Origin of the sequence: Ectothiorhodospira marina (assembly GCF_900109495.1) — a bacterium.
In the GTDB taxonomy this organism is placed as follows: domain Bacteria; phylum Pseudomonadota; class Gammaproteobacteria; order Ectothiorhodospirales; family Ectothiorhodospiraceae; genus Ectothiorhodospira; species Ectothiorhodospira marina.
In genome coordinates this window covers 1-57,671 of sequence record NZ_FOAA01000005.1, presented here as the reverse complement: position 1 = coordinate 57,671, position 57,671 = coordinate 1, and the positions used below count along the sequence as shown (strand labels likewise).

Here is a 57,671-nt window from a genome sequence, read left to right as displayed (position 1 = left end):
GAACAACGAGGTCAGCGACTGGGACATAACGTCTGGGATCTGGTCCATGAACACACAAACCCACGCCCATAACCGTGCGAATTCGGCCAGCCTGGGGTCCGGCGGTCGACCTCTGCCTACCTGACGACCAGCACCGGACAGGGCGCGTTGCCCACCACGCGCCTGGAGACGCTGCCCATGAACAGGCGTTTCAGGGCGGTGTAGCCGTGGCTGCCCACCACTACAAGGTCAGCACCCCGGCTGCGGGCCACGTCCACGATCACTGCTTCCGGGCGCCCCTGCTCCACCATGCCGTCCAGTTCGATCCCCGCCGGCGTCAGCGCCGGCTTGAGCTTGTACAGCACCCGCTGCACCGCTTCGTTGGCCCGGGCACGTTGCTCGTCACTCCGCTCACCCAGGGTCGCGGAGAGCACCGTCAGGGGTAACCCGGTGGACAATGCCAGGCGCGCGGCGGTGGCGCAGGCTGCATCCGCATGGGCGGAGCCATCGGTGGCCACCAGGATGCGCCGTCGCATGGGCGCCGACCCCTGTGGCGCCACCAGAACACTGCACGGGGCGTGACCGATGATTCGGGCGGTGGAATCCCCGATCACCAGCCGTGCCAGATCGCTGCGATGGCGGCGTCCCACCACCACGCAGTCCACATCCTCCTGCTCAGCCTGCTGCACCACAAGGGTGCTTGCGTCCACACCGTGACGCGACATCACCCGGCAATCGACCCCCTGTTTTCGGGCCTGATCCGCGACTTGCTCAAGGAATTGCTCCACCTCCCTGGTTTCGGTCTCCATGCGCTGCGGGACCATGGATTCGTACTCGGGATTGGTGAGCACAACACGCAGCACCAGGAGTTCAGCACCGCACTGCCTGGCGAGGCATACAGCCTGGGCCTGGGCTCCCCGGCCTGCGTCCGAGCCGTCGGTCGCCAGCATGATTCGCTTGAACCCCCCGCTCAGCGAAAGATCGGTGTCCATGAGACGCACTCCACCCGTGGGTACGATTCGAGCATAGCCGAGGCAAGCCCCGTTCACATCCCCTTGCAGCTCGAGTCTTTCATTCTCGAGCAAAGATCTCTACACTTATATGCATTTGTAATATAGACATATAACCGTAACTCGGTCGAGCCCTCACTCAGGGCCTGCGGGGTTCAGTCATTTTGGGGCCATCACGGATCAATCGATGAATTATTGGCTGTATCGCCTGTTGCCTTTCCTGAACTGGTTCCCCATTTCCGGCAAGCAGTTGCGTGCGGACGTCGTGGCCGGAATCAGCGTCACCATGATCCTGGTGCCCCAGGGCATGGCTTACGCCACGCTGGCGGGTCTGCCCGTCATCTACGGCCTGTATGCCTCCGCGATCCCCGCCATCATCGGCTCGCTCTGGGGATCGTCGCGCTTTCTGCATACCGGCCCCGTCGCCATGATCTCACTGCTGTCGGCCGCCTCATTGGCGCCCTTCGCGGCCGCCGGCACTCAATATTTCATCGAACTGTCCATTCTGCTGGCACTGATGGTCGGCGTCATGCGGCTTTTGCTGGGAATCTTCCGGCTGGGCATCCTGATGAACTTCGTTTCCCAACCGGTCATCATCGGGTTCACCAACGCTGCCGCCCTGATCATCGGGCTCTCCCTGTTGAACACCTTCCTGTCGGTTCCCAAACCGGACAGCGGCACGTTTCTGGAGGATTTTTTCGGCGTGGTGGCACAGATTCCCCATGCCCACTGGCCCACCGTGGCCTTCGGCGTGGGAACGCTGGTGGCCCTGGTGGGCTTGCGGTACCTCATGCCACGGCTGCCGGGTGTGTTGGTGGTGGTGATCCTGGGCACACTGATCAGCGCCCTCATCGGCTTCGAGCGTAACGAAACGGTGGATATCGAACAGGTCCAGGGGGATCCCGTTGAGGGTATCTACCATGGACTCCTGGCGGCACGACAGGACCTCGACCGCGTGATTCAGACCCTGAACGAGGCCTCCGAGGCGCTGCAGTCCTCCGAAGACGCGGGAGTCCACCCACCGGAGCTGGCGGTGCGCGTGGCCACCCTGGAATCGGAAAAGAAGCGCTTGAGCAAGGCACGCAATGCGTTGCGACTGGAGGCCCATCGGCAGCAGCTCACACGCCGTGACCACCCCACACTGGGATCGGTGTTCCAGCCCAGGGAGGCGGGCGATGCGGGGCCCGTGTGGCGGTTATCCGGCTTCGAAGGGAATCGCCTGATCATGGCTTCCGGGGGGCAAGTGGTGGGCACCATACCCCAGGGCCTGCCCAGCATACAGGCCCCCGTATTGCACTGGGATGTCATGCCCGCACTCCTGCCCGCGGCCTTTGTCATGGCCCTGATCGGCTTCATGGAGGCCACGGCCATCTCACGGGCCCTGGCGGCTCGACGCCGTGAAAAGCTTAATCCCAATCAAGAATTGATCGGCCAGGGGCTGGCCAACATCGTGGGCAGCTTCTTCCAGTCTTTCTCGGTGAGCGGGTCATTTTCCCGCTCAGCCGTGGCTGCACGCTCCGGAGCCCAGACGGGGATGTTCGCGATCATCAGCGCCATCGGCGTGCTCATCACCATGCTCTACCTCACCCCATGGCTTTATCACCTTCCCCAGGCAGTTCTGGCGGCCATCGTCATGTCCGCCGTATTCGGCCTCGTGGATTTCCGAACGATGGCTCAGTACTGGAGCATCCGGCGTGCGGACGGTCTGGCCGGCTTCATCACCTTTGGGGTCACGCTGCTCATGGCACCGAATCTGGCCAATGGCGTGATCGTCGGGGCACTCATGGCCAATCTTGTATTCCTGGCGGGAACCGTTCGGCCTCGCTACGAAATACAGAGCTTGCGCTCGGATGGGACGCGCCCAGGGTCCATTCGTGATGATGCCGAAGGAGAGGATGAAGAGCCGGCTGCCGAGGACTTTGCAATATTGCGGTTTGATGCCTCGCTGGTCTTCATGAACACCGCGCATTTCGAGGATGCGGTGATGGATGCCCTCGCCCGCAACCCGAATGCACGCGCCCTGCTGGTTGTCGGCAACAGCCTGAACCGCATTGATGCCTCGGGCATCGACAAGATCCGTTCCCTGATCACTGATCTTCAGGCGGCCGACTGCACCCTCATGTTCAGCGGCCTCAAGCCGGGTGTTCTCAAGTACATGAAACGGGCCGGCCTGCTGGATGAGATCGGCGAGAAAAACATCTTTGGCTCCTACAGGGAAGCCCTGGAAACCCTGCAGCCCCATCGGAAACGCACCCCGTAAGCAGACGCCCGATGGTTGCCATGGTGTCGGCTCATGGTGTAGGTATAGGCGCCATCGCAGACAGTTCCAAGGATGGAATCCTAAAGAATACCCCATATGGTTCCTCGGCCCAGATGCGGGGGAGCCCATTATAAGTGCGCTAAAAAAACAGCCATCAAACCCAAAGAGGAGTCGAACCCATGTCCAGAAAACACCCGATTGTGGCCGTCACCGGTTCATCCGGCGCCGGAACCTCCACGGTCAAGAACGCCTTTGAGCATATCTTCCGCCGTGAACATATCAATCCGGTGATCATCGAGGGTGACAGCTTCCACCGCTACAACCGGGTGGAGATGAAGCAGGCCATGAAGGAGGCCGCCGCCCATGGCAACAATCACTTCAGTCACTTTGGCCCCGAGGCCAATCTGTTCGACAAACTCGAAGAGATGTTCAAGACCTACGGTGAGACCGGCGGTGGCAAGAAGCGCTACTACATCCACAACGAAGAAGAAGCGGACAACCACAATGGTCGGCTCGGCACCAGCCTCAAGGCCGGTGAATTCACGCCCTGGGAAGACATCCCCGACGGCACCGATCTCATGTTCTACGAGGGCTTGCACGGCCTGGTGACTGACGGCGATGTGAATGCCGCTCAGCATGTGGACCTGGGCATCGGCGTGGTCCCCATCGTCAACCTGGAATGGATCCAGAAAATCTTCCGCGACAATGCCGAGCGCGGCTACACGGCTGAGGCCATCGTCGACACCATGCTGCGCCGCATGCCCGACTACGTCCACTACATCACGCCGCAGTTCTCCAAGACGGACATCAACTTCCAGCGGGTCCCCACCGTGGATACCTCCAACCCCTTCATCGCCCGCGATATCCCCACGCCGGATGAGAGCCTGGTGGTGATCCGCTTCCGCGACCCCAAGAAATTCGGTGTGGATTTTCCCTACCTGCTGAACATGCTGCATGACTCCTTCATGTCGCGCCGCAACACCATCGTGGTGCCCGGTGGCAAGATGGGGCTGGCCATGGAGGTGATCCTGGCCCCCATCATCGCCAACATGCTGGAAAAGCGGCGCTGAGGTTTTGGGGGAGGGCCGCCCTGGCCAACTCCCCCTGTCCCATGGGAGACCACCTTCCCTGAGGGGACCTGTGGGAGTGGGCCTGCCCGCGAATGGGTCTGGCAGGGAGGTTGATCTTGGTGCTCTCCGCCTTTCGCGGCCGAGGGCCGCTCCCACGGGGGCTCCTGCGGGGGTTGTCTGGAGGGCTGGATTTATCCGGATGGGGGCTGGGTTGTATCCTGGCAGATTCAAGCATTGCGGGAGAACATCATGCAGACCAAGCCATTGGGACGTTCCGGCATCCAGGTGAGTACCCTGTGCCTGGGCACCATGACCTGGGGCGAACAGAACACCGAGGCCGAGGCCCACAGTCAGCTGGACATGGCGATGGAGAGGGGCATCAACTTCATCGACACGGCCGAGATGTACCCGGTCCCCCCCAAGGCCGAGACCCAGGGGCGCACAGAACGCTATCTGGGCACCTGGCTGGCCCGTCGCGGCCGGCGCGACGACCTGGTGATCGCCTCCAAGGCATCAGGCCCCAGCGAGAACTTCGGCCACATCCGTGGCGGCCCGCAACTGGACCGGCCCCACCTGGAACAGGCCCTGCACGACAGCCTGGAACGACTGCAGACGGACTACCTGGACCTGTACCAGATCCACTGGCCATCGCGCCCCACCAACTACTTCGGCCAGTTGGGCTATCGGCACCAGGACGACATCGGCGCCACACCCATTGCCGAAACCCTGGAGGTGCTGGCCGATTTCGTGCGTGCCGGCAAGGTGCGCAGCATCGGCATCTCCAACGAGACCCCCTGGGGGCTCATGGAGTACCTGCGCCTGGCGGAACAGGCCGACCTGCCCCGTATTGCCTCCATTCAGAACCCCTACAACCTGCTCAACCGCAGTTTCGAGGTGGGCCTGGCCGAGATGGCCATCCGCGAGGACGTGGGCCTGCTCGCCTATTCACCCATGGCCTTCGGTGCCTTGAGCGGCAAATACCTGGAAAACGCCCCGCCCGATGGGCGCATCACCCTGTACTCTCGTTTTGTGCGCTACTCCGGCGAAACCGGCGTGGCCGCCACCCGCGAATACGCGGACATCGCCCGGCGCCACGACCTGAGCCCGGCACAGATGTCCCTGGCCTTCGTGAACGCCCAGCCCTTTGTCACCAGCAACATCATTGGTGCCACCAAGCTATCCCAGCTGGAGGAGAATCTCGATAGTCTGGAGGTCACATTGAGTGAGGCGGTGCTGGAGGAGATCGAAGCCGTACACGAGAGATATCCCGTTCCGTGCCCCTGATTGAGCACGCCCACCCTCACCCCCTCTCCCGCCAGCCGGAGAGGGCAAGGAGAATCCCATGGCCAGAACCGAATCCCGAATGATCGACCTGGGCACTCGCGCCCCCGACTTCAACCTGCCCGACCCATCCACCGGCAAGACCGTTTCCCTGGATGACTTTCCCCAGGCCAAGGGCTATGTGATCGCCTTCATCTGCAACCACTGCCCCTTCGTACAACTCATCCGCCACGAATTCGCCCGTTTCGGTCGTGAATACACCGACAAGGGCCTGGCCGTGATCGCCATCAACGCCAACGACGCGGACAACTTCCCGGAAGACAGCCCTGAAAAGATGCAGGACGACGCCCGCCGCTTCGGCTACACCTTCCCCTACCTGTTCGACGAGACTCAGGAAGTGGCCAAGGCCTACGACGCCGCCTGCACCCCGGACTTCTACCTCTTCGATGCCGACCGCAAGCTGGTCTACCGCGGCCAGTTCGACGACTGCCGCCCCGGCAGCGACGTCGCCGTCACCGGCAAGGACCTGCGCGCCGCCGCCGACGCCCTTCTCCAGGGCAACCCCATCCCCCAGGACCAGAAACCCAGCCTGGGCTGCAACATCAAGTGGAAGGGGTAAGGGCGACACTCCCCCCACCCTCACCCCAACCCCTCTCCCGCCAGCGGGAGAGGGGCTTTGACCGCAGCCGCTGGGGCCCCGATAGTCAAACTTGCAAGCGAGCCCCCACGGCGCCCCTCCAACCGGAAGCCCCTCAGCGTCCCGATGTCCTCGGGGGCGGGTGCCCGGGAGCGGGTGTTCGCCGCAGGGATGCGGCGGTCAAGCCTACAAGGAGGAGTATTCACGGCGTCCCTCACACCGGAAGCCACCTCAGCGTCCCGATGCCAAACCCAGGCACCACAAAACCCAACTCAGTGCCCGATCAACGCATCCAGATGCACACACGCCGACCGCCCCAGGGCGGACAGGGCATACCCCCCCTCCAGGCAGGACACCAACCGCCCCTCCCCGTGACGCTTGGCCACCTCCTTCAACTCCCGTGTCACCCAGGCATAGTCATCCTCCACCAGGCGGAAATCCGCCATATCCTCCTCACGATGGCCGTCAAAGCCCGCCGAAATCATGATCAACTGCGGTTTGAAGGCCTCCAGCGCCGGCAACCAGTGACCCTTGACCGCATCCCGAAACTCCCTGCCCGTGACCCCCCGCGTCAACGGCACATTCACCAGATGCGGGGAATCCACCGCCTCGCCGGTATGCGGATAAAACGGATGCTGGAAGGTCGAGCAGAACAACACCCGCGGCTCGTCACGGAAAATATCCTCCGTACCGTTGCCATGATGGACATCGAAATCCACCACCGCCACACGCTCCAGACCATGCTGAGCCAGGGCATGGGCCGCCCCCACCGCGACATTATTGAAGATGCAGAACCCCATGGCCCGCGCCCGCTCCGCATGATGCCCCGGCGGGCGCACGCTGCAAAAGGCACTGCTGGCCTCTCCCGACATCACCAGATCCACCCCCAGGACCGCCGCACCCGCCGCCCGTCGGGCCGCCTGCAGGGTATGCTCCGTCATCACCGTATCCCCCTCGTCCAGACACACCATGTCGTCCGGGCCCGGCGAAGAGGACTCCACGTAATCCACGTAATCCGCGGTGTGTACCCGCAGCAACTGCTCACGGGTGACCAGCGGTGCGTCATAATGGCTCAAGAGAATACTGATCCCCGACGCCAGCATCCGATCGTCAATGGCGGACAGGCGTTCGGGCACCTCTGGATGGTGAACGGCCACCCGGTGCAAACTGCATTCATGATGCGTGATGAAGGCGATGGTCATGGGCACGACTCCTTGGGCTTTTTCCCATGGTAACGCGAAGCGCGAAAAGACGAGATAGGCTGAGACAATTTCGTCTGCTTGTGCCATTCGTCCCCAGGCGGTTTCGCCGCACCGCAGCATCACCCATACTATACTCAGAGAGAATCTCTACAGGGGCGATCAGCAGCACAACCATGGGACCACACTTCCTCAACCGAATTTTCGCGCCGCGCAGCATTGCCGTGATCGGCGCCACCGAACGGGACAACGCCTTGGGTAACCTGGTGTTCGCCAATTTGGTGGACGCCGGCTTCAAGGGTGAGCTGTACCCGGTGAACCCCAAGCACGAAAGCGTGCACGGACGCCGCTGCTATCCCGACGTGGAGGCCATTGGCCGGCCCGTGGAGATGGTCGTGGTGGCCACCCCCGCACGCACCGTGCCCAATGTCCTGCGCCACTGCGGCGAACACGGCGTACACGGGGCCGTGGTGCTCTCCGCCGGATTCAGTGAGTCCGGGCGGGCCGGTAAACGCCTAGAGGAGGAGATCATCGAGATCTCCCGGGAATATGACCTGCGCCTGATCGGACCCAACTGTCTCGGCGTGATGCGACCGGGGCGCGGCCTCAATGCCACCTTCAGCAAGAACAAGGCCCTGCCGGGGAATCTGGCCCTGGTATCCCAATCCGGCGCCATCTGCACCGCCATCCTGGATTGGGCCGAGAGCCAGGAGATCGGTTTTTCCGCCGTGGCCTCCATGGGCGACGCCTCCGATGTGGATTTTGGCGATGTGCTGGATTATCTGGCCCTGGATCGGGAGACCCGCAGCATCCTCCTCTACGTGGAGGGCATTCACAACGCCAGGCGCTTCATGAGTGGCCTGCGTGCTGCCGCGCGCATGAAGCCGGTCATCGTCATCAAGTCCGGTCGCCATGCGGAGGGCTCGCGGGCGGCCATGTCCCATACCGGCTCCCTGGTGGGCGCTGACGATGTCTTCGACGCCGCTTTGGAACGGGCCGGCGCCGTGCGTGCCATGACCATCCAGCAACTCTTCTCCGCGGCCCGCATCCTCTCCAGTGGCTATCGGGTGGAAGGCAACCGCCTGGCCATCATCACCAATGCCGGGGGGCCCGGCGTCATGGCCACTGACCGGGCGGTGGAACTGGATGTGAGCATGGCTCAGTTCAGTACCCAAACCATGGACAAGCTCAACAAGGCCCTGCCGGAGCAATGGTCTCACGGTAATCCCGTGGACATCCTGGGGGATGCGGATGCAGAGCGCTTCGAAAGTGCCATGACCGCATGTCTTGAGGACAGCGGCGTGGATGCCTCCATCATCATGCTGACACCTCAGGCCATGACCGATCCCCTGAGCGTGGCCGAAGTGACCACCCGAGTCGCCAAGAAGGTGAAAAAACCCGTGCTCGGATGCTGGATGGGTGATATCCAGGTGCGTGAAGGCCGTGACCATCTCACGCACGAGCGCCTGCCTCATTTCACCACCCCCGAGGCCTCGGTGGAGGGCTTTGCCTACCTGGCCTCCCACAAACGCAATCAACGCCTGCTGTTGCAGGTGCCCAGCCCCCTCACCGACCGCGGTCGCACCGACGTGCACGGCGCCCGACTGATCATCGAGGGGGCCCTCTCCGAGGGCCGCAAGCTGCTCAGCACCCTGGAATCCAAGGCGGTGCTGTCCGCGTTTCGCATTCCGGTCACCCAGACCATGCGGGCCAACACGGCGGGCGAGGCCCTGGTGGCCGCGGGCACCGTGGGCTATCCGGTGGCCATGAAGATCGACTCCCCCGACATCACCCACAAGTCCGACGTGCAGGGTGTGCGCCTGAACATCGCCAGCGCCGAATCCGTGCGCAACGCCTTCCAGACCATGGTGGACGACGCTCGACGGCTCAAGCCCGAGGCCCGTATCAATGGCGTGACCCTGGAGCGCATGCATCAGAGCACCTACGGCCGGGAACTCATGGTGGGCGTGCTCCGGGATCCGGTCTTCGGACCGGTCATCAGCTTCGGATCCGGCGGCACCTCGGTGGAGGTGATCAAGGACCGGGCCGTGGCCCTGCCGCCCCTCAACGAGGTGATCATCGAAGGCATGATCGCGCGGACCAAGGTGGCCAAGCTCCTCAAGGAATTCCGCAACATGCCCGCGGTGGATGCCCAGGCCCTGGAACAGGTACTGCTGCGGGTGTCTGAGATGGTCTGCGAGCTTCCGGAGATCCAGGAAATGGACATCAACCCCCTGATCGCCGATGAACGCGGCCTGGCGGCGGTGGATGCCCGCATCACCGTGAACTTCCCGCCGGTGATGCCGGATCGCTATGCCCACATGGCCATCCATCCCTACCCTGCCCACCTGGTCAATCAATGGCAGTTGCCCGATGGCACCAACCTGACCATCCGGCCAATCCGGCCCGAGGATGCCAAGATCGAACAGGACTTCGTGCGCACCCTCTCGGCGGAATCCCGGTATTACCGCTTCATGCAGGCAGTGCATGAGCTCACCCCGCAAATGCTGGTGCGGTTCACCCAGATCGATTACGACCGGGAAATGGCCCTGGTCGCCGTTCAGGAGCGCCCGGATGGCTCCGAGCTGCAGGTGGCGGTGGCCCGTTACACCGCCAACCCGGACCAGCAGAGTTGTGAGTTCGCACTGGCAGTGGCCGACGAGTGGCAGGGCCGGGGCGTGGGTTCACACCTGATGAACGAGCTCATGGATGTGGCCCGCACCCGCGGCCTGCGTACCATGGAGGGGGACGTGCTTGCCCAGAACACCAACATGATGGCCCTGATGCATCGCCTCGGCTTCAGCTCCCGCAACAGTCGGGAGGACGAGGGCATCAAGCTGGTGAGCAAGCGATTGTAGGGGGCGGTGCCCGCCGGCTCCCCTCATCCCCGACCCTTCTCCCCCGAGGGGAGAAGGGAGAGCCACCCCTCTGGGGGGAGGAAGTCATTGCCCCTCTCCCCCCCGGGGAGAGGGGAGATCCACCCCTCTGGGGGAGGAAGTTATTGCCCCTCTCCCCCCCGGGGAGAGGGGAGATCCACCCCTCTGGGGGGAGGAAGTTATTGCCCCTCTCCCCCCCGGGGAGAGGGGTTGGGGTGAGGGTGGAGGACCCCGAACAGCACCGCATAAAACAGCGGCACCGCCAACAACGTCAGCAACGATGCCAGCGCCAACCCGAACATGATGGCAATGGCCATGGGCGCCCAGAAGGGCCCGGACAAGGCCAATGGCAACATCCCCAGCACCGTGGTGGCAGCCGCCAGCATCACCGGCCGCACGCGACTCACCGCCGCCTCCAGCAGGGCCTCGTGGGCCTCTTCGCCGCGCTCCATTTCCAGATCCACCTGCTCCACCATGACAATGGCGTTCTTGATGATCATGCCGGACAGACTCATCACCCCCAGCAGCGCCATGAAGCCGAAGGGCTGCTTGAACAGCAACAACCCCGCGCTCACCCCGACCACCCCCAGGGGCACCGTGAGCAGAATGATCAGTGAGCGGCGGTAACTATTGAACTGCGCCATCAACACCAGGGCCATCAGGCCCAATACCACCGGCACGGGTTGCAGCACGCCCCGCTGGGCTTCCTGGGATTTCACCGGCTCACCGTCCCAGTCGAGCCGGTAGCCGGGCGGCAGATCCAGGTCCTGAACCCGCTGCTGAAGATCACGGAGCACCTCATGGGCAATGAAGCCAGGCATGAGATCCATCTGCAGGGTCACGCTGCGTTCTCGGTCCATACGCCAGATGGAGGCGTCCTCCCACACCACTGACACCTCGGCCACCTGCAACAGCGGTACCGGACGATGGCCTTGCTCAGGCCAGATCACCATGGTCTCCACCTGCGTGGGATCCGTACGATCTTCCAGGGGGAAGCGCCACTTGATGGGGATGCGTTTATCGTCTTCGAGGTAAACACCAATGGGCTGACCAGCGAAGGCAGTGGCCAGTGCCTCGGCGATGGCGGCACTGGACACATTGGCCCGGCGTGCCCGCTCCTGATCCACATCCACCTGGATCTGCGGCGTCTTGTTGCGCCAGTCCAGGCGCACATGATCCAGACGGGGATCCCCTGCCAGCATGTCCCGCCCCTGCTCGGCCAAGGCCCGCAAGGTGTCACGTTCCGGCCCAATGATGCGCATCTCGATGGGATATCGCACCGGATCCCCCAACTGCATGGGCCGCACTCGAGGCTCGGCATCCGGGAAACGCTGATCCATGAACCCCCGAGTGGCTGCCATCATGCCATCCAGGTCATCCACGGCCTTCAGATTCACCAGGATCTGCCCGAAGGACGCATTGGGATGTTCGGGCAGCATGGGCAGATAGAAGCGCGGTGCTCCCTCGCCAATGAAGGCGGTGGCGGACTCCACCTCGTCCTGCCCCTGCAGCCAGTCCTCGATCACGGCCATGTCCTCGGCCGTCTGACGGATACGGCTGCCCTCCGGCAGCCAGTAATCCACCATGAACTGGGCCCGCTGCGCGGGAGGGAAGAAGATCTGCGGCACCAGCATGAAGCCGATCAGGGAGAGCACCAGCAGCCCGGCAATCCCCCCCAGACTGGCACGGCGCCAGTGGAGCACCCCCCCCAGCAGGCGGCGGAAACCACGGTACAGGCGTCCCCCGTAGGGATCACTGCCTGCGCTGCCCTCGGCCGGGGCCTTGAGCCAGCGATGACACATCACCGGCGTGACGGTGATGGCCAGTACCCAGCTGAGCAACAGGGAAAAACCCACCACCCAGAACAGAGAGCGGGTGAACTCCCCGGTTGCCGTGTCGGTGAGGGCGATGGGCGAAAAGGCCAGCACGGCGATCAGGGTGGCCGACAGCAAAGGCCAGGCGGTTTCACCCACCGCCTCCCGGGCTGCGCGTGCGCGGTCCAGCCCCCGCTGCATCTTCACGACGGTAAGCTCAGCCACCACGATGGCATTATCCACCATCATGCCCAGCACGATCACCAGGGCCCCCAGAGAGACCCGATGCAGGTCAATCCCCGTGACCCACATGGCGATGAAGGTGGCCAGAATGGTAAAGGGCACCCCAGACCCCACGATCAGGCCCGTGCGCAGACCCAGGGCAATGAGCAGCACCGCGATGACGATGACCACCGCCGTGACCAGGTTGATCATGAACTCGCTCACTGCCGCCTGCACCTCGCGAGGCTGGTTGGCAATGATGCCGAAGGACATCCCCACGGGCAGGGTGGGTTCGATCCGTGACAGCTGCTTGTTGATCCGATCCCCCAACTCCACCACGTTCACTCCCTGGGAGGGGACGATGCCAATGGCCAGGGCGTCCTGCCCCCCATGGCGAAGCAGCGCCTGGGGTGGATCCGCAAACCCCCGGCGCACCTCGGCAAAATCACGCAGATACACCAGGTTGCCGGTCACCGGGCTGCGGATGGAGAGGCTGCGAATTTCCTCCAGGGACTCGAACACGCCACTGGCAAAGATGCGCACCTGCCGGGGCCCCATCTCCACAAAACCCGCTGGCTCCACCACATTCTGACGGTTCAGGGCCTGGACCACCTGGTGCGGGGTGAGGCCCATCTCGGCCACCTTCTCCCGGGAGGTCTCGACGAACACCCGCTCCCCCTGCTGCCCGAAGAGTTCCACCTTGGCCACGCCGGGTACCCGCAGCAATTCGCGGCGCACGTTATCCGTCACCCGATCCAGCACATCATAGCCATAGCCCTCGCCGGTAAGGGCAATCAACAGGGCGTACACATCACCATAGTCGTCGTCCACAATGGGCCCGCGCACCCCATCGGGGAGCTCGCGGGCGGCTTCGTTCACCTTGTGGCGCAGTTCATCCCAGATCTGTCGCAACTTCTCCGGATCATGATGCTCCTGGATGTCCACAAAGATCACTGACACCCCATCCCGACTGTGGGACTGCACCTGGTCCAGCTCGCCCAGTTGCTGAATCTTGAGCTCGATGTGCTCCGTCACCTCCTGCTCCACGCGCACGGCCCGGGCGCCCGGGTATTCCGTGTAAACCACCGCTGTGCGCACAGTGAATTCCGGGTCCTCAAGCTGACCCAGCTGGGTGTAGGCGAAGCCCCCCACGAATACGATCAGGGCCACCAGAAAGCCCATCATACGGCCCCGCTGGATGGCCCAGACAGCGGCGTTCATCGGCGTGCACCTCGCATCTCGTCCTCGGTGAGCACGCGTACCTTCTGACCCTCGCGCAGGTGCTGCACACCCGCGGTCACCACCTGCTGACCCGCATGCAGGTCACCCTGGACGCGCGCGCCATCCCGCTCCAGCGGCCCCAGGCTCACCGGGCGGCGCGTCGCCGTTTCGCCGGCCTCGTCCAGCACCCAGACATGGGGCTGGCCATCGTGGTCGAATATCGCCGTCATGGGCACCCGGAAATAACCCTGCTCGCCCGCCGCATCCAGGTCGGCCCGGAAATCCAGGCGGGCGGTCATTCCGGGCAAGATGCGTTGGTCCGGGTTGTCCACCACGATACGCACCGGATAGGTCTGGGTATCTTCGTCCACGTCCACACCCACGGCCTGCACCCGGCCCGGATACTGGCGGCCCAGTGCAGCGAAATGCACCTTCACGCCGGTGAGTTGATCGCGGTGCACCACCAGGGTCTCGGGCATCCCGACCCGCAGTTCGATCTCGTCCAGGCGGTCCAGGACAAAGACCACGCGCTCCGGGCTGACCTGTTCGTGGGGTTCGATGTTGCGGCGGGCCACATGGGCGTCGAAGGGGGCCCGCAGCACCGTGTCGTCCAGCGCGGCACGGGCAGTGGCCAAACCCTCGCGGGTGGCATCCCGTTGCCCCTGGGCCTGGCGGAAGGCCGATCGCAAACTATCGAAATCGGCGCGGCTGATGGTGCCGTCCTGCACCAGCGTCTGCCCGCGTCGGTAATTCACCTCAGCTTCTTGCAGCTGCCCTTCGGCGGCCTCCAGTTGGCCCTCCAGTTCGCGCACCTTGAGACGGTAGTCCCGGTCATCCATCCGCGCCAGCACGTCGCCCTCGATCACCCGGTCCCCCAGGTCCGCCTGCACCGATGCCACCTGCCCGGACACACGAAAGGCCAGAGCCGTATGTTCAGCGGCCTCGGCCCGAGCGCTGAAGGTACGGGAGGCCATATCCTCGGAAGATTGCAGGGTGAGGGTCAGCACCGGGCGCTCGGGCGCTGCCTCTTGCATCTCGGGAGGTTGCTCGCAGGCGCCAAGCACCAGGGAGGCGGTCAGCAGCAGGGCCGGGAGTCGTCGGGCATTCCTGGGACGCATGGTACGTTTTGGCATAAGTCGTATCCTTTCTTGCTGCGTCACAGTGTAACCAGGCATCGTGACACAACACCATCCATGTGGCTGCATGATCTTCGCGGTCGGCGCCCCTCACGGGATCTTATGGTGATCGATCCAGTGAGGGATAACATTTTATGGGTTCATATGATAATTCTCACTGACGGATTCATCAGAAAGCGCTAATGTAGGAGCCATGAAAATGAATCGCTCCATGATGACACTCTGGCTGATCCCACTGCTCCTGACGGTGGGCCTGACAGGCTCCGGTTGCCGCCACGACCAGGGAGCCTCACTGCCTGACCGCACCCTGATCGTTCATGTCCAGAACCGCACTTCGGAGACCATTCCCAAGGTGGAAATCGGTTATGCCAACGTGGACACCCAGCAGACCACCACGATCCTCCAACTGGCGCCGGACAAGACCCGCACCATCACCCTGAACCATGAACCCGGCCTGGGCTACAGCGTGGAGGCCCATCTGGCGGATGGCAATGTTCTGGAAATCTGCGGCGGACGGCACCCGGAGAGTCGGGTGATGCGCGAGGTCATCACTCAGGAATCCATCCTGTCGGGGATCGGCAAGCCTTGAGCACCCGGCCGGCACAGCGGATAGCACGTCACCAGCCCGACAATTCATCAACCTCGGACAGGCTGGCGGGCCGTTCGCGAACGGCCCCTACCCATATCTTTCGCATATTCCACTGAAGCAGTCATGGAGAAAGAACTCAAGCCCTTGTAGGGGCGCTTCGGGAAGCGCCCGGCCGGCGCCCCCAATACCCCCGCAACACCCCGACAGGCCATCGAACATAGACGGGCTTGCGGGAGAGGGCTAGGGGGTGAGGGTGATCCTTGAATACCAGGGACTACCGCTGAAGATCCACCAGGATCCGCCCGTACACATCTCCCGCCAGCATCCGCTTGCTGGCTGACTCCAGCTCCCCCAGCCCGATCTCCTCGGTGGCGATGTCATCCAGGTGGGGAATGGACCAGTCGGTGGCCAGACGGGTCCAGATGGCGGCGCGGCGTTCCGTGGGATAGTTGCTGGAACTCACCCCCAGAAGGGAGACCCCCCGCAGGATGAAGGGCATCACCGTGGTGCGTAGTTCCGCGCCACCCGCCAGCCCGATGGTGACGATATTGCCCCACTCGTCCACCGTGCGGGTGAGCCAGCACAGGATCTCACCACCAACAGTGTCCACCGCGCCCGCCCAGCGGGCCGTCTCCAACGGGCGCCAGCCCTGGGAGAGACCGCGACGATCCATGACCTTGACGGCGCCCAGGGACTTGAGCCACTCCTGCTGGCGGGTCTTGCCGGACAGGGCCACCACTTCGTAGCCCTGGGACGCCAGCAGACTCACGGTAAGGGAGCCCACGCCGCCGCTGGCCCCCGTGACCAGGATCGGACCCATGCCCGGGTCCTGATCGTTGGCTTGCAGGCGCTGCAAGGCCAGGGCCGCGGTGAACCCGGCGGTGCCCAGGATCATGGATTGCCTGAGGTCCAGCCCCTTGGGCACGGGCACCACCCAGTCGGCGGGCACGCGGATGCGCCCGGCAAAGCCGCCATGGTGGATCTCGCCCAGCCCGCAACCGGTGACCAGCACGGGATCTCCGGCCTTGAAGCCGCTGTCCTCGGCTGCGCAGACCACCTCGCCCGCGGCGTCGATGCCCCCGACGATGGGTGAGCGCCGCAGCACCCGCCCACTGCCGGTGATGCCCAGGGCGTCCTTGTAGTTGAGCGAGGAATAACGAACCGCCACCTCCACGGCCCCATCCATCAGTTCCGAGGGCTCCATCTCCGCGAGACTGACACGACGGGAGCCAAGCACCTCGTCACGAATCAAAAGGGCTGGAAAGGTGGAGGTCATAGGCCCTAGAACCGGTAGCGCACGGCGGCGGCGAGGATGTGGACGTCGCCTTGGGTGGTGCCGGTGAGGTCGACAGTAGAATCAATAGGCAAATCACCCTGAGGGCTTGGAACCCTGACGCCCTCGAAAAAGCCCCTGCTCAAATTCAGCGATTCTTTGGAGATATCGATGTAGGTATAGGCCACGTCAAAGCCCCAGTTCGGCCCCTGCTCATAACTCGCCCCAATGGAGTACCACGTACGATCACCATCCGGTGTGCGGGTGGTACGGTAACCGTCCTGCGTGGGCGTGCGGTCATACTGTACGCAGTGTCCAGCGATCATCCAGTTGGTACTCGGTACCCACGGCCAGCGCCCAGCTGTCCTTGTAGTTCTGCTCGGTCGGGCTATCAGGATCACCATTATCGAAGCGGACCCGGATTTCGTCAAAGTTGGACCATTGGAACCACTTGTACTGGGCCATCAGTGTCCAGCGATCATTCATTTCCTGTCGCAAGCCCAGGGCCACCATATCCGGCAAATGCAGATCAGCACGACCATCCAGCTGGGTCTCGGCACCCCCTAAGCCCGCAGGCGCGATCCCACCGGCCTTGCCGTCCAAAGTATGCTTGATACCCTGCCGGTAATGGAGCCCCAGGCGGGTTGTGTCGCTCGCCTGCCACATAAGGCCCAGATTGAACCCATAGTCCCAGCTATCGGCATCCAGCACCTGTTCACCATCGGTTGCGACCGTTGGGCCACCCGGCACCGTGGGATCCGGGATCGCATTCTTCAGGGTCGCATCCGCATACTGGATATCGATCCCCCCTCCCAGGGCCAGGCGGTCCGTGAGCCGGTAGGCCACGCTTGGCTGCAGATTGATCACTGCCAACTCGGTCTCGGTGGAGTCGTAGCGGGCGAAGAAGTCGTCGTCGTAGTGATTGGCCAGGCCAAACGGAGCAGTCAGGCCAAACCCGAACCAGGTACGGTCGTCATGCTGATGGGAGATGAAGAGGTTGGGTACCGGGGTCGGATCGTAAGGATTGCCACCAGAACCCCCGAGCCCGGAAACCGGATTTCCCAACGTACCTGGCGTTGTGACTGTTGACCCTCCATCACTCACATCCGCCTTCGGCATCAGCAAATGCACCGCTGCCTGTACCTCGGTGCCGGGCAGGAACACCATCCCCGCCGGATTGAAGAAGATGGTGCTGGCATCCTGGGCCACCGCCGCCTCGCCGGCGAAGGCGCGGCCCAGGCCGCTGACGCTCTGTTCCTGAATATAGAAGCCGGCCGCCTTCACCGGTGACTGCCACAGGGTGGCCCCGGACAGGGCGACAGCGCCGGCCACGGCGCAGGACAGGGCGTTGCGGGACTGGATGAATAGCATGTTTCCCCCTTGGGTGATTTCTTTTGGTTTTATCCGTTCGCAAGCTTTTCAGCGCTTGCTGTGGGCCTCGTACATGGCCTCGATCTGCTTGCTGTAGCGCTCCAGGATCAACGCACGCTTGAGTTTCATGGTGGGCGTGAGCAGCCCGTTGTCCACATCCCAGGGCTCCAGGGTGGGCGTGAGACGACGCACCTGGGCGTATCCGTGGAACTCGGTCAGTTGCTTGCCGGCACGCTCCAGCAGGGCCTTTTCCACCTTGCGGCTGAACAGATCCTCGTTGCTGCCTGGATCCACTTCCAGTTCCTCGGCCAGCTTTTTCCACTCCTCGGCATTGAGCACCACCAGGGCGGTGAGATAGGGCTTGCCCTCCCCCACGACCATGGCCTGTTCAAAGATGGGATCCAGGGTCACGGCCATTTCCATATCCGCCGGTGGCACCTTCTCGCCATTGCCCAGCACCAGGATCTCCTTGATGCGACCGATGATGAAGATATGCCCCTGCTCGTCGATGCGGGCCTTGTCGCCACTGTGCAGCCAGCCATCCTTGTCGATGGTGTCGGCGGTGGCTTCCTCATTATTCCAATAGCCCTGCATCACCGAAGGACCGCGCACCAGCAATTCCTGATCTTTCCCGATGCTCACCTCAACACCTGGCAACGCACACCCCACGCTGGCGGGGACGTTGTCGTCAGGCCGGTTGACGGCCACCACCGGACTGGCCTCGGTCATGCCAAAACCGTGGAACACGGGCAACCCCAGGCCAATGAAAAAGCGCGCGATGGGCGGTGGCAACGGCGCACCACCGCAGACAGCCAGACGCAACCGCCCGCCCAGGCGCTCGGTCACCTTGCTGGCGATGATCCGTTTCAGCAACGGCCACAGCAGCAGGCTGGGATGCCAGCCACCGCGCCCCTGCTCGTGCTCGAAGCGGCGCCATCCCACGGACACCGTGGTGTTGAACAGAAAACGGGCAAAACCGGACTTCGCCTCCAGCCCCGAGGTGATGCGACCATAGATACGTTCGTAGATCCGTGGCACCGAGATGAGCACGGTGGGGCGCAGGTTCATGAGGTCCTCCGCCAGGCCCTGTACCGAACGGGCAAACGCCACCTGGGCGCCCACCATCATGGGCATGTAGCAGCCACCGGTGCGCTCCAGGGTGTGGGACAGCGGCAGAAAGGAAAGAAACAGATCCTCGCCCCCCATGGGGGCACACTGCTGGGCGGCATAGGCGTTCTGGAGGATGTTCTGGTGGGTCAGCATCACGCCCTTGGAACGACCCGTGGTACCCGAGGTGTACACCACGGTGGCCAGGGCGTCGGGGTCGACCTCGCGGGTCACCAGCTCATGGTCACCCTCGGGAGCCCATTCGTCCAGGCACCTGAGGCGCTTGTCCTCGGGAAATTCTGCCGGGTCCACCGGCTGGAGGGTGATGATGCGATTGACCGTATCCAGCCGCTCGCGAACCTCCTGAAGACGTTTCCATTGCTGACGCCCCCCCAGGAGCAGCAGCTTCGCCCCGGCATCCTTGAGGATGTAGGCGATGTTGTCCGGTCGGTCGTCGGTGTACAGCGGCACGGTGATCAGGCCAAGGCCCAGGCAGGCCTGATCAAAGATCACCCATTCCTGGCAGTTACGCAGCATGACCGCGACGCGGTCCCCCGGTGAAAGCGCTTCCTTTTGCAGTGCCGACTGCCAGCGGGCCACCTGCGCCCCCACCTGCTGCCAGTTGCGTGACACCCATGCGGAAGCCGACGGATCATACTGTTTGTAAGCCACCATCCCCGGGCTTCGCTTGACTCGCTCCCTGAACAGTCCAGCCAGGGTTCCCGCTTCCCCCGGCGTGATGACGTGATTGGGCTCGCCCATGTTGACTCCTCTGCTGTCGGGGTACTTGGCCCCGGGTTCTTGCCCGTGAGGGAATCTCGTCCTGCAGCGCATCATGGCCGGGTGAGCACGGTATCCCCAAGTTTTGCCTGAATATATCGCGATTGCCCAGTATAATCACCGGGATGGTCGGTTTTGGTGTGCTGTGTCAGTTCAATGTCGTGGCAGCCCACAGGCGGGCTCGCAAACCCCAGCCGGTGGCAAAGCCACGCTGGCGGAAGCGCACCTGGCCATCGGCGTCCACCACGAAAGTGGCCGGTACCGCGCCCACGCCGAAGCGGGCTGACAGGGCACCGGTTTCGTCCACCAGCACCGGATGGGTGTAGTCATGCTCGTGCATGTAGGCCCGCAGCTCCAGGGCACCGCCGGACTGCATGGCCACAGTGAGCACCGGCCAGTCCTGACTGATGGACTCGATGGCTGGCTGTTCAACGCGGCAGATACCACACCAGGTGGCCCAGAAGTGCACCAGCACCGGCTGTCCACGATAGTCCGACAGGCTCACCGGTGAGCCGTCCAGCAGTGCGCCCTGAAGCGGCGGTGCCTCGCCGGAGATCATGTCCCGCTGTAACCAGGCCTTGATGGCCAGGAACACCAGCAGGATGATGATCCATTCCAGGGCACGGCGCAGCCAGCGCCGCCGTCCGGTATGCTTGGAGGTGTCACTCATGGCTGGGGGATGATCGCCTGCTGTAGAGAGAGAGCGTTCGTCGAACGCCATGGGGAGAACGTGACGGTTTGATACCGGTCCAAACCATTATCAACAGGCCCACGGCCTGCCCGCAAGCCAACGGGGACTCAAGATTCATGACCACATCCACCGTACAACCGCTGCGCCACTTCAAGGTTCCGGAAACCGCCTGGGTGGAAAGGCAGATGCCGCACTACACGGGAGCCGAGCGTGACCGGGTGATCGAGCGCATCAAGACTTTGCTCAAGGAACAGGATGCCACCCTCGTGGCCCACTACTATGTGCACGAGGACCTGCAGATGCTCGCCGAACAGACCGGCGGCTGCGTCTCCGACTCCCTGGATATGGCTCGTTTCGGCAAGGAGCACCCCGCCTCCACCCTGGTGGTGGCGGGCGTCCGCTTCATGGGAGAGACGGCCAAGATCCTGAGTCCGGAAAAAAGGGTCATCATGCCGACCCTGGAGGCGGAATGCTCCCTGGACCTGGGCTGCCCGGCAGATGAATTCATCACCTTCTGTGATCAGCATCCGGACCGCACGGTGGTGGTGTACGCCAACACCTCGGCCGAGGTGAAGGCGCGCGCCGACTACGTGGCCACCTCCAGCATCGCCGTGAAGCTGGTGGAACACCTGAAGGACGAGGGCAGAAAGATTCTCTGGGCGCCCGACCGGCACCTGGGTGCCTACATCCAGAAGACCACCGGCGCCGACATGGTGCTGTGGCATACCGCCTGCGTGGTGCATGATGAATTCCGTACCCGGGCGCTGAAGGATCTGCAACAGGCACACCCGGATGCCGCGGTGCTGGTGCACCCGGAGTCCCCTGCGGGCGTCATTGAACTGGCCGATGCGGTAGGCTCCACCTCACAACTCATCCAGGCGGCCCGTGAACTGCCCCACGAGACCCTGATCGTGGCCACCGACAGCGGCATCTTCTACAAGATGCGTCAGGCGGCCCCCCACAAGACCTTTCTGGAAGCCCCCACCGGCGGTCACAGCGCCACCTGCCGCAGTTGTGCCCATTGCCCCTGGATGGCCATGAACGGCCTGGGCAATCTGCTGGAAGTGCTGGAAAAGGGGGGTAACGAGATCCATGTGGAGGAAACCGTACGCCAGGGGGCGCTGCGCTCCACCCAGCGCATGCTGGATTTCGCCAGCGGTCGGCACACACCAGTGCTGGGGCGTGGGGACGCCTGATCCCATGGCGCCGCCGGACCGACTCTGGACCCCGTGCCCGTGAGCGACGAGGCGGCGCCCCAGCCCGTCATTCCCATGGCGGTGTTCCGCAAGATGGTGGCGCAGCTGCCGGCGGAGCAACTGTCCCGCCTGCCGCCGGAAAAACTGCCGGAAAACATCCCGCTGGACCTGGTGGACGAGGCCCCCTACTACTCCCGTCGCGCGGTGGAGAGCCTGATCCTCTCGGCCAACGCCTATCATCTGGAACGCAGGCTGCACATACAGGAGCAGTATGGCCCGGAGGTGATGAGCGCTCTGGACAAGTCGCAGGTGGTTGGCAATACCGCCAACGTCAAGATCTTCTGGCAGAAACTGGAAGGCCTGGGGCAGCTTTACGAGCAGTGGCACAGGGAACACACCCCCCAGAACCTGGACCGTCTCGGCAACCAGATCCGTACCCTCAATGCCCTGTTGCTGGATATCAGGGCCGAAAACGCAGACACCACCCGCTCGGCCCAGTTGTTACGGGATCAGGTCTACGCGCCAGACCATGCGCCGGTGTTTCAGCAGGCCATCGAGCGGTTGCATGAACACAGCGAGCGCATCGAGAACCTGCTGGCCCAGTATTTCCGTATCCGCATCACGGTTGCCCAGCACGAGATGCAGGTGCGCCTCAAGCAGATCAACACCCTGGACCAGCAGGCGGAAACCCTGCGCGAGCAGATCGAGGATCTGCGCACACAGCTTGAGGACTCCCAGACCCTATGGCGTCGAGCGGTCAAGCGCCTCCACGCCGATCAGCAGGCGGAGCACCTGCAATCGCGCATCATGGCCCTGGCAGCGGAACTGCGCTCTCGGGAAGTGAGCATCTCGGAAACCCAACTGACCCAGTGGCTGGATGCCCTGGTGGACGCGGCCCTGCATCCTCTGACCCGGGCATCCGTTTCCCGTCACATGGGCGACGGGCGCATGGCCTTGTACAGCCTGCTCAGCCGCTACTGTCAGCAGCAGGAGAACTCGGCCCGCCAAATCGCCCGCAATCCCTTCCTGCAGGTGGATCCGGCCCAGGCCATCCGCTTCGTCCTGCTTTCCGAGCAGTTCATCCTGGACTACTTTCGCAAGAAGCGGAACGAGACAACAGCCTGGATCAGCGACGTGGCCCAGGTGAAGAGCGAGGACCTGGATGGGCTGGAGCGGGAGATACTCAGCGAGTTGAAACGCTCGAGTCGATTCAAGCGCAAGTCCAGCGATTGAGGGGCCTGGAGGGCTGGTGCCTGCCGACAGCCTCAATACACCTTGGGCGCCCCCTGCGGACGGGTCTTGAAGAACCGCAGTGTCCAGAGATACTGAGCTGGATCGCGGCGGATCAGGGCCTCCAGGGCAGCGTTCATGAGGGCTGCGTCCTGCACGTCGTCCCCGGTGGGGAAATCAGCGAGGGGCTCGGCCATGACCAGTTCATAACGATCCTCATCGACCCGGTAGAAACCCATGCTGGGTACCACCGGAGCACCGGTGAGGCGCACCAGGCGACCCAGGGCAGGGATGGTCGCCTTGGGCACCCCGAAGAAGGGGGCAAACACCGTGTGGGCGGGGCCCAGATCCTCATCCGCCAGATAATAGAACACCTTGCCCTGCCGGGTGTGGCGGATGGCCGGGCGCAGCCCCTGATCCCGGGCAAACATGGCGGCGCCATACTGGGAACGACTGCGGGTGTTGATCCACTCGATGATGGGGTTCTTCATGGGCTTGGCAAAAGACACCCCGCCGCACTCCAGGCTCAACCTCAAGCCACCAAAATCCAGGGCCGGGGCATGGGCGGCACAGATGATGGCCGGCTGGCCCTGGCGCTGCATCTCCAGCACACCCGCTTCATCCACCAGATGCAAACGCGCCCGATGGCGCCGGAGGCTGCCAAACCAGAGCACGGGGTAATCCACAAAACATTGCCCGACGATACGAAAATGCTCACGCAACACACGCTCGCGCTCTGCTTCCGTCCACTCGGGAAAGCACAGCCGCAGGTTCACGCGGCCAATCTGTCGACGACGCCCGCCGGTCACCCAGGCCAGCCAGCCCACCATCCGCCCCAGCCCCCGAGCCACGGGCCGGGGTAACCACATGGCCACCCACAGCAGGCCGATACCCAGCCAGGTCCCCCAGTATCGCGGATGCAGCATGGCCCGCTCGAAGTGGGTGCGGTAGCCCTCCGGGGCCTGGCCCCCCGCGTCAGTCATGGCGCCCCTCTTCCACCGCGATCCGCTTTTCCAGCCGCTTGCGGAAGATGCGCATCTCCTTGGCTGCCTGGATATCCCCGCGGGACTCGGCCACCGTGATGCCCTCGTTATAGGCATCCAGGGCCTCGAACAGCGCCCCGCTCTCGTCCAGGGCCCGCCCCAGCAACTTCCAGGCGGCAGAATAGGCCGGATCATGGCCCACGGCGGCCCGCAAATGGATGGACGCCTCACCGGGGCGACCGTCGGCCAGATAGGCATTGCCCAGGGAGAATCGCAGCAATTGATTATCCTGACCGTCGGCCAGCATGGCCTCGAAGCGTTCGATATTGGTCATGTTCGGCCCGTTCGTTTTACAAAAATGAGCAACCAGTATAACGTCAACCCAAGCAGGCAAAACCCGGACGGGCCTACAGGAATGTCACGCTGACCTGGAACAGGCGTTCCACCTCGTTGACGCGTTTCTTGTCCGTGAGGAACAGGATCACGTGGTCCTCCGACTGCACCACGGTGTCGCGGTGGGCAATGATCACCTCGTCGCCGCGCACCAGGGCACCGATGGTGCAGCCCTTGGGCAGCTTGATCTCCTCCACCCGGCGACCCACCACCTTGGAGGTCTTGCGATCACCATGGGCCACCGCCTCGATGGCCTCGGCGGCGCCACGACGCAGGCTGTGCACGGCCACCACATCGCCGCGGCGCACATGGGTGAGCAGGGCGCCGATGGTCACCTGCTGCGGTGAGATGGCGATATCGATCACCCCGCTCTGCACCAGCTCCACGTAACTGGGACGGTTGATCAGCGACATCACCGTGCGGGCGCCCAGGCGCTTGGCCAGCATGGCGGAAAGGATGTTGGCCTCATCATCGTCGGTGACTGCCACATAGACGTCCGTGCCCTCGATGTTCTCTTCGATGAGCAGTTCCTTATCCGCCGCATCGCCCATCAGCACCACCACATGATCCAGGGTCTCGGCCAGCTCCTTGGCCCGGGCCGGGTTGCGCTCGATGAGCTTGACGGAGAAATGCGGACCCAGGTTCTGGGCCAGGCGCTTGCCGATGTTGCCGCCCCCGGCGATCATCAGGCGCCGATAGGGCTTGTCCAGGCGCCGCAACTCACTGGTCACGGCGCGGATATTGCGTCGCGCGGCAATGAAGAAGACCTCGTCATCCACCTCGACGACCGTGTGGCCCTCGGGGAAGATGGGCTTCTCGCGCCGGAAGATGGCCGCTACCCGGGTCTGCACACCGGGCATGTGGGTGGCCAGGTGCTTGAGCTCCTTGCCCACCAATGGCCCCCCATGATAGGCGCGCACCGCCACCAGGGAGACCCGGCCATCGGCGAAGTCCAGCACCTGCAGGGCCCCCGGATGCTCGATGAGGCGCTGGATGTAATTGGTGACCACCTCCTCGGGACTGATGAGCACATCGATGGGCAACGATTCCGGGGTGAACAGGGCTCGGTATTCCAGATACTCGATACCCCGTACCCGGGCGATCTTGGTGGGGGTATGGAACAGGGTATACGCCACCTGACAGGCGATCATGTTGGTCTCATCGGAATTGGTGACCGCAATGATCATGTCCGCATCCCGCGCACCGGCGCTGATGAGCACGTCCGGATGGGAGGCGAAGCCGACGATGGTGCGCAGGTCCAGGCGGTCCTGAAGGGCCCGCAGGATGTCCGGGCGGGTGTCCACGACAGTGATATCGTTGGCCTCGTTGGCCAGATTATGGGCCACCGTGCTACCCACCTGGCCCGCGCCCAGTATCAGTATTTTCATGGTTCAGTCCCGGGACTTCTTCGGCTCGATGCCAAGGGCGCGCAGTTTACGATACAAATGCGTGCGTTCAAGCCCCACCCTTTCCGCCAGGCGGGTCATATGGCCATCCACCTGCTCCAGCTGACGCAGCAGATAATCCCGTTCGAACTGTTCGCGGGCCTCGCGCAGCGGCAGTTGTGTATTGATCTCCAGGCCCTCCCGGGATCCCACGGGCTGGGGGGCAATCCCGGCCAGCGCGGCCTCCACCTCGGCTGCGTCCACTTCATCGGCGTTCCCCAGAATCAGCAGGCGCTGTACCAGGTTGCGCAGTTCGCGGATATTGCCCGGCCAGGGGTGACGGGCCAGGCGGGCCCGGGCACCCCCGCTGAAATGGCGCTGGGGCAGGCCCTCCTCCTGATGAAAGGCGTGAACATAGTGCTCCAGCAGTTCCGGGATGTCGTCCACATGCTCGCGCAGCGGCGGGATGTGCAGGGGCACCACGCTAAGGCGATAGTAGAGATCCTCGCGGAACTGCCCGGCGGTCACCCGGGCCCGCAAATCCTCCTGGGTGGCAGCCACCACCCGCACATTGACAGCGATGGGATCGCTACCGCCCACCCGGGTCATGCGCTGGCCCTCCAGGGCGGTGAGCAACCGGCCCTGGGTGTGCGGATCCATCTGCGCCACCTCGTCCAGGAACAGTGTGCCGCCGCTGGCCTGCTCCAGCAGCCCGTAGCGGATGCGGTGGCCCTGTTCCTGACCGAAGATCTCCACCACCGCCTCATCGGCACTCATGGCCCCCACCGGCACCTCCACGAAGGGTCGGCCGGCCCGGGCACTGCAGACATGCAGATACCGGGCAAACATTTGCTTGCCCACCCCGGCCTCACCGGTGATCAGCACCCAGGTATCGTGCTGGGCAATGCGGTTCACCTGATCACGCAGGGCCTGCATGGCCGTGCTGGAACCTTCCGGCTCGACGGTGTTGTGGGAACGCCGACGCAGGCCGATGTTTTCCCGGGTGAGCCGGTCGGCCTCCAGGGCCCGTTCCACGGTGAGGGTGAGCTTGGCCAGTGAGAGCGGTTTTTCCAGGAAATCATAGGCCCCCAGACGGGTGGCCTCCACGGCACTCTCCACCGTGCCATGGCCGGACATCATGATCACCGGGCTGGGCTGCCCCCCCGCCTCGATCCATTCCTTGAGCAGGGAAATGCCATCGCCATCGGGCATCCAGATATCCAGCAGGATGAGGTCGAAGCGGCGCTTGCGACGCTGCTCCCGAGCCTCTTCCACCGTGCCCGCCACGGCCACACCGTAGCCCTCGTCTTCCAGGATCTCCTGTACCAGACCACGAATATCCGGTTCGTCATCCACTACCAGGATATAGGATTCGCTCACACCACCTCCCGAGACTCATGGGTATCGACAGGGCTGTCTTCGGAAAGTGGCAAATGGATGCTGACCACCACCCCACCCTCCGGGCGGTTGGCCGCCCGCACCATGCCGTTATGCTCTTCGACCAGTTTCCTGACAATGGCCAGGCCAAGCCCCGTCCCTTTGGGCTTGCTGGTCACATAGGGTTCGAACAACCGCGCCATCATGTCTTCCGACAGGCCGCGGCCATTATCCAGCACGAGAATTTCCACCATGCTGCGGTGACCGTCCACCTCCTGACGGGTCTGGAGGCTCAGGCAACCGTCGCCCATGCCTTCCAGGGCCTCCAGACCATTCTTGATGAGATTATGCAGCACCTGGCGCAAGCGGCCCGCATCCGCCCGCAGCGGCGGCAGACGCTCATCCAGGCTCAGCTCCAGGCGCACGCCGATATCCCCGTGACGATACAATTCCGCTACCTCACGCACCAGTTGATTCAGGTCCAGAAGCTTGATGGCCAGGGCCGGAGGCCGAGCATAATCGCTGAAGGCGTTGACCATGGCCTTCATGGCCTCCACCTGGTTGATGATGGTCTGCGTGGAGCGCTGCAGCATCTGGGCCTCGGCCTCCTTGAGGTGCGGCTGCAATTTGCGCTCCAGGCGCTCTGCGGAGAGCTGGATGGGGGTGAGTGGGTTCTTGATCTCATGGGCCAGGCGCCGGGCCACCTCCGCCCAGGCGGCATCCCGCTGGGCCTGAATCAGGGTGGTGATGTCATCGAACACCACCACCGGACCACCCCGCAGGCCGCTCCCATGGGACAACCAGACACCCCGGCACATGAGTACCTTGCGACCGCCGGCACCAAAAGCGGTGAGTTGCTCGCTCCATTCCGGTCGACGTTCGGAGAAGAACGGGCCCAGTTCTTCCTGAAACCGCTCCACCACGCCGGAGTGACGGGCGATTTCGTCCAGATCGTGTCCCAGATGACGTTCCAGATCCACCTCCAGGATCTGCGAGGCAGCGGCATTGGCCGTGCGCAGGGTGAGGCGGCGATCCAGGGTAATGACGCCGGAAGAGAGGTTCTGCAGCACCGCTTCCAGGTACATGCGCTGACTCTCCGCCAGCCTGCGGCTGCGCTCCACCTCGTCGCGGGTGGTGGCCAGGGTGGCGGTCATGGCATTGAACGAGCGCACCAGAAAACCCAGTTCATCGTTCTGGGTGACAGGGAGCTTCTTGTGATACTCACCGGCAGCCACGGCGCGAGTGCCCTCGGCCAGTTCCTGGATGGGTGCCACCAGGCGTCCGGCAGAGTACAGGGCCCCCCAGACAGCGGCCATCACTGATACCAGCAGGGCCAGGGACAGGGTGATGGTGAAGCTTTGCTTGATCGGGCCCCGCAGATAGGCAAATTCCTTGTACTCGGAGAAGGCATCCTGGACGCTGTCGGCCAGGGCCCCCATGCGTGGCGCCACCGGATACACCGCCTGCAGGATGCGGCCATCTCCAGAGGGGCTACGGCTGGGCACCGGCGTGACCACGCGGATATGCAGTCCTTCGTCATACACGGGCTCCAGGGCCGAGTATGTACGCCCCTGGGACAGGAGCATCAGTACCTCCCCGGTAGGCAGGGTGGGCAGGCGCTGCAGGGTGGCACCACTGGTGTAGGCGATGATGCGGTTGTCGGCCCCGAACAGGGCCAGTTCCATGGCCCGGCTGTCGTCGCGCATGTCTCCCAGACGCAACGCCGCCAGGGCCTGGGAGACATCCACCAGATCCCGGGCCAAGGACTCGGTCTCCTGGGTGTGCTGGCGCACACGCAGATCCAGGGACGAACGGGACAGTTCCAGGGCATCCTCCAGGGCCTTTTCCACGCGCACATCGAACCAGCTGTCGATGCCCTGATCCAGAAAGGTGATGGAGAAGTAATACACCACCATGACCGGCACCAGGGCCAGGCCCACGAAAAGGGTCACCAGTTTGAGGGTCAGCCGCGATCCGGGTTCATTGCGCAGTACCCGGCGGGTCACGAGAAACAGCTTGGTACCGATCAAGGCCGCCATGAAGACCAGGGCCAGCGAGTTGAACAACAGCAGCCAGATGTAAAGGCGCTCGAAGCGCTCGGAGTTCTGGGCCGCATCACTCATCACCAGCAGCGACAGCAGCAGCACCACAAAGATGATGCCCATGGGCAGCAGGCCCAGCGAGAGTCGTCTCAACGCAATGACCATGTATACCAGTCGCTCGCTGGGCTCCACTCACTCATCACATACCCCCGCACCCGCAGCGGCAGCGGCAGGGCATCCACCCGCAGCCGGGTGCGCAAACGGATTCGGTAGTCCTGTCCATCCTGAAGCAGGGAGGCATCCAGCAATGGCAGTTCATCCAACGCTCCCAGGGTGAACAAGGCCGACTGCAGACGATAGAAGGTGCGCTTCACCCCCGTGTTCAGATGGGTGATCACGTACAGTCGGCTCAGGGCATGGTATTCCAGACGATAACGCTGGGAGAGTTCGGCCACGGTGGCATCCCAGATCCAGTCACGACCGCGACTGACCTCTACCTGCACCTCGAAGGTGAGCTTCACACCATTGTGAAGCGCCTCATCCAGATTGGGGGTGAGGTGGTAATCGATGGTGGCGTTGAGCAGATACAGACCGTTGGCCAGTTCGGTATGGGCGGACCGAACCTTCAGGGGGGCATCACCGGACAGGGCATTGACCGGCAGGGCCACCAGCAGGGAGAGCAGGCACGACAACAGCAGCGCCCGCAAACCGTACATCCGGGTTTGTGACGCCGCGCAGGTCAACGCTTGATCAGCCGAGCATAATAGAAACCGTCCATTTCCTGGTCACCGGTGAGGATCTGGCGACCCACCGTTCGGGCGCGGCCCCAGGAAGCCTGCAGAGGGGATTCGCTGGCCGAGGGTTCATCGTGAAGGAATTGAGCCACGGTCAAGTCGTTTTCATCCGGCAACAGGGAACAGGTGACATACAGAAGCATACCCCCGGGCGCCAGCAGCGGCCAGAGCGCCCGCAGCAGTCGGGCCTGCTCGGTGGCCAGGGCGGGGATGTCCGCATCCCGGCGCAGCAACTTGATGTCCGGATGCCGACGGATCACGCCGGTGGCGGAACAGGGTACATCCAGCAGGATGCGGTCATAGACCGCGCCCTGATGCCAGTCTTCAGGCCTGGCCCCGTCACCGGCCACCAGGCGGGCCTGATACCGGCCACGGTCCAGGTTCTCCCTCACCCGATCCAGGCGCCCGGCCTGGCTATCCAGGGCGGTGATGTCCAGATCGCCACCGGCCTGTTCCAGGAGATGCAGGGTCTTGCCCCCGGGGGCTGCGCAGGCATCCAGCACTCGCTGTCCCGGGTGGCAGTCCAGCAAAGGGGCCGCCAGTTGTGCCGCGGCGTCCTGAACCGAGACCTCGCCGGCCTGAAAACCGGGCAGGGTCTCCACCGCCACCGGTTCGGACAGGATGAGGGCCGAGGGCACCTGTTCGAGGGGATGGGCCTGAAGGCCTGCCGCCGCCAGCCGGGCCTGATAATCCGCCCGCGAGCCCCGGTGCAGGTTCACCCGCAGGGTCATGGGGGGATGGGCGTTCATGGCCTGGCAGAGGGTGTCGACATCCGCCCCATAGGCCTGCTGCAAACACCCGAAGAGCCAGTCCGGCAGGGCATGACGCAGGGCCGGCGACTGATCCACCTGCTGCCCCCGAGCCTCACCCTCGCGCTGGGCCCGGCGCAGCACGCCATTGATCAGACCCACGGCCCAGCGCTTGCGCAGGCTGCGCCCCAGATCGGCGGTCTGCTGGATGACGGCATAGTCGGGGGTGTTCATGGACTGCATCTCGAACAGCCCCATCAGCAGGGCACAGGCCACGTCCTGATCCCTGCCCCGCAGGGGTTTGTCCATCCAGCCATCGAGCATGGCCTGGAGACGGCGGTGCCAGCGCAAGGTGCCGTAGCACAGGGCCTGGGTCAGGCCGCGGTCGCGGGGGGGCACCTGCTGCAGTTGATGCGGCAGGGCATCGGAAAGAGAGGCACCGTCCTTGAGGACACGCAACAGGACCTTGAGAGCGGCTTCACGAGGTGACATGAGTTTTCCTACTGTCCCAGCACGCGGCCCAGCAGGGAGCGTCCGTTCAGAAATTCCCGCGCTGACAGCGGCTTGCCACCTGGAAGTTGCAGGCGGGTGATGCGCAGCAGACCCTCGCCAGTGGCCACATCGATGCCTTCAGGGCCCTCCGCCAACACGGTGCCGGGCGCCGCCGAGGCCTGCCCTGCGGGCAACGCCGACATCCACAGGCGCAAGGGCTGCCCCTGGTAGAGGGTCTGGGCCACCGGCCAGGGATTGAAGGCACGCACGCGACGATCCAGGCAGACGGCTCGCCGGGTCCAGTCCAGCGGAGCCTCGGCCTTGCTGAGCTTCTCGGCATACGTGACCCGGGCCTCGTCCTGGGGCTTTCCCTGCAGCGAGCCTGCCTCCAGGGCCGTCAGTCCCTGGAGCAGGAGATCCGCACCCTGGTCCGCCAGGGTGTCGTGCAGGGTGGCAGCGGTGTCGTGGGCGGTGATGGGGCAAAGGGATTTGAGCAGCATGTCGCCGGTATCCAGCCCGGCAGCCATCTGCATCAGGGTGATGCCGGTCTCTTCGTCCCCGGCCAACAGGGCACGCTGGATGGGCGCGGCGCCACGCCAGCGGGGCAGCAGCGAGGCATGCAGATTCACGCAGCCCAGGCGGGGGATGTCCAGCACGGCCTGGGGCAGGATCAAGCCATAGGCCGCCACCACCATCAGGTCCGGATCGTGGGCCTGCAGCATCTGCTGAGTGGCCTCGTCGCGCAGGCGTTCGGGCTGCTCCACGGGAATCCCGTGAGCCTGAGCCAGTTGCTTGACGGGGCTGGGCTTGAGTTTTCGCCCCCGCCCGGCGGGGCGGTCCGGCTGGGTGTAGACGGCCACCACCGTATGGGGGGAATCAATCAGGGCCTTGAGGGCGGGTACGGCGAACTCCGGCGTGCCGGCATAGACAATCCGCATCAAACTGCCTCGCGCTGCCGCGGGGCGCGACTGGGCGTGCCGTGACGGCTGGATTTTTCGAGCTTCTTGCGAATGCGATCGCGCTTGAGCTTGGAGAGGTGGTCCACGAACAGCCTGCCGTCCAGATGATCGATCTCATGCTGGATGCACACCCCCAGCAGTCCGCCCGCCTCCATCTCAAAAGGCTTGCCCTGACGGTCCAGGGCCCTCACCCGGATCCGCTCGGCCCGGGTCACCGGTTCGTAATACCCCGGCACGGACAGACAGCCCTCCTCGCACTCTGCCTCGCCCCAGCGATCGGTGATCTCCGGGTTGATGAAGCACAAGGGACGCAGCCCCTGGCCGGAGCGCTCTTCGGAGCCCTCATCGGCCACATCCATCACGATCACACGGCGCAGCACATTCACCTGCACTGCGGCCAGGCCAATGCCTTCAGACGCATACATGGTCTCGAACATGTCGTCCACGAGCTTGCGGATCTCACCATCCACAACCTTGACGGGTTCGGCCTGACGACGCAGCCGGGGATCGGGAAAACGCAATATTTCTAGTAGTGCCATGACCGCCTATCCGCTCAATGGGTGTATTTGTGCAGCGTCAAAAACATTTCTGCTAAAGTTGTGATTCCATCAGGATCATGCCGTCCGGGCTCGCGCACGGGGAAGCCGAGACGGCCGGGACCCGCCGGGGATCGGCGGGCAAACCGCATCCGGGCCACAGGCGCCCTGGCGACGAGGGGGAACGATGTCCGCTCCATATCCGCTGCGTGTCGGACACGCGATGTCCGTCGTGACGCTTATTCTAGCGTTCCTGGCCTCGGGTTGCGCCACCGCGCCCGAGCCATCACCTGAACCGATACCTGAGCCACCCCGGGCGGAGGTGCCGCCGGAGCCCGAGGCAGAACCCGAGATCCGCATCCAGCCCACGGCCCCCGAGCGCTACGTGGTACAGCCGGGCGACACCCTCTGGGATATTTCCAACCATTTCCTGCGCGACCCCTGGTACTGGCCGGAATTGTGGGTGGCCAACCCACAGATCCCCAACCCGCACCTGATCTACCCCGGCGACATCATCACACTGTACTACGTGGATGGACGCCCGCGTCTGACGGTGGATGGCGGCCCCCGCGTGCGCCCGACCGTGAGACTCTCGCCCCGGGTACGCGCCGAACCGCTTCCACCCAGCCTTGATGTACCCATCCAGGCCCTGCAACAGTTTCTCGTGCGTCCTCGTATTGTGACAGAGGAGCAGATGGAAGATTCCGCCTACTTGCTGGCCTCACAGGACGAACGCATGGTATTTGGCGCCCATGATCGCGTCTATGCCAGGCGCCTGGCCGATGACCCCTTGGGCACCCGCTACAATATCTTCCGTGCCGGTGGCGAACTGCGCGACCCGGTCACCGGGGAAATGCTGGGATTCGAGGCCATCCCCGTGGGCGATGCCGAACTGGTACGCGAAGGGGATCCCGCCACGGTGGCACTCACCCGCAGCGACCGGGAGGCCCTCACCGGCGACCGACTGCTGCCTCAGGATGACAGTGACCAGGCCTTCCTGTTCACCCCCGGCACGCCGGACGCAGAGACCGAGGGGCAGATCATCTCCCTGTTCGATGCCATCAGCCAGATTGCCCGATTCCAGGTGGCCGTCATCAACCTGGGGGAACGCGAGGGTATCGAACGTGGTCATGTATTTGCCGCCTATCAGTCGGGCCGCGAGGTGCGCGACCGGTTTGCCGGGCGCGGCAGCGAGACCGTGACCCTGCCGGACGAGCGCGTGGGCCTGGTGATGGTATTTCGCACCTTCGAAAAGGTGAGTTACGCCCTGGTGATGGAATCCACCCATCCGATTGAGCGCGGTTTTGCGGTCAAACACCCCTGAGACAATGAAGTACGCTTCGGGGCGAACCCTCCGGTCCGCCCTTCACGCCTGAGACCCTCAACGATCATGGACACGGCTGTCCTCACATCCTGGCTTCACCTGTGGCACACCCCCGGCGTCGGGCCCGCCCTGTTTCGTCGCATCCTGGATCAATACGGCACACCCGAGGCCTTCCTGAAAGCCCCTCGCGGTGCCTGGCGCGGTCTGGACCTGAGGGACGAGGCCATTGCCGTCCTGGAAGGGGATCACCCACCTGCCGGCGTGACCGCCGACCTGGACTGGGCGACGATGGATCATCACCACATCCTGACCCTGGAAGATGCCGGTTACCCGCCGCGCCTACGGGACATTGCCACGCCGCCCCCCGTGCTGTATGTGGTGGGCGACCCCCAGGTGCTGCACTGGCCCATGCTGGCCGTGGTGGGCAGTCGCCACCCCACCCCGGGCGGCCGCGAGACTGCCGAGGCCTTCAGCGCCCATCTGGCACGCCAGGGCCTGGTGATCGCCAGCGGCCTGGCACGGGGGGTGGACGCCGCGGCCCATGGGGGCGCCCTGGCGGCAGGCGGCCTGACGGTAGCCGTCACCGGCACGGGCCCGGACCGCATCTACCCGGGCACCCATCGGTCCCTGGCCCGACGTCTGGTGGCCGAGGGGGCCATGGTCACGGAATTTCCCGTGGGCACACAGGTCAAGCGGGAACACTTTCCCCGTCGCAACCGCATTCTCTCGGGCCTGAGCATCGGCACCCTGGTGGTGGAGGCCGCGGCCCGCAGCGGCTCTCTCATCACGGCACGCCGTGCCGTGGAACAAGGGCGCGAGGTTTTCGCCATCCCCGGCTCCATCCACAACCCCATGGCCCGGGGCTGCCACCGTCTGATCCGCGAGGGCGCCAAGCTGGTGGAAACAGCCGATGACATCCTGGAGGAGCTGGGGGCTCATGCCCTTGTTCCTGCGACGCCCCCGCTCCCCACCCCGGCCTTCTCCGGGCACGCCAGCGATCGCCCTGACCCACCCGGGGCGCCGGAACCGGACCACGCACACCTGCTGGAAGCCATGGGTCACGACCCGGTTTCGGTGGATCAACTGGTGGGCCGCACTGGATTGACCGTGGCCATGGTTTCCTCCATGCTGCTGCTCATGGAGTTGCGCGGCCAGGTGGCCTCACTGTCCGGTGGTCGTTACGTCCGCCTGTAGCCGGAATAGCGAAGATGAAAGAGAACGTGCTCGACGTATTGATGTATCTGTTTGAAAATTATATTGATGACGATACGGAGTTGGAGCCGGATCGCGAGCAGCTGCATAACCTGCTGCTGGATGCCGGCTTCCCGGTCGCCGAAATCAACAAGGCCTTTGACTGGCTGGAGAACCTGGCCAGCCAGGACACCTCGCTCAAGACCCTGCACACCGACTCGGCGCTGCGCCTTTACACGGAGCCCGAGATGAACCGTATGGATGCCACCAGCCGTGGCTTCCTGCTGTTCCTGGAGCAAAATGGCGTGCTCAGCCCATCCACCCGTGAGGTGGTGATCAACCGCGTCATGGACCTGGACACGGAAGAGATCGGCCTGGATGAACTCAAATGGATCACCCTCATGGTGCTCTTCAATCAGCCTGGCCAGGAGGCCGCCTACACCTGGCTCGAGAGCCTGATGTTCGAGAACCCGCCGGAGTATCTGCACTGACCCCCTGCCACACAACACAGGTAGCCAGGCCATGAGCAAGCACCTGGTCATCGTCGAATCGCCCGCCAAGGCCAAGACCATCAAGAAGTACCTCGGAAATGATTTTGAGGTATTGGCCTCCTATGGCCATGTGCGCGACCTGGTGCCCAAGGAGGGTGCCGTGGACACCGAGCATGGCTTCCACATGAACTATCAGATCATTGATCGCAATGAAAAGCATGTGGAGAGCATCGCCCGGGCACTGAAAAAGGCCGATAGCCTGATTCTGGCCACTGACCCCGACCGTGAGGGAGAGGCCATTTCCTGGCACCTCTACGAGTTGCTGAACGAGCGTGGCCTGCTCAAGGATAAGGACACCCAGCGGGTCGTATTCCATGAGATCACCCAGCGGGCGGTACGCGAAGCCATCGAACACCCCCGTGGCCTGTCCAACGACCTGATCAATGCCCAGCAGGCGCGCCGCGCCCTGGACTACCTGGTGGGTTTCAATCTCTCACCGCTGCTATGGAAGAAGATCAAGCGTGGTCTGTCCGCCGGACGGGTACAGAGCCCGGCCCTGCGCATGATCGTGGAGCGGGAACAGGAGATCGAGGCCTTTGTCAGTCAGGAATACTGGACAGTGGATGCCCATGCGGCCAAGGATACCGAGGACTTCACGGCCCGGTTGCAGGTCTACGCCGGCAAGAAGCTGGAACAGTTCGACATCAACAACGAGACCGATGCCCAGAAGGCCCGCGAGACCCTGATGGCGTCCGCGAACGGGCGCCTGCATGTGGCCAAGGTGGAAAAGAAGCAGCGGCGCCGCAACCCGGCTGCCCCCTTCACCACCTCCACCCTGCAGCAGGAGGCCTCGCGCAAGCTGGGCTTCTCCGCCAGCCGTACCATGCGGGTGGCGCAGCAACTCTACGAGGGTATCGACCTGGGCAGCGGGCCCATCGGCCTGATCACCTATATGCGGACCGACTCCTTCACCCTGTCCAATGACGCCATTCAGGAGATACGGGGGCTGATCGGGGAGCGTTACGGCAAGGAGAAGGTGCCGGACAGTCCGCGCATCTACAAGACCAAGTCCAAGAACGCCCAGGAGGCCCACGAGGCCATCCGCCCCACATCGGTACAACGCCTGCCCGACGAGGTGAAATCCCATCTCTCCCAGGACCAGGCCCGGCTCTACGACCTGGTGTGGAAACGCACCGTGGCCTGCCAGATGATCCATGCCACCCTGGACACGGTGGCGGCCGATCTGCAGGCAGGCAGCGCGGACCATGTCTTCCGGGCCACCGGTTCCTCCGTGCGCGACCCCGGCTTCATGGCCGTCTATCGGGAAGACCAGGACGACGCCAAGGTGGAAAGCGACGAACGTCTGTTGCCGGAACTCAAGGAAGGCGAGGATATCGACCTGCGGGACGTGCAGGCAGACCAGCACTTCACCGAACCCCCGCCGCGTTACTCCGAGGCCAGCCTGGTGAAGGCGCTGGAGGAACATGGCATCGGTCGGCCCTCCACCTATGCCTCCATCATCAGCACCCTGTTGCAACGGGAATACGCCGAGCTGGTGAATCGGCGTTTCGTGCCCACGGACATCGGCCGCATCGTCAACACCTTCCTCACCCAGCACTTCACCCAGTACGTGGACTACGACTTCACCGCGCGGCTCGAGGATGAACTGGACGAGATCTCCCGGGGCGAGAAGGAATGGGTGCCGGTGATGGAACGGTTCTGGAACCAGTTCCATGAGCAGGTGAAGGAGAAGGATGCCTCGGTCACCCGTGAGGAAGCCGTGCAGGCACGGGAAATCGGGACCGATCCCAAGTCGGGCCGACCCGTCTCGGTGCGCATGGGCCGCTACGGGCCCTTCGTGCAGATCGGCACCAAGGACGACGAGGAAAAGCCCCGTTTCGCGGGTCTGCGGCCCGGCCAGAAGATGGACAGCATCACCATGGACGAGGCCATGGCCCTGTTCAAGCTTCCCCGCGAACTGGGAGAAACCCCTGAAGGGGAGCCGGTACTGGTGAACATCGGTCGCTTTGGCCCCTACGTGAAATTCGGGGACCGCTATGCTTCCTTGAAGAAGGAAGACGACCCTTACACCATCGAACTCCCCCGAGCCCTGGAACTGGTGGCCGAGAAGAAGGAAATCGACGCCAACCGCTTCATCAAGACCTTCGAGGAGGAAGGCATCCAGGTGCTCAACGGCCGTTACGGCCCCTATATCACCAACGGCGCCAAGAATGCCCGCATCCCCAAGGATCAGGAACCCAAGGACCTGACCCTGGAGCAATGCCAGGCGCTGCTTGCCGCGGCGCCCGAGAAGAAGGGCCGTGGTCGCAAGGCTCCAGCCAAGAAGGCGGCGACCAAGAAGGCCGCCACGTCCAAGAAAACCACCACCAAGGCGAGCACCACGAAAAAGACCTCGGACGCATCCCCGGAGACCGGCAAGACGGCTACGAAGGCCGCCAGCAAGTCCACCACCAAGGCCAAGACCACCAGCACCAGCAAGAAGTCCACGGGCAGCGGTACCAAGGCCAAGGCGTCCACGGGGAAAGCGACCTCCCGTCAAGGCAAGAAATCGGCCGAGGACAGCACGGCCGGCGTCTCCAGCGGCACCTGATCACAGGCATCTCGGATGGCCAGACTGACCCGGGACGTGCAGCATGCCGCCACCATGATCCGCGGTGGAGGCTTGGTGGCCTACCCCACCGAGGCAGTGTTCGGCCTGGGCTGTGACCCTCGCAACGAACTGGCGGTACATCGCCTGTTGACCGCGAAACACCGGCTGCCCGACAAGGGGCTGATCCTTATCGCTGCCGATTTTTCCCAGCTGGGGCCGTTTCTGCGGCCCGTGGACGCGGCGCTCCACGCACGGGCCATGGCCCGTTGGCCGGGCCCTGTCACCTGGCTTTGGCCCTGCCGGCCCGACGTGCCCCGCTGGCTCACCGGAAATCGGGACGTACTGGCCGTGCGTATCACCGATCACCCTCTTGCGGCAGATCTCTGCCGACAGGCCGGGGGTGCCCTGGTCTCCACCAGCGCCAATCGCTCCGGCGAGGCGCCGGCCCGGGATGCACACACGGTACAGCAGGCCCTGGGCCAGTTACTGGACACCATCCTGGAGGGTGAGACCGGGGGCCGGGAGAAACCCAGCGAGATTCGGGATCTGGTCACCGGCGACATCGTTCGGGATGGCTGACGCGACCGAGCAAGGATCATGAGCGACACACCTCAACTGCCCCCCATCCTGGACTACTTCCGCCACCTGCAGGACAACATTTGTCGGCAACTGGCAAAAGTGGACCCGAAGGCCCCCTGGGTGGACGACCGCTGGGAGCGCGCCGAGGGCGGCGGTGGCCGCAGCCGGGTGCTCAAGGGTGGCACGGTCTTCGAACAGGCCGGGGTCAATTTTTCCCACGTGCGGGGGGGGCGGCTGCCGCAGACGGCCAGTACGCGACGACCGGAACTGGCTGGACGCAGCTTTGAGGCCACCGGCGTCTCCCTGGTGATCCACCCCCTGAACCCCCATGTGCCCAGTTCGCACGCCAATGTGCGCTTTTTTCTGGCCGAGAAGCCTGGGGAGGCACCGGTATGGTGGTTCGGCGGTGGCTTCGATCTCACACCCTATTACGGTGTGGAGGCCGACTGCGTACACTGGCATGAAAATGCCCGGCGGGTATGCCAGCCCTTTGGGGATGATGTCTACCCACGTTTCAAGGCAGCCTGTGACGAATACTTCTTCCTGAATCACCGCAACGAGGCCCGGGGTGTGGGCGGCCTGTTCTTCGATGACCTGAATGCCTGGGGTTTCGAGCGCTGCTTCGAGTTCGTGCAGCGGGTGGGGGATGGCTATCTGGATGGCTTTGGGCCCATTGTCGAGCGCCGCAAGGACACGCCCTACACGCAATCACAACGGGATTTCCAATTGTACCGGCGCGGGCGTTACGTGGAGTTCAATCTGCTCTACGACCGGGGGACGCTGTTCGGTTTGCAGTCGGGTGGGCGCACCGAGTCCATTCTCATGTCCATGCCACCGCTGGTGCGCTGGGAATACAATCACCAGGCAAAACCGGGCACCCCCGAGGCTGAATTGGTGGAACGGTTCCTCCAGCCCAGGGACTGGCTGAGCCCGGCGGTTCGTCATCAGGCCTGAGCGGGCTCCACGTCCACAAACTCGTTGATCACTGTATCGGTACGGGCATCCACCTCATACAGGCGCACGGCATAACCCCATAGATTGGCCAGATGCTGAAGCACGCGCCGGGCGTCCTTTTCTTCCAGCAGACGACCATCCTGGGCACGATGCTCCAGGATCAGCTTGCGATCCCCGGCCAGATCCACGTCCACCACCTGGATATCCGGCTCGTGCCGGGCCAGGTCGTATTGGGCTGACAAGGCCCGACGCACCTCCCGATAGCCTGCGTCGTCATGAATGGCTTCCACCTTCAGATGGGGCTCATCCGCATCATCGTGAACAGCGAACAGGCGCATGTCCCGCATCACCTTCGGCCCCAGGAACTGAAGGATAAAGCTCTCGTCCCGGTATTCCGCCCAGGCGTGCTTCCAGGTACCCAGGAAATCCCCGTTGCCGGCAATCTCCGGGAACCAGCGCCGATCCTCCTCCGTGGGCGCAAGGCACACCCGCTTGAGGTCCTGCAGGATATTGAAACCCAGAGCATAGGGGTTGATACCCGAGAAACGCGGGTCATCGAATTCCGGCTGGAACACCACATTGGTGTGCTGGTGCAGAAACTCCATGAAGGCCCCTTCGGTCACCTGACCGGTCTCATGGAGCCGGTTCATGATGTGATAGTGCACCGAGGTAGCGCAGCCTTCGTTCATCACCTTGGTCTGTTTCTGCGGATAGAAATACTGCGACACCATGCGCACGATGCGGAGGATTTCCCGCTGCCAGTGCTCCAGCCTGGGCGCCCGCTTCTCCAGGAAATACAACAGGTTTTCCTCTGGCAGACCCAGGGCCTGACGGCGTGCGCTCACATCCTGGGTGCCCTCTTTCTCTGCCTCATCACCGCGCCGCGGCAAGGTGCGCCACAGGTCGTTGAAGGTCTGCTCTTCGTAGCGGGCCCGATCACGTTTGCGCTGCATTTCCTGCACCAGATTGAGGGGCTGTCGACGCGGGTAGCGGTGCACCCCGTGGGACATCAGGGCGTGTGCGGCATCCAGCACCCGTTCCACCTCCCAGCGGCCATAGCGTTCCTCGCACTGAGCCACGTAGGACTTGGCAAAATCCAGGTAGTCCAGAATGCCCTCGGCGTCGGTCCATGACTGGAACAGGTGATTGTTCTTGAAGAAATGGCTGTGCCCGAAGGCGGCATGGGCCATGACCAGGGTCTGCATGGTCATGGTGTTCTCTTCCATGATGTAGCACAGGCACGGGTTGGAGTTGATGACGATCTCGTAGGCCAGACCCGTCATGCCCTTGCGGTAGTACATTTCGTCGCGCGCAAAATGCTTGCCGAAGGACCAGTGCCGGTAGAACAGGGGCATGCCCATGGAGGAGTAGGCATCCAGCATCTGCTCGGAACTGATCACCTCCACCTGACTGGGGTAGGGATCCAGGCCCATCTCATCGATGGCGATGCGCTCGATGGCATCATGGGCCCGTTTGATGAGGGCGTAATCCCAATCGGCACCGGTGTAGAGGAGTGGGGCAATGGCATTCATGGTCTTTGGTCTCCTGGTTTTGCGATCATCCGGGCTTCACCCCCCCCTCACCCCAACCCCTCTCCCCAAAGGGGAGAGGGGCTCGAACCAGCTTCTCTCCTCCGGGAACATGCGCCCCCTTCTCCCCTCCGACAACAGCTGGCTCCCTTCTCCCCTCCAACAACAGCTGGCTCCCTTCCTCCCCTCCAACAACAGGTGGCTCCCTTCCTCCCCTCCAACAACAGGTGGCTCCCTTCCTCCCCTCCAACAACAGGTGGCTCCCTTCCTCCCCTCCAACAACAGGTGGCTCCCTTCCTCCCCTCCAACAACAGGTGGCTCCCTTCTCCCCTCCGGGGAGAAGGGCTGGGGATGAGGGGCGCAGCGGGCACCTACCGTCTCAGCTCCACCGGCGTGAACAGATCCCGGAACACCGGGAAGATATCCCCCCGGTCACGCACCTTGCGCATGGCCAGGGGGCGGCCGGAGGTTGCCAGGCGCTCATACACCTGCCACAGATCCGTGGTCATCTCCCAGCCCCGATCCTCCGCCACCTCGATGTAGGCGAAATACCGACACACCGGCAGGATCACCGATTCCATCATCTCCAGCACCGCCGGGTTGTCGGCGGGCGTGTTGTCCCCATCGGAAGCCTGCGCCGCATAGATGTTCCATTCCGCCGGGTCATAGCGATCTGCCACCACCTTGCGCATCTCATCCAGGGCTGGCGACACCAGGGTGCCGCCCGTCTCCCGGGAGTAGAAGAAGGTGTCTTCATCTACCTCCTGGGCAATGTGGGTGTGACGGATGAAGACGATGTCCACATGCCGATAACGCCGCTGCAAAAAGAGAAACAGCAGCATGAAGAATCGCTTGGCCAGATCCTTCATGTCCTCGGTCATGGAGCCGGAAACATCCATCAGACAGAACATGACCGCCTGGGAGATGGGCCGGGGCACCGGGGTAAACCGGTTGTAACGCAGGTCGATGGGGTCGATATAGGGAATGGACCGGGTGCGCCGGGTAGCCTCCTCCCGCATCTGGATGAGCTTCCGCAGCCGTTCAGGCTCCTTGCCGGTGCGCTCCAGGCGATCGATCTCCTCGTCCAGGGCACGGGTCTCCTCCCGTTTGGGCCGACGCAGCGCCAGGCGGCGGGACAGGGAATTGCGCATGGTTCTCGCCAAATTGAGATTGGAGGGCGAGCCGGACACGGAATAACCGGCCCGCTGAATGCCATGACGCTCCACCTTGGTCACCTGGGTACGCACCAGATCGGGCAACTCCAGGTTTTCGAAGAACAGATCGAGAAACTCGTCCTTGCTCACCGTGAACTGGAAGGGATCCTCACCCTCACCTTGCGGGCTGCCACCACGCCCCCCCCCTCCCTGCCCGCCTTCCGGACGCGGGATGGTATCGCCGGCCACGTATTCCTTGTTGCCCGGCACCACGTGATCCCTCACGCCACGGCCCGTGCCCTTGCGGAAATTGGGTTCCCGCAGGCCGTCGGCGGGGATGCTGATCTCCTCCCCGCCATGACCGATGTCCGCCACCTTACGACGCGACGACACGTCCCGCACCGCGTCCAGGATCTGACGCTTGGCACGGCCGATGAAGCGCTGGCGGTTGGCCAGGCTCTTGTCCTTGGGGTTCAGACGGCGGTCGACGATATTCACCACAGGGGGCGCACCTCCCGCAGACCGGGCTTGATCAGCCCGCCTGCTTGACTCGCATGTACCATTCCACCAACCGGCGGACCTGGCGTTCGGTATAGCCGCGTTCCACCATGCGCTGCACAAAATCGTTGTGCTTGCGCTCCATCTCCGAGTCCGTCTTGGCCCCGAAGCTGATCACCGGCAACAGATCCTCCACCTGGCTGAACATGCGCTTCTCGATGACCTCGCGGATCTTCTCGTAGGAGGTCCACGACGGCATCTTGCCGCCCTGAGCCGCCTGAGAGCGCAGCGCAAACTTGACTACCTCATTGCGAAAATCCTTGGGGTTGGCGATCCCGGCAGCCTTTTCGATCTTGGTCAGTTCCTGGTTGAGGGACTGACGGTCCAGCAACTGGCCGGTATCCGGATCCTTGAAATCATGATCCTCGATCCAGGCATCGGCATAGGCCACGTAACGCTCGAAGAGGTTCTGCCCGAAGTCGCTATAGGACTCCAGATACGCCTTCTGGATCTCGTTGCCGATGAAGTCCGCATAGCGGGGTGCCAGTTCGGCCTTGATGAACTCCAGGTAACGGCGCTCCGTCTCCTCCGGGAACTGCTGACGACGAATGGACTGCTCCAGCATGTAGAGCAGGTGTACCGGATCGGCAGCCACCTCGCGGGTGTCGTAATTGAAGGTCTCGGAGAGCACCTTGAAGGCAAAGCGGGTGGACACCCCATCCATGCCCTCATCCACACCGGCCATGTCGCGGTATTCCTGCATCGACTTGGCTTTGGGATCGGTATCCTTGAGGCTCTCACCGTTGTAGACCCGCATCTTGGAAAACAGATTGGAGTTCTCGTGCTGGCGCAGGCGACTGAGCACCGAGAACTTGGCCAGCATGTCCAGGGTGGCCGGCGCGCAGGAGGCCTCCGCCAGTTCGCTGGTCTGGATGAGCTTCTCGTAGATCCGCGTCTCCTCATTCATCCGCAGGCAGTAGGGCACCTTGACGACGGAGATGCGGTCGATGAAGGCCTCGTTATTCTTGTTGTTCTTGAAGGCCTGCCACTCGGACTCGTTGGAGTGAGCCATGATGATCCCCTGGTAGGGGATGGCACCGATATTCTCCGACCCCATGTAGTTGCCTTCCTGAGTGGCAGTGAGCAAGGGATGCAGCATCTTGATGGGCGCCTTGAACATCTCGACGAATTCCAGGATGCCCTGATTGGCCCGATTCAGGCCGCCGGAGTAGCTGTAGGCATCGGTATCGTTCTGGCTGTACAGTTCCAGCTTGCGGATATCCACCTTGCCCACCAGCGAGGAGATATCCTGGTTGTTCTCATCCCCCGGTTCCGTCTTGGACACCGCGATCTGCCGCAGTCGCGAGGGAAAGACACGGCCCACCGAGAACCGGGAGATATCACCACCAAACTCATCCAGCCGCTTGACCGCCCAAGGCGACATCAGCCCCGAGAGACGCCGACGGGGAATCCCGAAACGCTCTTCCAGATCCTGCCCCATGGCCGGATCAAACAGTCCCAGGGGGCTCTCGAACACCGGGGAGACCTCGTCGCCGGCCTTGAGCACATAGACGGGAAACTTCTCCATGAGCGCCTTGAGCCGCTCCGCCAGGGACGATTTGCCGCCCCCCACCGGGCCCAGCAGATAGAGGATCTGCTTGCGCTCTTCAAGACCCTGTGCCGCATAGCGGAAGAAACCGACGATGCGCTCGATGGTCTCCTCCATCCCGTAAAAATCCTCAAAGGCGGGATACACCTTGATGGTGCGATTCATGAAGATGCGACCCAGGCGCTCATCCTTGGCGGTGTCCACAACCCTGGGTTCGCCGATGGCCTGCACCAGGCGCTCGGCCGCGGTGGCATACCGCATGGGATCGTCCCGGCATCCTTCCAGGTACTCACTCAGAGACATGTCGGCCTCCTGCCGTTTCTGATAGGAACGTGCATACTGCGCAATCAAGGCTTCGGCCGAATCCATCGTAATCACCCCCTTGTTGGAGTCCGATCACACTGGGCATTCCCCATGCAAAGGGGATACCACAGTCAGATGTTGTCGCACCCGATTCGCCAGGCCGCCCCGTTGCTCGAACGGGGCCCGGGAGGGAAAGGCCTGCCATGGGATCGTGGGTGGGATGCCCGTGCCTTTTCAAAGCGTGGCCCGTGGCTCGTCTCTTGAGTTGGACGGTGCCCCGGGCAAGCAGTTCCTGTGCATACCCGGGTTTTTGTCTCAGGATTGTGCAGGCGCACCCTCACCCACTCGGCAACCCGGTAAAATGGATCTGCCGGATATTGACTGAGCATAGACCATGGCAGCGGGCATTCATGATCCGCGGGCCAATGACCCAACTTCCCCGCCTCCGGGGACCGGAGTTCAACATGGAACCCAAAGACAGCACCATCAACGAGGCCTTCAAGGGTTTCACCAACGACGCTTGCCCGTTCATGCCCTGCCACCAGGGCGTGAAACGCGAGTTCAATTGCCTGTTCTGTTATTGCCCATTGATCGCCTACGAGTGTCCCGGCCCTTACCGCGTGATCACCGACCGCCACGGCATGAAACGCAAGGACTGCAGCCCCTGCAACCTACCCCATAACGGCTACCTGCAATCGTGGAGTTTCATCCAGAAATGGCTGGAACGGCCCATCCTGTGGGATGGTCATGAGCAGACCCGATACACGGTCAGCCTGCCCGAGGAGGCAGAACCCCGACGGGCGGACTCGACACGGAGTGATTGACCGAGATCACGTGAAACCAAGGCCCAGCCCACCAACTGTCCACCAAGGTTGACAGTCTTTAAAACGCGCGGGTACGATCAGGCGATCCGGGGACCAAGGAATCTGCCCCGCCTGTATTGTTCGTCTCCACCCGCCGGGCGGGGGCGATAAATCCTTTTCGCGGGAGCGTACGTATGCGAATCCTCTTCGTCCATCCGAATTATCATTCCGGGGGCGCCGAAATCGCCGGTAAATGGTCCCCCGCCTGGGTGGCCTATCTGGCCGGCTACCTCAAGACCCATGGCTACACGGACTACACCTTCGTGGACGCCATGACCGACGACATCTCCGACGAGGATCTGCGCAAGATCTTCGCCGAGGCCCAACCGGACATCATCGCCTGCACCGCCGTGACCCCCGCCATCTACAAGGCGGAGGAAACCCTCAAGATCGCCAAGGAAGCCTGCCCCAACGCAGTGACGCTGCTGGGCGGCATTCACGCCACCTTCATGTTCCAGCAGGTGCTCACCGAAGCCCCGTGGATCGACGCCATCATCCGTGGTGAGGGCGAGGCCGTCACCCTGGATCTGGTGCGCACCGTGGACGAGGGTCGTTGGCCGGAAGCCCGCAGTGAAGTCCGCGGCATCGCCTACGTGGAAGACGACCAAGTGGTCGCCACCCCCGCCGCCCCCACCATCCGCGACGTGGACTCCATCATCCCCGACTGGGGCGTGCTGGACTGGAAGAAATACATCTACATCCCCATGGGCGTGCCCGTGGCCACCCCCAACATGGCGCGCGGCTGCCCGTTCACCTGCAGCTTCTGCTCCCAGTGGAAGTTCTGGCGTGACTACCGGGTGCGCGATCCCAAGAAGGTGGTGGACGAAATCGAGATCCTGGTCAAGGAGCACGGCGTCGGCTTCTTCATCCTCGCCGACGAGGAGCCCACCATCAACAAGGCCAAGTTCGTTGAGTTCTGTCAGGAGCTCATCGACCGCGACCTGGGCGTGCTCTGGGGTATCAACACCCGCGTGACCGACGTCATGCGCGACGAAGACCTGCTGCCCTTCTACCGCAAGGCCGGCCTGGTACACATCTCCCTGGGCACCGAGGCCGCCGCACAGCTCAACCTGGACCTGTTCGTCAAGGAGACGACCGTGGCCCAGAACAAGCGTGCCATCGAGCTGCTGCGCAACGCCGGCATCGTCACCGAGGCCCAGTTCATCGTCGGCCTGGAGAACGAGACCGCCGAGACCCTGGAAGAGACCTTCAAGCTGTGCATGGACTGGAATCCGGACATGGCCAACTGGGCCATGTTCACCCCCTGGCCCTTCTCGGACCTGTACACCGAGATGGGAGACAAGGTGGAGATCCACGATTTCGCCAAGTACAACTTCGTCACCCCCATCATGAAGCCCACGGCCATGACCCGGGGCGAACTGCTGGACCGGGTGATGCACAACTACCGCCGCTTCTACATGAAGAAGGCCTTCCTGGGTTATCCCTGGGAGCGCAACCCGCTGCGCCGCAAGTACCTCCTGGGCTGCCTCAAGGCCTTCTTGAAGAGCGCCTTCGAGCGCCGCTTCTACGACCTGGGCAAGGCCGGTTACTGGGGTCCGCAGTCCCGCAAGACGGTGGACTGGAAGTTCGACCACTCCCGCAAGCTGGTCAAGCCGGACGCCCAACTGGAAGAGCAGATCGTCAAGTGGAAGAGTGCCCCGGCCCGCAAGCGTGGCGGCAAGCCCGCCAAGGCCGGTGCGGCTGCCGAGGCCTCGCAGATGGATCCGTCTCAGGTGAAAATCTGTGGTGGTGGCGATCAGCAACTTGAAGAGAGCCTGGACGACGCCAAGATCAAGGAGAAGATCAAGGAAAACGCCTGATCCAATCAGGCCGACCCTGCTCTAACCTGATCCGCAATTGTAAAGGGCGCCCATGGGGCGCCCTTTTGCTGTCTGCTGAGGAAAAACCCTGTGATCGATGACCCTACTGCCCCCATCGACTTTCCCGCCCTGCCCCAGGCCGGCCCCCGCCAGGCCAAAGCGTTGATGATCCAGGGCACCAGCTCGGATGTGGGCAAGAGCCTGCTGGTGGCCGGCCTATGTCGGGCCTATGCCCGCCGGGGGCTCAAGGTGCGGCCCTTCAAGGCACAGAACATGAGCAACAATGCCGCCGTCACTGCCGACAGCGACTTACCGCCGGGATCCGATGGCCAGGTACCCCGGGGCGAGATCGGTCGCGCCCAGGCCTTGCAGGCCCGCGCCTGCGGTGTGGAGCCCTCCATCCACATGAACCCGGTGCTGCTCAAGCCCCAGACCCTCATCGGCTCCCAGGTGGTGCTGCGCGGTCGAGTGCTGGGGAATTGCCGGGCCAAGGTCTATCACAAGATGAAGCCACAGTTGCTGCCGGCGGTGCTGGACAGCTTTCACCGCACCGCCGCCCAGGCGGACCTGGTGCTGGTGGAGGGCGCCGGCAGCGGCGCCGAGGTGTACCTGCGCAAGTCCGACATCACCAACATGAAGCTGGCGGAACTGGCCGACCTGCCGGTGGTGGTGCTGGGCGACATCGACCGGGGCGGTGCCCTGGCGGCGATCGTGGGCACCCATGCCCTGCTCAACGAGGCCGAGAATGCCCGCGTGGTGGGTTACATCATCAACAAGTTCCGGGGCGATCTGTCCCTGTTCGAGCCCGCCTGCGAACTCATGACCCAGCGCACCGGCTGGCCCTGGCTGGGGGTGGTGCGCTGGTTCGAATCCGCCTCGCGGCTACCGGCGGAAGACTCCCTGGCCCTGGAGAGGCCCGCGGAAGGTGAGGGTCACGGCCTCAACATCGCCGTACCGCAGCTCTCCCGGGTGGCCAATTTCGATGATCTGGACCCCCTGGCGGCCGAACCGGGCGTGAGCGTGCACTGGGTGAAGCCCGGCACACCGATACCCCGGGAAACCGATGTGGTCATCCTGCCAGGCTCCAAGTCCACCCGCGCGGATCTTGAAGTGATGCGCCGTGAGGGCTGGGACATCGACATCCTGGCCCATGTGCGCCAGGGCGGGCGCGTGGTGGGCCTGTGCGCCGGATTCCAGATGCTGGGCCGGGTGGTGCGCGACCCCCAGGGTATCGAGGGGGAACCCGGCGAGACACCGGGGCTTGGACTGCTGGACGTGGAGACCGAGATCAGTGGTGAGAAAAAGCTCATCGACCTGAATGCCACAGACCAGACCAGCGGCTGCCGTGTCACCGGCTACGAGATGCACATGGGCCGCACATACGGCGCCGGGCTGGAACGCCCCTGGCTGATGCTGGAGGACAAACAAGGCAAGCCCCGCCCTGAAGGCGCCATGTCTGCCGATGGCCAGGTCACCGGCGCTTACGTGCATGGGATCTTTGGCAATGATGACTTCCGCGCCCACTGGCTGCGCCGGGTAGGCGCCGAGGCCTCGACCCTGGATTATGAGGCCCGTGTGGAAGCCGCCCTGGAGGCCCTGGCGGATCATTGCGAAGACAACCTGGACCTGGACGCGTTGCTGGCGCTGGCCACATGACATCAGGGGTGAAGATGGCCCGCGTTCTCATGATCCAGGGCACCAATGCCGATGTAGGCAAGAGCCTGGTGGTGGCCGGCCTGTGCCGGGCCTTCACCCGCCGCGGCCTGACCGTGCGCCCCTTCAAGGCCCAGAACATGAGCAACAACGCCGCCGTCACCGTGGATTCGGACGCCCCAACCCGGGCCGATGGCACGCCCGTACGGGGCGAGATCGGCCGGGCCCAGGCCCTGCAGGCCCTCGCCTGTGGCGCCCCCAACTCGGTCCACATGAACCCGGTCCTGCTCAAACCCCAGAGCGACAGGGACAGCCAGGTGGTATTGCGGGGCCGGGTGCTGGGCACCTGGTCCGCCGCCGGCTATCAGGCCATGAAGACGGACCTGCTGCCCGCCGTGGTGGACAGCCTGCACCGCCTGGCCGCCGAGGCAGACCTGGTGCTCATCGAAGGGGCGGGTTGCGGCTCGGAACGCTATCTGCGGGCCCGCGACATCACCAACATGGGGCTGGCCGAGGCGGCGGACATTCCCGTCATCCTGCTGGGTGAGGACGCCCGGGGCGGCATCACCGCCTCCGTGCTCGGATCGCACCAGCTCTGGACCGAATCGGAACGTGCCCGCGTCCAGGGTTACCTGGTGAACCGCTTTCGCGGTGACCCGGCGGTGTTCGCCCCCGCCGCCGAGGAGATGACCCAGGCCACCGGCTGGCCCAACCTGGGCCTGATCCGCTGGTTCGACGGTGCCACCCGTCTGGCCCAGGAGGACTCCCTGGCCCTGGACCAGCAACATTCAGGTTCAGGTCGCGGCCTGCGCATCGTCGTCCCCCGCCTGCCCCGGGTGGCCAACTTCGACGACCTGGACCCCCTGGCGGCAGAGCCGGGCGTGGACGTGCGCTGGATTGCCCCGGGCCAACCCCTCCCCCGGGACGCCGACGTGGTCCTGCTGCCCGGCTCCAAGGCCACCCGCAGTGACCTGGAATGCCTCTACCGGGAAGGCTGGCACCACGACATCCACACCCACGTGCGCCACGGCGGCCATGTGGTGGGCCTGTGCGCCGGCTACCAGATGCTGGGCCGGATGATTCGTGACCCGGACGGGATCGAGGGTTCGGCCGGCGACACCCCTGGCCTGGGCCTGCTGGACATGGAAACCACCCTCACCGGCGACAAGCGCCTGCTGGACCTGGACGCCCGCGACCGGCTCAGCGGCGAAGCCCTCACCGGCTACGAGATGCACATGGGCCGCACCACCGGCCCCGCCCTGGAAACCCCCTGGCTCACCCTTGAGGACACCGAAGGCACCCGTCCCGAAGGTGCCCGCTCCGCCGATGGCCGCATCATGGGTGGATACGTCCACGGCATCTTCGCCGCCGACGGCTTCCGCCGCCACTGGCTGGAAGGCCTGGGTGCAAAAACCTCCGGGCTCAATTACGCTGAACGCGTGGACGCCACGCTGGATGCCTTTGCCGACCAACTGGAAGAAGACCTGGACCTGGATCGGCTCTGGGAGCTGGCGCGGCCACCGGGACGCTAGAGCGGCCACCTTATGGCTTTCCTGTTGCTCTCGGTTTACTGTTGTCGTGCATTTCATCATATGCGCCACCATTCAACTCAACCTGATGAAATGAGTCATATTTGAGGCCCACCAATGAACCGTATCGCAATCATCGGTGCTGGTATCGCCGGGCTGGCCGCCGCGCGACGCTTGGCCGACCGCGGATATGACTGTACGGTTCTCGAGAAGAGTCGCGGCCTGGGCGGGCGCATGGCCACCCGCCGCGCGGATGGGCTGCAATTCGATCATGGGGCTCAGTACTTCACCGCGCGAGGCGAGGCACTGCAGGCCTATGTGCGCAGCTGGCAGCAGGAAGGGGTCGTCGCGGAATGGGGGTCAGGCCGGCTGGTCGGTTGCCCTGGCATGACCGCACCCGCCTGGGCCCTGGCCCGTGGCCTGACCATCCATCGCAACTGTCGGGTAACGCACCTGGACCACCATCCTGAGGGCTGGACCCTGCACGCCGACCACGGCCCGGATGACGACACCCTGGCCATGGCCTTCGACGCCGTGCTGCTGGCGATTCCGGCACCCCAGGCCATGGCGCTGGCTGCCACCACGGGGATCGACTTCCCGGCCCTGCAGCAGGTGCGCTATGCCCCCACCATCACTTTGATGGCCGCGTTCGATCACCCCCTGCCACTCGCCGATGTCGTCATCGAGCCCACCGAAGGGCCGCTGGCGTGGATCGCCCGCAATGCCACCAAACCAGGGCGGGACACCGAGCCAGAAACCGTGGTGGCCCACGCTGGCAGCGAATGGTCACGCGCCCATGTGGACACACCCACCGAGGCACTCGGTGAACCCCTGCTGGAGGCCTTGCGCGCCATGGTGGGCAAGGCGCAGCCGTTCCATTGGCAGGTTCACCGCTGGTTGTATGCCCGTGTGGAACAGGCGGCCGGAACGCCATGTCTGTGGGATGCCCAACAGCGGATCGGCGCCTGCGGCGACTGGGCCCTTGGCGCCCGCGTGGAAGCGGCCTTCGACAGCGGCGAGGCACTGGCCGCTGCTTTGGTCCGGTCCATGGGTGTCGGCGGGGATGGTGCCAACGGCCCAAGACCCGGGCCCATCTGAATGACAGCCACCGTGAGCCCCCTTCCCGATGATCAGGTGTGCTGACAAGTGACGGGCGCCAAAGGCATCGAGCAGGAACTGAGGGCGGCTCTGGAAGCGTACCTCACCAGCTATTTAACCAGATGGGACCTGCAAAAGGCGGTCGCCCTTTTTAGCCCCACCATTCACGGCGTGGGGACCGGACACGACGAATTCGTGCCCGAGCGGCGTGTGTTCCTGGAAATCTATGAGCGGGACTTTCGGCAGGCACCCAATGCCATCGTCTGGGAGCAATCCCGCCTCCAGGTGGCGGTCCTGTCCGACACGGTGGGCATTACGACTTGCGAACTGCATTTGCACACTCAGATTCAGGGGCAGGAGATCCACCTCAACAATCTGCGTCAGTCCCTGGTATGGAAGCGTCATGAATCAGGTCGTTGGGTCATCGAACACCTGCATATCTCCTTCCCGAGCACCGAACACGGACAGGACGAATCCTACCCGAACAAGGAACTGGAGGCGCGCAACCGGGTTCTGGCCAGGCTGGTGGAGAAGCGAACCGCCCAATTGCGCGAGGCGCTGGAAGAACAGCGACAGCTGGCCAACACCGACCGACTCACCGGCATGAACAACCGACCGCGCATTGAAGAACTCGCCAGTACAGAGTTCCTGGGGGCCCAGCGATATGGCTACCCTGTGTCCTCCATACTGGTCGACGTGGATTGGTTCAAGCGGATCAATGACCAACACGGGCACCTGATCGGTGACAGCGTCCTCAAGGCCTTTGCCGACATCATCACTGCCCGGCTGCGTGCCGTGGATCACGCTGGCCGCTGGGGTGGCGAGGAATTCCTGATCATTTGTCCGCATATCGGCATCGAAGGCGCCCTCGCCCTGGCGCGGGGCTTGCGGGAAACCATCGCCGCGCACCCTTTCCCCAAGATAGGGCCCTGGACCGCCAGCATCGGCGTTTCCCAATATCGCCCAGGGGAAACCCTCCAGGACTTCTTTGGCCGCACCGACGCCGCCCTCTACCGCGCCAAGGAGTTGGGCCGCAACCGCGTGGAGGTAGCGCCGAACGGGCCGTAGATCGGGCATCGATCGCTCATCCATATCGATGGATTTCAAATGATTGTCGCGCAGCAGGCCCGGCTCGATGGACCGGTTTTTTTGCCTTTTGCTCCAGTTGCCCAGGTAGCCATACCCTAGTCCGCCGCCCGCTTCGGAACGGGTGAACAGATCGACCACGCGGTGCTGAGTCTGGCGCTCGCGGCGAACACGCCTCATTCCCCATCTCCCTCCTTCTGGTCGGCCCGCAGCCGAGCCCGTGCGTTTTCGATGGACTGGTGCAGCCGTGCCTGCAGGGTTTCCCGGGGCGGCAGCAGGGTCAGGTACTCGGCCACGTGGATGCCGCTGCTATCCAACTCCAGCAGTTCGATCTGCTCCTGCTGCTTGCCGGCGCAGAGGATGATGCCCAGCGGCGGATTTTCGTCAGCCTCCTGCTCGTGGCGGGCCAGCCAACGCAGGTAGAGCTCCATCTGACCCTTGTACTCGGCCTTGAACCGGCCCAGCTTAAGGTCGATGGCCACCAGGCGCTTGAGCTTGCGGTTGTAGAACAGCAGGTCGATGTAGAAATCCTCATCATCGATCTGGATGCGTCGCTGGCGTGCTACGAAGGTGAAACCGGCGCCCAGTTCCAGCAGAAACTGCTCGATCTCGCGCAGGATGGCATCCTCCAGGTCGCGCTCCAGATAGCGGTCGTTCAAGCCGAGAAAATCCAACAGGTAGGGATCTTTGAGCAGTAGATCAGGGGAGGGCCGTCCGCTTTGGCGTAGCGCCTGCAGATCGGCCTGAATGGTCTGCTCCGGTTGGCGGGAAATGGCGCTGCGCTCGAACAGCATGGACTGGATGCGCTCCTGCAACTGGCGAGACGACCACCCTTCAAGCTGACACAGTTCAATATAGAAATCCCACTTGAGCGGATCGTCGAGGTAAATCAAGCTCTTGAGATGGGTCCAGCTCAATTGTCTCCGCACTGCGGAGACTTTCTCCTCGTCCGGGAACACCTCGGCGAAGCGGATCATGTGGAGCAGGTTCTTAGCCGAGAAGCCTCGCCCATACTCGGCTGTCAATTGTCTCCCCAGCGCGGAGACGGTCGCCTTACCATAACTGGCCCGATTCTCTCCCAGGATCCCCCGGTGAATGCGGCTACCAACCTGCCAGTACAGTAGCGTCAGCTCGGCATTGACCGCTGCCGCCGCTCGCTGGCGAGCGCCATCGATGAGTTGGCGAAGCTCAGCCAGGAGTACGGAGTCAGGTGGTGATGACCGTTTCATGTCCCTGCCTCCTTCCAAAAGCCCGACTCGCCTGTGAACGGCTGGCCACCACGGCCCGCCCGGTCCAGTTGGATTTTTCAGCGATGCGCAGACCGTCGGGCCTGCCCTCCGCCAGGAAGATACGAATAGAAGTAGGCCGAGGTGCGGTAACTGTCATGATGCAGCGCGCTCCCTTGCAGCGGGTTCCACCAGCCGCGTGCGGCCGGTCAGCAACTCCTGCATCATGGCCTGCTTGAGGGCGGTGGTTTTGGCGCGGCGTTGTTGTAGGGCTTCGAGTTCGGCGTCCATATCGGAGAGGATTGCGGCTTGTTCACGTTCGTCCGGAGCAGAAAACTCTTTTTCCCTCAGGGATTTGAAGTGACGGTTGTATCCGGTCGGGTCAACTCCGCGATATTCAAGTTGATATGCATAAAACAACGTGATCTGCCCCGGCTTCCCCTTGATGATTTGCGTTCCGTCAGCACCGACCAAAAAGTCAAAATCGACAAATTTAACGATACAGGTGTGGTCACCAAAAACGATCACTCCGCCCTTAGGGCAATGGAAAATCTGATTTGCCCTGTCTGAGAAACCTACTACCGGTTCTTTTCCTTGGTCGACAACGGGGTACATCCCTGTATGTCGGTAGTCATTCGTCTGAATTTGGTTTGATTTGGCATTTAACCGCACGAGAACTTCATCGAACTGCTTCACCTCCCACGCCCCCTCAAACCCCGGCAGGCGGGTCTGGCCGGTGAGGAGTTGTTGCATGGTGGCCTGTTTGATGTCGCGCTTCTTGGCGATCAGGCGGTCCAGCGCCTCCAGCAGGGCATCCACATCGCTCAGGGCGGTGGCGATGGCGCGTTGTTCTTCTTGAGATTTGGGTAGTGCTAGCCGTATGTGGGAAATTGGCCCCAGGTTGATTTTTTTTGGAGTAGCAGATGGTAGCGACTGAAGGTCAACTTCTTTTTTGAAAGCCGATGATTCTGAATATGCAACAACGTATGCGGCGTCGGCCCCGCTAATCTTCAACAAAGCTAGGCTGACATAGAAACTTGCTTCCACATCCCAATCGACGAGGACGCACTCACCGATTGAGCCAATCCTCGTCATGAGCACATCGCCTCTCTCAATCTTGAACGACCGAGTAAGGTGTTTATGCTCTTCTTCGGCAATAAATTTGGTATTTGAGAAATTTCTGCTCGTTACATGCTCAACACTGTAAAAGGGGATTCCAATGGGCACATATTTTGGAGTCTGATGGGTGCCGTCTCTAACAGTGGCTAAATCTCCAACCGTCACCAGCTCCCACTCCTCCGGAATCACCCCCACCTCGGTCTGCTTGTAGCCCTCCTGCACCGCCGGGATATCTACCTGCGGCGCATACCTCGCCGAGGCATCACGCACTGCCGTTGACTCGCCCTTCATGCCCATGCCACCACTCCCATGGCTCTGAGGTGCTCATCCACCCGCGCCGACAGGGCATCCATCTCGTCGGCCAGTTTCGGTAGCGGTGTTTGGTAACGCTCGGCCAGTTGGCGCACGCGGCCGGTGAGGGTCTGGGATACGCGCTCCAGCTCGTACTGGACGGCGGCCTCCAGGGCGGTGAGCCACTTGTCGTCCACCACCAAACGCTTGATCTCGCCCTCGTCGAGTTCCGGGTATTTCTCATAGGCGAGCTGGTCGAGGGCAGCGTCGGCTTCCTTGATCTGCCTTTTCAGGTCGCTCTGGCGTTTGTCGAGCTGGGTCCACTGTTTGAGGACCCAGGCTTCGTCGGCGTACTCGGGATTGCCCTTGATCTCCTTGAGGCGTTTGGTCACTTCGCCCTTGTTGATCTTGTCCAGCTCGGCGAAGGCGCCATCCTCGCCGCCGTGCTCTTCTTCCAGCTCGGTGAGTTGACTGGCGACGGTGTCCAGATCGTTCTGCAGGGTATCCAGCTCGGCCTGCTGTTCGGCAAAGTAGCAGGCAACGATATAAGGCTTGGGGATCAGGTCACAGGTCCAGCCCTTGTCCTTCATCTGGCCCTTCTTCTTGCCACTCTGGACCTCCTCGAGCATACGGCGGGGTTGGGCCACCCAGCCGTCAGCGGCGATCTCGTAGGCGTCGTCCTGCAGAGTCTCGTACCAGTAGTCCATCAGGTGCTGTTAGATGTCGTAGGGGTCGAGCAGGGGCGCGGCGCGAAAGGTCTCCAGCAGGTCTTCCCCGATCTCCGTAATCAGCGCCTTGGGCTGGCCGTTGACGCCAAAGCCCTTGAGTACGGGCCGATTACGACTGCGCCAGTCGTCGAACAGGGCGGTGATGCGCCGTCGGAAGGCGGCGAATTCGTCGTGTTCCAGGATGGTGGGCTTGATGGCGGAGGGGTCAACCGCGAGGTGCGTGTAGCCGGCCCTCACCCCCGGCCCCTCTCCCGCAAGCGGGAGAGGGGAGAACAGCCTTTGGCGCAGGTCAGGAAAGACCTGCCAGTAGGCGGCCAGGCCTGGCACCGGGGGGATGGCGGCAGGATCACCATCGATGTCGCGCTCGGGGATGCCACCGTTCATGTGGGCGTGGAGGTCGTGGCGGTCTTCCGGCGCGCTGGAGTCGATGTAGCGCGGCAGGTTGAGGTTGAAATCGTTCTTTGGGTCGGTGATCTCATCGAAGGGCACCCTACGGGCGTAGCGCGCCACATCGGCCTGCTTTTTGAAGGTGTCGACGATGCGGTGGATGTCCTGCTCGCGTAGGCGGTTCTTGTTGCCATCCTTGATGAAGCTCTTGGAGGCGTCGATCATGAAGATGCCCTTGCGGGCCCGGGCGTTCTCCTTGTCCAGCACCAGGATGCAGGCGGGGATGCCGGTGCCGTAGAAGAGGTTGGCGGGCAGACCGATGATGCCCTTGAGGTAGCCTGAGCGCACCAGTTGCTTGCGGATGACCGCCTCGGCGTGGCCACGAAACAGCACACCGTGGGGCAGGATCACCGCGCCCTTGCCGCTCGATTTCATCGAGCGAACGATGTGCAGTAGGTAGGCGTAGTCGCCTTGCTTGGCAGGTGGCGCGCCCCAGGCAAAGCGCTGCCAGGGGTCGTCTTCCGGCGTGAGGCCGGCGCTCCAGCCCTTGTCGGAGAAGGGCGGATTGGCCACCACGTAGTCGTAGGTGCGAAGCTGCTCGCCGTCCTTGAACTTGGGGTTGGCCAGGGTGTTGCCGTTGAGGATGTTGGCGGTGGGGAAGTCGTGCAGGATCATGTTCATGCGCGCCAGACCGGCGGTGGTGACATCCTTCTCCTGCCCCTCCAATGTGATGTGCTTGCCCGCCTCGGCGGCCACCTTGAGCAGCAGGGAACCCGATCCGCAGGTCGGATCGTAAGCGGTGGTGGAGGCCACGGCGGTCTCCGGCGAGATGCCGATCACCTGGGCGATGACGCGGCTGACCTCCGACGGCGTGTAGAACTGTGCGTATTCCGGAGCAAGGTTGCCACTGATTCCACGGCAAGCCTGCCACCCATTCCAGGGGAAAGCTGCCACTGATTCCACGGCAAGGCTGCCA

Annotated in this window: 42 protein-coding genes and 2 pseudogenes (1 of these 44 running past the window's edge); 21 read left to right on the top strand and 23 right to left on the bottom strand. The window is 63.4% G+C overall.

Annotation, left to right across the window (positions count from 1 at the left end; all coding sequences use genetic code 11):
* A protein-coding gene (gene trmB, locus BMY52_RS06025; RefSeq protein ID WP_090252521.1) for a tRNA (guanosine(46)-N7)-methyltransferase TrmB crosses the window boundary here: on the top strand, positions 1 to 72 show its end. Its footprint begins 636 nt before the window's first position; only the last 72 of its 708 coding nucleotides appear in the window; its start codon lies off the left edge, out of view; its stop codon occupies positions 70 to 72.
* A 44-nt stretch (positions 73 to 116) separates the two neighbouring features.
* Here trmB and BMY52_RS06020 read toward each other — a convergent pair whose 3' ends face one another.
* On the bottom strand, positions 117 to 971 hold the full coding sequence (locus tag BMY52_RS06020) for a universal stress protein (protein ID WP_090252197.1): 855 nt from the start codon (positions 969 to 971) through the stop codon (positions 117 to 119).
* A gap of 205 nt (positions 972 to 1,176) precedes the next feature.
* Here BMY52_RS06020 and BMY52_RS06015 point away from each other — a divergent pair, with 205 nt between their 5' ends.
* The 4 genes from BMY52_RS06015 to BMY52_RS06000 all read left to right on the top strand — a co-directional run bounded on the left by BMY52_RS06015 (position 1,177) and on the right by BMY52_RS06000 (position 6,219).
* Entirely contained in the window at positions 1,177 to 3,249 is a 2,073-nt protein-coding gene (locus BMY52_RS06015) for a SulP family inorganic anion transporter (protein ID WP_090252194.1), read from the top strand.
* Between the two features lie 179 nt (positions 3,250 to 3,428).
* The gene (locus tag BMY52_RS06010) at positions 3,429 to 4,319 is read left to right on the top strand and encodes a phosphoribulokinase (protein WP_090252191.1); all 891 of its coding nucleotides are present in this window, start codon (positions 3,429 to 3,431) and stop codon (positions 4,317 to 4,319) included.
* Between the two features lie 249 nt (positions 4,320 to 4,568).
* The gene (locus tag BMY52_RS06005; RefSeq protein ID WP_090252520.1) at positions 4,569 to 5,603 is read left to right on the top strand and encodes an NADP(H)-dependent aldo-keto reductase; all 1,035 of its coding nucleotides are present in this window, start codon (positions 4,569 to 4,571) and stop codon (positions 5,601 to 5,603) included.
* 58 nt (positions 5,604 to 5,661) lie between these two features.
* Complete coding sequence (locus tag BMY52_RS06000; RefSeq protein ID WP_090252189.1) at positions 5,662 to 6,219, top strand: thioredoxin family protein; 558 nt, start codon at positions 5,662 to 5,664, stop codon at positions 6,217 to 6,219.
* Positions 6,220 to 6,509: 290 nt separating this feature from the next.
* Here the strand turns inward: BMY52_RS06000 and BMY52_RS05995 are convergent, their stop codons facing one another.
* On the bottom strand, positions 6,510 to 7,439 hold the full coding sequence (locus BMY52_RS05995; RefSeq protein WP_090252186.1) for a histone deacetylase family protein: 930 nt from the start codon (positions 7,437 to 7,439) through the stop codon (positions 6,510 to 6,512).
* 173 nt (positions 7,440 to 7,612) lie between these two features.
* Here BMY52_RS05995 and BMY52_RS05990 point away from each other — a divergent pair, with 173 nt between their 5' ends.
* A complete protein-coding gene (locus tag BMY52_RS05990; protein WP_090252184.1) occupies positions 7,613 to 10,294 on the top strand; it encodes a bifunctional acetate--CoA ligase family protein/GNAT family N-acetyltransferase in 2,682 nt (893 codons plus the stop codon).
* Between the two features lie 197 nt (positions 10,295 to 10,491).
* Here the strand turns inward: BMY52_RS05990 and BMY52_RS05985 are convergent, their stop codons facing one another.
* Complete coding sequence (locus BMY52_RS05985) at positions 10,492 to 13,569, bottom strand: efflux RND transporter permease subunit (protein ID WP_090252182.1); 3,078 nt, start codon at positions 13,567 to 13,569, stop codon at positions 10,492 to 10,494.
* A complete protein-coding gene (locus tag BMY52_RS05980; RefSeq protein WP_177169865.1) occupies positions 13,566 to 14,702 on the bottom strand; it encodes an efflux RND transporter periplasmic adaptor subunit in 1,137 nt (378 codons plus the stop codon). The genes BMY52_RS05985 and BMY52_RS05980 overlap by 4 nt, the downstream gene beginning before the upstream one ends.
* A 202-nt stretch (positions 14,703 to 14,904) precedes the next feature.
* Between BMY52_RS05980 and BMY52_RS05975 the strand changes: the two genes are divergently transcribed.
* Positions 14,905 to 15,294, top strand: coding sequence for a hypothetical protein (locus BMY52_RS05975; protein ID WP_090252177.1), 390 nt, complete (start codon positions 14,905 to 14,907; stop codon positions 15,292 to 15,294).
* A gap of 274 nt (positions 15,295 to 15,568) precedes the next feature.
* On the opposite strand, the gene BMY52_RS05970 is transcribed toward BMY52_RS05975, so the two are convergent.
* The 4 genes and pseudogenes from BMY52_RS05970 to BMY52_RS05955 all read right to left on the bottom strand — a co-directional run bounded on the left by BMY52_RS05970 (position 15,569) and on the right by BMY52_RS05955 (position 20,495).
* Complete coding sequence (locus tag BMY52_RS05970; protein WP_090252174.1) at positions 15,569 to 16,570, bottom strand: acrylyl-CoA reductase family protein; 1,002 nt, start codon at positions 16,568 to 16,570, stop codon at positions 15,569 to 15,571.
* A 5-nt stretch (positions 16,571 to 16,575) separates the two neighbouring features.
* Positions 16,576 to 17,938, bottom strand: a pseudogene (locus tag BMY52_RS05965) (OmpP1/FadL family transporter).
* Between the two features lie 48 nt (positions 17,939 to 17,986).
* Positions 17,987 to 19,807, bottom strand: coding sequence for an AMP-dependent synthetase/ligase (locus BMY52_RS05960; RefSeq protein ID WP_090252171.1), 1,821 nt, complete (start codon positions 19,805 to 19,807; stop codon positions 17,987 to 17,989).
* Positions 19,808 to 19,973: 166 nt separating this feature from the next.
* Complete coding sequence (locus BMY52_RS05955) at positions 19,974 to 20,495, bottom strand: protein disulfide oxidoreductase (protein WP_090252169.1); 522 nt, start codon at positions 20,493 to 20,495, stop codon at positions 19,974 to 19,976.
* A gap of 137 nt (positions 20,496 to 20,632) precedes the next feature.
* Between BMY52_RS05955 and nadA the strand changes: the two genes are divergently transcribed.
* Both nadA and BMY52_RS05945 read left to right on the top strand, forming a co-directional pair.
* Positions 20,633 to 21,712, top strand: coding sequence for a quinolinate synthase NadA (gene nadA, locus BMY52_RS05950; protein ID WP_090252166.1), 1,080 nt, complete (start codon positions 20,633 to 20,635; stop codon positions 21,710 to 21,712).
* Positions 21,713 to 21,751: 39 nt separating this feature from the next.
* Positions 21,752 to 22,945 (top strand): hypothetical protein, encoded by a 1,194-nt coding sequence (locus tag BMY52_RS05945; RefSeq protein ID WP_245740645.1) that lies wholly within the window; start codon positions 21,752 to 21,754, stop codon positions 22,943 to 22,945.
* Between the two features lie 32 nt (positions 22,946 to 22,977).
* On the opposite strand, the gene BMY52_RS05940 is transcribed toward BMY52_RS05945, so the two are convergent.
* The 9 genes from BMY52_RS05940 to def form a co-directional block, all read right to left on the bottom strand.
* Positions 22,978 to 23,925, bottom strand: coding sequence for an LpxL/LpxP family acyltransferase (locus tag BMY52_RS05940; RefSeq protein ID WP_090252165.1), 948 nt, complete (start codon positions 23,923 to 23,925; stop codon positions 22,978 to 22,980).
* Positions 23,918 to 24,259, bottom strand: a complete 342-nt coding sequence (locus tag BMY52_RS05935; RefSeq protein WP_090252162.1) for a tetratricopeptide repeat protein — start codon at positions 24,257 to 24,259, stop codon at positions 23,918 to 23,920. The genes BMY52_RS05940 and BMY52_RS05935 overlap by 8 nt, the downstream gene beginning before the upstream one ends.
* 73 nt (positions 24,260 to 24,332) lie before the next feature.
* On the bottom strand, positions 24,333 to 25,706 hold the full coding sequence (trkA, locus tag BMY52_RS05930) for a Trk system potassium transporter TrkA (protein ID WP_090252161.1): 1,374 nt from the start codon (positions 25,704 to 25,706) through the stop codon (positions 24,333 to 24,335).
* Between the two features lie 3 nt (positions 25,707 to 25,709).
* Entirely contained in the window at positions 25,710 to 27,083 is a 1,374-nt protein-coding gene (locus BMY52_RS05925; RefSeq protein WP_090252158.1) for a sigma-54-dependent transcriptional regulator, read from the bottom strand.
* Positions 27,080 to 29,287 (bottom strand): ATP-binding protein, encoded by a 2,208-nt coding sequence (locus BMY52_RS05920; protein ID WP_090252156.1) that lies wholly within the window; start codon positions 29,285 to 29,287, stop codon positions 27,080 to 27,082. Before BMY52_RS05920 ends, BMY52_RS05925 begins: the two co-directional genes overlap by 4 nt.
* Complete coding sequence (locus BMY52_RS05915) at positions 29,272 to 29,838, bottom strand: DUF4390 domain-containing protein (RefSeq protein WP_090252153.1); 567 nt, start codon at positions 29,836 to 29,838, stop codon at positions 29,272 to 29,274. The genes BMY52_RS05920 and BMY52_RS05915 overlap by 16 nt, the downstream gene beginning before the upstream one ends.
* Before the next feature lie 23 nt (positions 29,839 to 29,861).
* Positions 29,862 to 31,157 carry a 16S rRNA (cytosine(967)-C(5))-methyltransferase RsmB gene (gene rsmB, locus BMY52_RS05910; protein WP_090252151.1) on the bottom strand — a complete coding sequence of 432 codons (1,296 nt, stop codon included), beginning with the start codon at positions 31,155 to 31,157 and terminating at the stop codon, positions 29,862 to 29,864.
* 8 nt (positions 31,158 to 31,165) lie between these two features.
* Positions 31,166 to 32,095: a methionyl-tRNA formyltransferase gene (gene fmt / locus BMY52_RS05905; RefSeq protein ID WP_090252148.1), complete on the bottom strand. Its 930-nt coding sequence runs from the start codon at positions 32,093 to 32,095 to the stop codon at positions 31,166 to 31,168.
* Complete coding sequence (gene def / locus BMY52_RS05900) at positions 32,095 to 32,655, bottom strand: peptide deformylase (protein WP_090252146.1); 561 nt, start codon at positions 32,653 to 32,655, stop codon at positions 32,095 to 32,097. Before def ends, fmt begins: the two co-directional genes overlap by 1 nt.
* Before the next feature lie 184 nt (positions 32,656 to 32,839).
* Between def and BMY52_RS05895 the strand changes: the two genes are divergently transcribed.
* The 6 genes from BMY52_RS05895 (at position 32,840) to hemF (ending at position 39,802) form a co-directional block, all read left to right on the top strand.
* Positions 32,840 to 33,976: a LysM peptidoglycan-binding domain-containing protein gene (locus BMY52_RS05895; RefSeq protein ID WP_218140403.1), complete on the top strand. Its 1,137-nt coding sequence runs from the start codon at positions 32,840 to 32,842 to the stop codon at positions 33,974 to 33,976.
* Between the two features lie 66 nt (positions 33,977 to 34,042).
* Complete coding sequence (gene dprA, locus BMY52_RS05890; RefSeq protein ID WP_177169864.1) at positions 34,043 to 35,170, top strand: DNA-processing protein DprA; 1,128 nt, start codon at positions 34,043 to 34,045, stop codon at positions 35,168 to 35,170.
* 14 nt (positions 35,171 to 35,184) lie between these two features.
* Complete coding sequence (locus tag BMY52_RS05885) at positions 35,185 to 35,658, top strand: DUF494 family protein (protein ID WP_090252136.1); 474 nt, start codon at positions 35,185 to 35,187, stop codon at positions 35,656 to 35,658.
* Positions 35,659 to 35,689: 31 nt separating this feature from the next.
* Positions 35,690 to 38,269: a DNA topoisomerase I gene (locus BMY52_RS05880; protein ID WP_090252134.1), complete on the top strand. Its 2,580-nt coding sequence runs from the start codon at positions 35,690 to 35,692 to the stop codon at positions 38,267 to 38,269.
* A 15-nt stretch (positions 38,270 to 38,284) separates the two neighbouring features.
* Complete coding sequence (tsaC, locus tag BMY52_RS05875; protein ID WP_090252132.1) at positions 38,285 to 38,848, top strand: L-threonylcarbamoyladenylate synthase type 1 TsaC; 564 nt, start codon at positions 38,285 to 38,287, stop codon at positions 38,846 to 38,848.
* A gap of 15 nt (positions 38,849 to 38,863) precedes the next feature.
* A complete protein-coding gene (gene hemF, locus BMY52_RS05870) occupies positions 38,864 to 39,802 on the top strand; it encodes an oxygen-dependent coproporphyrinogen oxidase (protein ID WP_425429224.1) in 939 nt (312 codons plus the stop codon).
* On the opposite strand, the gene BMY52_RS05865 is transcribed toward hemF, so the two are convergent.
* The 3 genes from BMY52_RS05865 to BMY52_RS05855 all read right to left on the bottom strand — a co-directional run bounded on the left by BMY52_RS05865 (position 39,793) and on the right by BMY52_RS05855 (position 44,961).
* Positions 39,793 to 41,334, bottom strand: a complete 1,542-nt coding sequence (locus tag BMY52_RS05865; RefSeq protein ID WP_090252126.1) for a SpoVR family protein — start codon at positions 41,332 to 41,334, stop codon at positions 39,793 to 39,795. The genes hemF and BMY52_RS05865 overlap by 10 nt on opposite strands.
* Positions 41,335 to 41,702: 368 nt before the next feature.
* Positions 41,703 to 42,986 carry a YeaH/YhbH family protein gene (locus BMY52_RS05860; RefSeq protein WP_090252124.1) on the bottom strand — a complete coding sequence of 428 codons (1,284 nt, stop codon included), beginning with the start codon at positions 42,984 to 42,986 and terminating at the stop codon, positions 41,703 to 41,705.
* A 31-nt stretch (positions 42,987 to 43,017) separates the two neighbouring features.
* Entirely contained in the window at positions 43,018 to 44,961 is a 1,944-nt protein-coding gene (locus tag BMY52_RS05855) for a PrkA family serine protein kinase (protein WP_090252120.1), read from the bottom strand.
* Between the two features lie 398 nt (positions 44,962 to 45,359).
* Here BMY52_RS05855 and BMY52_RS05850 point away from each other — a divergent pair, with 398 nt between their 5' ends.
* From BMY52_RS05850 to BMY52_RS05825, 6 genes are all read left to right on the top strand, one after another.
* The gene (locus BMY52_RS05850) at positions 45,360 to 45,719 is read left to right on the top strand and encodes a cysteine-rich small domain-containing protein (protein ID WP_090252515.1); all 360 of its coding nucleotides are present in this window, start codon (positions 45,360 to 45,362) and stop codon (positions 45,717 to 45,719) included.
* 173 nt (positions 45,720 to 45,892) lie between these two features.
* On the top strand, positions 45,893 to 47,578 hold the full coding sequence (bchE, locus tag BMY52_RS05845) for a magnesium-protoporphyrin IX monomethyl ester anaerobic oxidative cyclase (RefSeq protein ID WP_090252117.1): 1,686 nt from the start codon (positions 45,893 to 45,895) through the stop codon (positions 47,576 to 47,578).
* Between the two features lie 90 nt (positions 47,579 to 47,668).
* On the top strand, positions 47,669 to 49,234 hold the full coding sequence (locus tag BMY52_RS05840) for a cobyric acid synthase (protein WP_425429221.1): 1,566 nt from the start codon (positions 47,669 to 47,671) through the stop codon (positions 49,232 to 49,234).
* A 14-nt stretch (positions 49,235 to 49,248) separates the two neighbouring features.
* Positions 49,249 to 50,763 (top strand): cobyric acid synthase, encoded by a 1,515-nt coding sequence (locus BMY52_RS05835; protein WP_245740644.1) that lies wholly within the window; start codon positions 49,249 to 49,251, stop codon positions 50,761 to 50,763.
* Positions 50,764 to 50,877: 114 nt separating this feature from the next.
* Positions 50,878 to 51,858, top strand: a complete 981-nt coding sequence (locus tag BMY52_RS05830) for an NAD(P)/FAD-dependent oxidoreductase (protein WP_090252116.1) — start codon at positions 50,878 to 50,880, stop codon at positions 51,856 to 51,858.
* A 48-nt stretch (positions 51,859 to 51,906) separates the two neighbouring features.
* Positions 51,907 to 52,926: a diguanylate cyclase gene (locus BMY52_RS05825; RefSeq protein ID WP_090252113.1), complete on the top strand. Its 1,020-nt coding sequence runs from the start codon at positions 51,907 to 51,909 to the stop codon at positions 52,924 to 52,926.
* Positions 52,927 to 53,120: 194 nt separating this feature from the next.
* On the opposite strand, the gene BMY52_RS05820 is transcribed toward BMY52_RS05825, so the two are convergent.
* The 3 genes and pseudogenes from BMY52_RS05820 to BMY52_RS16000 form a co-directional block, all read right to left on the bottom strand.
* Complete coding sequence (locus tag BMY52_RS05820) at positions 53,121 to 54,173, bottom strand: PDDEXK nuclease domain-containing protein (RefSeq protein ID WP_090252110.1); 1,053 nt, start codon at positions 54,171 to 54,173, stop codon at positions 53,121 to 53,123.
* 153 nt (positions 54,174 to 54,326) lie between these two features.
* Positions 54,327 to 55,580 carry a restriction endonuclease subunit S gene (locus tag BMY52_RS05810; protein WP_425429223.1) on the bottom strand — a complete coding sequence of 418 codons (1,254 nt, stop codon included), beginning with the start codon at positions 55,578 to 55,580 and terminating at the stop codon, positions 54,327 to 54,329.
* Positions 55,577 to 57,577 (bottom strand): annotated as a pseudogene (locus BMY52_RS16000) (N-6 DNA methylase); the annotation flags it as partial. The pseudogene BMY52_RS16000 and the gene BMY52_RS05810, both read right to left, overlap by 4 nt.
* Positions 57,578 to 57,671 lie beyond the last annotated feature (94 nt).

Excerpts from the sequence above, each read along its gene's own strand:
- BMY52_RS06020 (WP_090252197.1), bottom strand. The coding sequence starts at position 971 with ATGGACACCGATCTTTCGCTGAGCGGGGGGTTCAAGCGAATCATGCTG.
- BMY52_RS06015 (WP_090252194.1), top strand. The coding sequence starts at position 1,177 with ATGAATTATTGGCTGTATCGCCTGTTGCCTTTCCTGAACTGGTTCCCC.
- BMY52_RS06010 (WP_090252191.1), top strand. The coding sequence starts at position 3,429 with ATGTCCAGAAAACACCCGATTGTGGCCGTCACCGGTTCATCCGGCGCC.
- BMY52_RS06005 (WP_090252520.1), top strand. The coding sequence starts at position 4,569 with ATGCAGACCAAGCCATTGGGACGTTCCGGCATCCAGGTGAGTACCCTG.
- BMY52_RS06000 (WP_090252189.1), top strand. The coding sequence starts at position 5,662 with ATGGCCAGAACCGAATCCCGAATGATCGACCTGGGCACTCGCGCCCCC.
- BMY52_RS05995 (WP_090252186.1), bottom strand. The coding sequence starts at position 7,439 with ATGACCATCGCCTTCATCACGCATCATGAATGCAGTTTGCACCGGGTG.
- BMY52_RS05990 (WP_090252184.1), top strand. The coding sequence starts at position 7,613 with ATGGGACCACACTTCCTCAACCGAATTTTCGCGCCGCGCAGCATTGCC.
- BMY52_RS05985 (WP_090252182.1), bottom strand. The coding sequence starts at position 13,569 with ATGAACGCCGCTGTCTGGGCCATCCAGCGGGGCCGTATGATGGGCTTT.
- BMY52_RS05980 (WP_177169865.1), bottom strand. The coding sequence starts at position 14,702 with ATGCCAAAACGTACCATGCGTCCCAGGAATGCCCGACGACTCCCGGCC.
- BMY52_RS05975 (WP_090252177.1), top strand. The coding sequence starts at position 14,905 with ATGAATCGCTCCATGATGACACTCTGGCTGATCCCACTGCTCCTGACG.
- BMY52_RS05970 (WP_090252174.1), bottom strand. The coding sequence starts at position 16,570 with ATGACCTCCACCTTTCCAGCCCTTTTGATTCGTGACGAGGTGCTTGGC.
- BMY52_RS05960 (WP_090252171.1), bottom strand. The coding sequence starts at position 19,807 with ATGGGCGAGCCCAATCACGTCATCACGCCGGGGGAAGCGGGAACCCTG.
- BMY52_RS05955 (WP_090252169.1), bottom strand. The coding sequence starts at position 20,495 with ATGAGTGACACCTCCAAGCATACCGGACGGCGGCGCTGGCTGCGCCGT.
- nadA (WP_090252166.1), top strand. The coding sequence starts at position 20,633 with ATGACCACATCCACCGTACAACCGCTGCGCCACTTCAAGGTTCCGGAA.
- BMY52_RS05940 (WP_090252165.1), bottom strand. The coding sequence starts at position 23,925 with ATGACTGACGCGGGGGGCCAGGCCCCGGAGGGCTACCGCACCCACTTC.
- BMY52_RS05935 (WP_090252162.1), bottom strand. The coding sequence starts at position 24,259 with ATGACCAATATCGAACGCTTCGAGGCCATGCTGGCCGACGGTCAGGAT.
- trkA (WP_090252161.1), bottom strand. The coding sequence starts at position 25,706 with ATGAAAATACTGATACTGGGCGCGGGCCAGGTGGGTAGCACGGTGGCC.
- BMY52_RS05920 (WP_090252156.1), bottom strand. The coding sequence starts at position 29,287 with ATGGTCATTGCGTTGAGACGACTCTCGCTGGGCCTGCTGCCCATGGGC.
- BMY52_RS05915 (WP_090252153.1), bottom strand. The coding sequence starts at position 29,838 with ATGTACGGTTTGCGGGCGCTGCTGTTGTCGTGCCTGCTCTCCCTGCTG.
- rsmB (WP_090252151.1), bottom strand. The coding sequence starts at position 31,157 with ATGTCACCTCGTGAAGCCGCTCTCAAGGTCCTGTTGCGTGTCCTCAAG.
- fmt (WP_090252148.1), bottom strand. The coding sequence starts at position 32,095 with ATGCGGATTGTCTATGCCGGCACGCCGGAGTTCGCCGTACCCGCCCTC.
- def (WP_090252146.1), bottom strand. The coding sequence starts at position 32,655 with ATGGCACTACTAGAAATATTGCGTTTTCCCGATCCCCGGCTGCGTCGT.
- BMY52_RS05895 (WP_218140403.1), top strand. The coding sequence starts at position 32,840 with ATGTCCGCTCCATATCCGCTGCGTGTCGGACACGCGATGTCCGTCGTG.
- dprA (WP_177169864.1), top strand. The coding sequence starts at position 34,043 with ATGGACACGGCTGTCCTCACATCCTGGCTTCACCTGTGGCACACCCCC.
- BMY52_RS05885 (WP_090252136.1), top strand. The coding sequence starts at position 35,185 with ATGAAAGAGAACGTGCTCGACGTATTGATGTATCTGTTTGAAAATTAT.
- BMY52_RS05880 (WP_090252134.1), top strand. The coding sequence starts at position 35,690 with ATGAGCAAGCACCTGGTCATCGTCGAATCGCCCGCCAAGGCCAAGACC.
- tsaC (WP_090252132.1), top strand. The coding sequence starts at position 38,285 with ATGGCCAGACTGACCCGGGACGTGCAGCATGCCGCCACCATGATCCGC.
- BMY52_RS05865 (WP_090252126.1), bottom strand. The coding sequence starts at position 41,334 with ATGAATGCCATTGCCCCACTCCTCTACACCGGTGCCGATTGGGATTAC.
- BMY52_RS05855 (WP_090252120.1), bottom strand. The coding sequence starts at position 44,961 with ATGGATTCGGCCGAAGCCTTGATTGCGCAGTATGCACGTTCCTATCAG.
- BMY52_RS05850 (WP_090252515.1), top strand. The coding sequence starts at position 45,360 with ATGGAACCCAAAGACAGCACCATCAACGAGGCCTTCAAGGGTTTCACC.
- bchE (WP_090252117.1), top strand. The coding sequence starts at position 45,893 with ATGCGAATCCTCTTCGTCCATCCGAATTATCATTCCGGGGGCGCCGAA.
- BMY52_RS05835 (WP_245740644.1), top strand. The coding sequence starts at position 49,249 with ATGGCCCGCGTTCTCATGATCCAGGGCACCAATGCCGATGTAGGCAAG.
- BMY52_RS05830 (WP_090252116.1), top strand. The coding sequence starts at position 50,878 with ATGAACCGTATCGCAATCATCGGTGCTGGTATCGCCGGGCTGGCCGCC.
- BMY52_RS05820 (WP_090252110.1), bottom strand. The coding sequence starts at position 54,173 with ATGAAACGGTCATCACCACCTGACTCCGTACTCCTGGCTGAGCTTCGC.
- BMY52_RS05810 (WP_425429223.1), bottom strand. The coding sequence starts at position 55,580 with ATGAAGGGCGAGTCAACGGCAGTGCGTGATGCCTCGGCGAGGTATGCG.